52 protein-coding genes (2 of these 52 only partly in view) are annotated in these 55,964 nt (G+C 73.7%); 24 read left to right on the plus strand and 28 right to left on the minus strand.

The genetic code is table 11. The features are described from left to right. Positions 1–196: the 5' end (the start) of an SMP-30/gluconolactonase/LRE family protein gene (locus AB0C87_RS21025; protein WP_353831405.1), read on the minus strand. The gene continues 647 nt to the left of window position 1, outside the view; 196 of the gene's 843 nt are visible here — the first part of the coding sequence; its start codon is at positions 194–196; the stop codon falls past the left edge of the window. 163 nt (positions 197–359) lie between these two features. On the opposite strand from AB0C87_RS21025, the gene AB0C87_RS21030 reads away from it, so the two are divergent. Both AB0C87_RS21030 and AB0C87_RS21035 read left to right on the plus strand, forming a co-directional pair. Continuing rightward, the gene (locus AB0C87_RS21030) at positions 360–599 is read left to right on the plus strand and encodes a hypothetical protein (RefSeq protein WP_149263024.1); all 240 of its coding nucleotides are present in this window, start codon (positions 360–362) and stop codon (positions 597–599) included. After that, entirely contained in the window at positions 596–985 is a 390-nt protein-coding gene (locus AB0C87_RS21035) for a hypothetical protein (protein ID WP_185031584.1), read from the plus strand. Before AB0C87_RS21030 ends, AB0C87_RS21035 begins: the two co-directional genes overlap by 4 nt. A gap of 10 nt (positions 986–995) precedes the next feature. On the opposite strand, the gene AB0C87_RS21040 is transcribed toward AB0C87_RS21035, so the two are convergent. Next, positions 996–3,308: an MMPL family transporter gene (locus AB0C87_RS21040; protein ID WP_360579072.1), complete on the minus strand. Its 2,313-nt coding sequence runs from the start codon at positions 3,306–3,308 to the stop codon at positions 996–998. A gap of 72 nt (positions 3,309–3,380) precedes the next feature. Here AB0C87_RS21040 and AB0C87_RS21045 point away from each other — a divergent pair, with 72 nt between their 5' ends. After that, positions 3,381–4,010 carry a TetR family transcriptional regulator gene (locus tag AB0C87_RS21045; RefSeq protein WP_345172931.1) on the plus strand — a complete coding sequence of 210 codons (630 nt, stop codon included), beginning with the start codon at positions 3,381–3,383 and terminating at the stop codon, positions 4,008–4,010. Positions 4,011–4,131: 121 nt separating this feature from the next. Next, entirely contained in the window at positions 4,132–6,138 is a 2,007-nt protein-coding gene (locus AB0C87_RS21050; RefSeq protein WP_360579074.1) for a hypothetical protein, read from the plus strand. 22 nt (positions 6,139–6,160) lie between these two features. Here the strand turns inward: AB0C87_RS21050 and AB0C87_RS21055 are convergent, their stop codons facing one another. The 3 genes from AB0C87_RS21055 to AB0C87_RS21065 all read right to left on the minus strand — a co-directional run bounded on the left by AB0C87_RS21055 (position 6,161) and on the right by AB0C87_RS21065 (position 7,600). Then, the gene (locus AB0C87_RS21055; protein ID WP_221493399.1) at positions 6,161–6,523 is read right to left on the minus strand and encodes a DUF2516 family protein; all 363 of its coding nucleotides are present in this window, start codon (positions 6,521–6,523) and stop codon (positions 6,161–6,163) included. A gap of 172 nt (positions 6,524–6,695) precedes the next feature. After that, positions 6,696–7,151: a hypothetical protein gene (locus tag AB0C87_RS21060; RefSeq protein WP_353831408.1), complete on the minus strand. Its 456-nt coding sequence runs from the start codon at positions 7,149–7,151 to the stop codon at positions 6,696–6,698. Continuing rightward, complete coding sequence (locus AB0C87_RS21065) at positions 7,148–7,600, minus strand: helix-turn-helix transcriptional regulator (protein WP_345172926.1); 453 nt, start codon at positions 7,598–7,600, stop codon at positions 7,148–7,150. The genes AB0C87_RS21060 and AB0C87_RS21065 overlap by 4 nt, the downstream gene beginning before the upstream one ends. 175 nt (positions 7,601–7,775) lie before the next feature. On the opposite strand from AB0C87_RS21065, the gene AB0C87_RS21070 reads away from it, so the two are divergent. Continuing rightward, a complete protein-coding gene (locus tag AB0C87_RS21070; protein WP_360579077.1) occupies positions 7,776–8,159 on the plus strand; it encodes a DoxX family protein in 384 nt (127 codons plus the stop codon). A gap of 48 nt (positions 8,160–8,207) precedes the next feature. On the opposite strand, the gene AB0C87_RS21075 is transcribed toward AB0C87_RS21070, so the two are convergent. Continuing rightward, positions 8,208–9,092, minus strand: coding sequence for a neutral zinc metallopeptidase (locus tag AB0C87_RS21075; RefSeq protein WP_345172922.1), 885 nt, complete (start codon positions 9,090–9,092; stop codon positions 8,208–8,210). Positions 9,093–9,308: 216 nt separating this feature from the next. On the opposite strand from AB0C87_RS21075, the gene AB0C87_RS21080 reads away from it, so the two are divergent. The 6 genes from AB0C87_RS21080 to AB0C87_RS21105 all read left to right on the plus strand — a co-directional run bounded on the left by AB0C87_RS21080 (position 9,309) and on the right by AB0C87_RS21105 (position 17,423). After that, a complete protein-coding gene (locus AB0C87_RS21080) occupies positions 9,309–11,084 on the plus strand; it encodes a DUF2207 domain-containing protein (protein WP_360579079.1) in 1,776 nt (591 codons plus the stop codon). 61 nt (positions 11,085–11,145) lie between these two features. Continuing rightward, positions 11,146–11,553, plus strand: a complete 408-nt coding sequence (locus AB0C87_RS21085; protein WP_345172918.1) for a hypothetical protein — start codon at positions 11,146–11,148, stop codon at positions 11,551–11,553. A 176-nt stretch (positions 11,554–11,729) separates the two neighbouring features. Then, on the plus strand, positions 11,730–12,428 hold the full coding sequence (locus AB0C87_RS21090) for an FCD domain-containing protein (RefSeq protein ID WP_345172916.1): 699 nt from the start codon (positions 11,730–11,732) through the stop codon (positions 12,426–12,428). Further along, on the plus strand, positions 12,425–13,672 hold the full coding sequence (locus AB0C87_RS21095; RefSeq protein ID WP_360579081.1) for an MFS transporter: 1,248 nt from the start codon (positions 12,425–12,427) through the stop codon (positions 13,670–13,672). The genes AB0C87_RS21090 and AB0C87_RS21095 overlap by 4 nt, the downstream gene beginning before the upstream one ends. A 39-nt stretch (positions 13,673–13,711) precedes the next feature. Further along, positions 13,712–14,113: a hypothetical protein gene (locus AB0C87_RS21100; RefSeq protein ID WP_345172912.1), complete on the plus strand. Its 402-nt coding sequence runs from the start codon at positions 13,712–13,714 to the stop codon at positions 14,111–14,113. A 52-nt stretch (positions 14,114–14,165) separates the two neighbouring features. Next, positions 14,166–17,423 carry a DUF4132 domain-containing protein gene (locus tag AB0C87_RS21105; RefSeq protein WP_360579083.1) on the plus strand — a complete coding sequence of 1,086 codons (3,258 nt, stop codon included), beginning with the start codon at positions 14,166–14,168 and terminating at the stop codon, positions 17,421–17,423. Between the two features lie 169 nt (positions 17,424–17,592). Here AB0C87_RS21105 and AB0C87_RS21110 read toward each other — a convergent pair whose 3' ends face one another. Beyond that, positions 17,593–18,570, minus strand: coding sequence for an asparaginase (locus AB0C87_RS21110; RefSeq protein ID WP_345172908.1), 978 nt, complete (start codon positions 18,568–18,570; stop codon positions 17,593–17,595). A gap of 162 nt (positions 18,571–18,732) precedes the next feature. Beyond that, positions 18,733–19,560 carry a 3-keto-5-aminohexanoate cleavage protein gene (locus AB0C87_RS21115; protein WP_345172907.1) on the minus strand — a complete coding sequence of 276 codons (828 nt, stop codon included), beginning with the start codon at positions 19,558–19,560 and terminating at the stop codon, positions 18,733–18,735. A 19-nt stretch (positions 19,561–19,579) separates the two neighbouring features. Between AB0C87_RS21115 and dtd the strand changes: the two genes are divergently transcribed. Next, positions 19,580–20,005, plus strand: coding sequence for a D-aminoacyl-tRNA deacylase (gene dtd / locus AB0C87_RS21120; protein ID WP_353831414.1), 426 nt, complete (start codon positions 19,580–19,582; stop codon positions 20,003–20,005). Positions 20,006–20,030: 25 nt separating this feature from the next. On the opposite strand, the gene AB0C87_RS21125 is transcribed toward dtd, so the two are convergent. The 4 genes from AB0C87_RS21125 to AB0C87_RS21140 all read right to left on the minus strand — a co-directional run bounded on the left by AB0C87_RS21125 (position 20,031) and on the right by AB0C87_RS21140 (position 23,011). Continuing rightward, entirely contained in the window at positions 20,031–20,522 is a 492-nt protein-coding gene (locus AB0C87_RS21125; RefSeq protein WP_360579085.1) for a hypothetical protein, read from the minus strand. 79 nt (positions 20,523–20,601) lie between these two features. Next, on the minus strand, positions 20,602–21,588 hold the full coding sequence (locus AB0C87_RS21130; RefSeq protein ID WP_360579087.1) for a folate-binding protein: 987 nt from the start codon (positions 21,586–21,588) through the stop codon (positions 20,602–20,604). 58 nt (positions 21,589–21,646) lie between these two features. Beyond that, the gene (locus tag AB0C87_RS21135) at positions 21,647–22,063 is read right to left on the minus strand and encodes a transcriptional repressor (protein WP_345172900.1); all 417 of its coding nucleotides are present in this window, start codon (positions 22,061–22,063) and stop codon (positions 21,647–21,649) included. Positions 22,064–22,525: 462 nt separating this feature from the next. Beyond that, a complete protein-coding gene (locus AB0C87_RS21140; protein WP_345172898.1) occupies positions 22,526–23,011 on the minus strand; it encodes an FABP family protein in 486 nt (161 codons plus the stop codon). A 121-nt stretch (positions 23,012–23,132) separates the two neighbouring features. On the opposite strand from AB0C87_RS21140, the gene AB0C87_RS21145 reads away from it, so the two are divergent. From AB0C87_RS21145 to AB0C87_RS21155, 3 genes are all read left to right on the plus strand, one after another. Then, the gene (locus AB0C87_RS21145; protein ID WP_360579089.1) at positions 23,133–23,795 is read left to right on the plus strand and encodes a GIDE domain-containing protein; all 663 of its coding nucleotides are present in this window, start codon (positions 23,133–23,135) and stop codon (positions 23,793–23,795) included. Between the two features lie 151 nt (positions 23,796–23,946). Continuing rightward, positions 23,947–24,309 (plus strand): DsrE family protein, encoded by a 363-nt coding sequence (locus AB0C87_RS21150; RefSeq protein ID WP_345172894.1) that lies wholly within the window; start codon positions 23,947–23,949, stop codon positions 24,307–24,309. Positions 24,310–25,127: 818 nt separating this feature from the next. Beyond that, positions 25,128–26,147 (plus strand): TerC family protein, encoded by a 1,020-nt coding sequence (locus AB0C87_RS21155; protein WP_360579090.1) that lies wholly within the window; start codon positions 25,128–25,130, stop codon positions 26,145–26,147. Positions 26,148–26,153: 6 nt separating this feature from the next. On the opposite strand, the gene AB0C87_RS21160 is transcribed toward AB0C87_RS21155, so the two are convergent. Together AB0C87_RS21160 and AB0C87_RS21165 are read right to left on the minus strand one after the other, a co-directional pair. Further along, the gene (locus tag AB0C87_RS21160; RefSeq protein ID WP_360579092.1) at positions 26,154–26,684 is read right to left on the minus strand and encodes a DinB family protein; all 531 of its coding nucleotides are present in this window, start codon (positions 26,682–26,684) and stop codon (positions 26,154–26,156) included. A gap of 105 nt (positions 26,685–26,789) precedes the next feature. Then, entirely contained in the window at positions 26,790–29,468 is a 2,679-nt protein-coding gene (locus AB0C87_RS21165) for a LuxR C-terminal-related transcriptional regulator (protein WP_360579094.1), read from the minus strand. A 107-nt stretch (positions 29,469–29,575) separates the two neighbouring features. On the opposite strand from AB0C87_RS21165, the gene AB0C87_RS21170 reads away from it, so the two are divergent. After that, positions 29,576–30,139 carry a cysteine dioxygenase family protein gene (locus tag AB0C87_RS21170; RefSeq protein ID WP_353835395.1) on the plus strand — a complete coding sequence of 188 codons (564 nt, stop codon included), beginning with the start codon at positions 29,576–29,578 and terminating at the stop codon, positions 30,137–30,139. Positions 30,140–30,162: 23 nt separating this feature from the next. Here the strand turns inward: AB0C87_RS21170 and AB0C87_RS21175 are convergent, their stop codons facing one another. Next, a complete protein-coding gene (locus AB0C87_RS21175) occupies positions 30,163–30,816 on the minus strand; it encodes a maleylpyruvate isomerase N-terminal domain-containing protein (RefSeq protein ID WP_345172884.1) in 654 nt (217 codons plus the stop codon). A gap of 53 nt (positions 30,817–30,869) precedes the next feature. Further along, positions 30,870–31,766, minus strand: a complete 897-nt coding sequence (locus AB0C87_RS21180) for an NAD(P)-dependent oxidoreductase (RefSeq protein WP_345172882.1) — start codon at positions 31,764–31,766, stop codon at positions 30,870–30,872. A gap of 93 nt (positions 31,767–31,859) precedes the next feature. On the opposite strand from AB0C87_RS21180, the gene AB0C87_RS21185 reads away from it, so the two are divergent. Then, positions 31,860–32,459, plus strand: coding sequence for a TetR family transcriptional regulator (locus AB0C87_RS21185; protein WP_353835397.1), 600 nt, complete (start codon positions 31,860–31,862; stop codon positions 32,457–32,459). An 11-nt stretch (positions 32,460–32,470) separates the two neighbouring features. On the opposite strand, the gene AB0C87_RS21190 is transcribed toward AB0C87_RS21185, so the two are convergent. The 3 genes from AB0C87_RS21190 to AB0C87_RS21200 are packed head-to-tail and all read right to left on the minus strand — an operon-like array spanning position 32,471 to position 35,314. Next, complete coding sequence (locus AB0C87_RS21190; protein ID WP_353835398.1) at positions 32,471–32,965, minus strand: pyridoxamine 5'-phosphate oxidase; 495 nt, start codon at positions 32,963–32,965, stop codon at positions 32,471–32,473. Positions 32,966–33,016: 51 nt separating this feature from the next. Beyond that, complete coding sequence (locus tag AB0C87_RS21195) at positions 33,017–34,105, minus strand: alkene reductase (protein WP_360579097.1); 1,089 nt, start codon at positions 34,103–34,105, stop codon at positions 33,017–33,019. A gap of 12 nt (positions 34,106–34,117) precedes the next feature. Further along, positions 34,118–35,314, minus strand: coding sequence for an MFS transporter (locus AB0C87_RS21200; RefSeq protein WP_360579098.1), 1,197 nt, complete (start codon positions 35,312–35,314; stop codon positions 34,118–34,120). An 82-nt stretch (positions 35,315–35,396) separates the two neighbouring features. On the opposite strand from AB0C87_RS21200, the gene AB0C87_RS21205 reads away from it, so the two are divergent. After that, positions 35,397–38,501 carry a BTAD domain-containing putative transcriptional regulator gene (locus AB0C87_RS21205; RefSeq protein ID WP_360579100.1) on the plus strand — a complete coding sequence of 1,035 codons (3,105 nt, stop codon included), beginning with the start codon at positions 35,397–35,399 and terminating at the stop codon, positions 38,499–38,501. Here AB0C87_RS21205 and AB0C87_RS21210 read toward each other — a convergent pair. From AB0C87_RS21210 to AB0C87_RS21220, 3 genes are all read right to left on the minus strand, one after another. After that, positions 38,494–39,930, minus strand: a complete 1,437-nt coding sequence (locus tag AB0C87_RS21210; RefSeq protein WP_360579102.1) for a metallophosphoesterase family protein — start codon at positions 39,928–39,930, stop codon at positions 38,494–38,496. The two genes, AB0C87_RS21205 and AB0C87_RS21210, sit on opposite strands and share 8 nt — an antisense overlap. Positions 39,931–40,145: 215 nt before the next feature. Further along, positions 40,146–40,862 (minus strand): glutamine amidotransferase, encoded by a 717-nt coding sequence (locus AB0C87_RS21215; protein WP_345172866.1) that lies wholly within the window; start codon positions 40,860–40,862, stop codon positions 40,146–40,148. Continuing rightward, positions 40,852–42,102 (minus strand): MurT ligase domain-containing protein, encoded by a 1,251-nt coding sequence (locus AB0C87_RS21220; RefSeq protein WP_360579104.1) that lies wholly within the window; start codon positions 42,100–42,102, stop codon positions 40,852–40,854. The genes AB0C87_RS21215 and AB0C87_RS21220 overlap by 11 nt, the downstream gene beginning before the upstream one ends. A 356-nt stretch (positions 42,103–42,458) precedes the next feature. Here AB0C87_RS21220 and AB0C87_RS21225 point away from each other — a divergent pair, with 356 nt between their 5' ends. Beyond that, positions 42,459–44,069, plus strand: coding sequence for a hypothetical protein (locus tag AB0C87_RS21225; protein ID WP_360579106.1), 1,611 nt, complete (start codon positions 42,459–42,461; stop codon positions 44,067–44,069). A 55-nt stretch (positions 44,070–44,124) separates the two neighbouring features. Then, entirely contained in the window at positions 44,125–45,327 is a 1,203-nt protein-coding gene (locus tag AB0C87_RS21230; protein ID WP_360579108.1) for a hypothetical protein, read from the plus strand. Position 45,328: 1 nt separating this feature from the next. On the opposite strand, the gene AB0C87_RS21235 is transcribed toward AB0C87_RS21230, so the two are convergent. Both AB0C87_RS21235 and AB0C87_RS21240 read right to left on the minus strand, forming a co-directional pair. Then, on the minus strand, positions 45,329–48,235 hold the full coding sequence (locus AB0C87_RS21235) for an ATP-binding protein (RefSeq protein WP_360579110.1): 2,907 nt from the start codon (positions 48,233–48,235) through the stop codon (positions 45,329–45,331). 173 nt (positions 48,236–48,408) lie between these two features. Then, the gene (locus AB0C87_RS21240; RefSeq protein WP_360579112.1) at positions 48,409–49,101 is read right to left on the minus strand and encodes a phosphotransferase; all 693 of its coding nucleotides are present in this window, start codon (positions 49,099–49,101) and stop codon (positions 48,409–48,411) included. A 188-nt stretch (positions 49,102–49,289) separates the two neighbouring features. Here AB0C87_RS21240 and AB0C87_RS21245 point away from each other — a divergent pair, with 188 nt between their 5' ends. Together AB0C87_RS21245 and AB0C87_RS21250 are read left to right on the plus strand one after the other, a co-directional pair. Next, the gene (locus AB0C87_RS21245; RefSeq protein ID WP_360579113.1) at positions 49,290–50,216 is read left to right on the plus strand and encodes a LysR family transcriptional regulator; all 927 of its coding nucleotides are present in this window, start codon (positions 49,290–49,292) and stop codon (positions 50,214–50,216) included. 129 nt (positions 50,217–50,345) lie between these two features. After that, positions 50,346–50,771: a DUF6069 family protein gene (locus AB0C87_RS21250; protein WP_360579115.1), complete on the plus strand. Its 426-nt coding sequence runs from the start codon at positions 50,346–50,348 to the stop codon at positions 50,769–50,771. Positions 50,772–50,799: 28 nt separating this feature from the next. Here AB0C87_RS21250 and AB0C87_RS21255 read toward each other — a convergent pair whose 3' ends face one another. After that, positions 50,800–51,198: an ATP-binding protein gene (locus AB0C87_RS21255; protein ID WP_353831795.1), complete on the minus strand. Its 399-nt coding sequence runs from the start codon at positions 51,196–51,198 to the stop codon at positions 50,800–50,802. A gap of 59 nt (positions 51,199–51,257) precedes the next feature. Here AB0C87_RS21255 and AB0C87_RS21260 point away from each other — a divergent pair, with 59 nt between their 5' ends. Then, the gene (locus AB0C87_RS21260) at positions 51,258–52,151 is read left to right on the plus strand and encodes a helix-turn-helix transcriptional regulator (protein ID WP_360579117.1); all 894 of its coding nucleotides are present in this window, start codon (positions 51,258–51,260) and stop codon (positions 52,149–52,151) included. Beyond that, positions 52,142–52,330: a DUF397 domain-containing protein gene (locus AB0C87_RS21265; protein ID WP_360579119.1), complete on the plus strand. Its 189-nt coding sequence runs from the start codon at positions 52,142–52,144 to the stop codon at positions 52,328–52,330. Before AB0C87_RS21260 ends, AB0C87_RS21265 begins: the two co-directional genes overlap by 10 nt. 18 nt (positions 52,331–52,348) lie before the next feature. Here AB0C87_RS21265 and AB0C87_RS21270 read toward each other — a convergent pair whose 3' ends face one another. From AB0C87_RS21270 to AB0C87_RS21280, 3 genes are all read right to left on the minus strand, one after another. Then, entirely contained in the window at positions 52,349–54,385 is a 2,037-nt protein-coding gene (locus AB0C87_RS21270) for a hypothetical protein (RefSeq protein WP_360579121.1), read from the minus strand. A 244-nt stretch (positions 54,386–54,629) separates the two neighbouring features. Continuing rightward, positions 54,630–55,520, minus strand: coding sequence for a class I SAM-dependent methyltransferase (locus AB0C87_RS21275; RefSeq protein ID WP_360579123.1), 891 nt, complete (start codon positions 55,518–55,520; stop codon positions 54,630–54,632). Positions 55,521–55,640: 120 nt separating this feature from the next. Next, positions 55,641–55,964, minus strand: partial view of a class I SAM-dependent methyltransferase gene (locus tag AB0C87_RS21280; protein ID WP_360579125.1) — the 3' end only. 765 nt of this gene lie beyond the right edge of the window; 324 of the gene's 1,089 nt are visible here — the last part of the coding sequence; its start codon lies off the right edge, out of view — the gene reads right to left on this strand; its stop codon occupies positions 55,641–55,643.

The raw sequence follows: 55,964 nt of genomic DNA on the forward strand, positions 1-55,964 counted from the left end.
TCACCATGCGCCCGTCCGGCAGCCACGCGGTGCACAGCGGGAGCGAGGCGACCCGCGCCACCACCTCGTGCGCGCCGTCCAGCCCCACCGCGACGACCTCGCCCGCCGTCCAGTCGGAGAAGTACAACCTGTCGCCGTGCCAGCGCGGCGACTCGACCAGTCCGCGGCCGTCGAGAAGCGTCCGCACTTCGTCCATCGTCCTCACCGTCCTCCTCGGATACCGATGTTCCGCCTTCTACACGAACGGCATCCGGCCGGATCGACACCGGGCCACCGCCCACTCCGCGGTCCGCGTTCCGCTGGAGCCGGGACGACCCGAATACACACTGGAAGGCCTCCGAGTGTGTATCGTGTGCCCCATGGCGAGACTCAACATCACGCTGCCCGACGAGCTTGCCGCCACGCTCCAGGGGCTCGCCGAGGACAAGAAGATCGCCTCGGTGTCGGGGTTCCTGGCGGACGGCGCGCGGCTGAAGCTGGCCTACCTCCGGGACGCCTCCACGATCGACGACCTGTTCGGGCCGCCGAGCCCCGACGAGCAGGCCATGGTCGACCGGCTGGTCGAGGGCGGCCCCTCGTCCCGCCGGGACGTCGCGTGATCACCGGTCACGTCTTCGACGCGACAGCACTCCTGGACCTCGCCACCGGCAAGACCGTCTACGTCCGCGCCCGGCTCCGGGCGTCCATCGCCCAGCACGCCACCATCGTCATCCCCGCGACGTCGCTCGCCCGCGCCTGGCAGCTCGTCCCCGACCACGGCCGCGCCGTGCTGGAGCGCCTCCCCGGCATGCAGGTCGTGCACGTCGACGACCTCGACGACGTGATCGCCCAGCAGACCGGCCTGCTCGTCACCACGATCCCGAACCTCGGCATGGACGCCGCCCAGGCCGCCTGGTCCGCCCGGTGGCGGCGCTGGCCCCTGATCACCGCCGAGCCCGGCCTCTACGCGTCCGTCCCGGGCGTCCGCGTGGAGCAGATCCCCTAGCGGGCCGCGGTCAGGTCGTGAGCTCCAGTTCCAGCTGCTCGTGGACGGGCCGCGGGGGCGGCGGAGCGACCGGCCGGGAGCGGCCCGGCCACCACCAGTTGGCATGGCCGAGCAGGCTCATCAGCGCCGGGACGAGCATGAGGCGCACGATCGTGGCGTCCATGGCGACGGCGACCGCCAGCCCCAGGGCCATCATCTTCACCATCGGGTCCGGCTGCGGGACGAAGCTGGCGAACACGAAGATCATGATGAGCGCGGCGGAGGTGATGAGGCGGGCGGTGGCCCCGATGCCGGTCACGACGGACTCGTGCGGATCGCCCGTCCGGTCGTACTCCTCCTTGATCCGCGACAGCAGGAAGACCTCGTAGTCCATGGACAGCCCGAAGATCAGGGCGAACATGAACAGCGGGATGAACGACATGATGGGGATCGCCTGGTCGACGCCGAACAGCTCGACGCCCCAGCCCCACTGGAAGACGGCCGTGACGACGCCGAACGACGCGCCGATCGACAGCAGGTTCATCAGCGCGGCCTTCACCGGGACGATCACCGACCGGAACGCGACGACCAGCAGCAGGAGCGCGACGCCCACCACCGCGACCACGACGGTCGGCATGCGGTCCCCGACCGTGGCGGCGATGTCGATGATCGCCGGGTTCTCCCCGCCGAGGTAGATCCGGGCGCCCGGATGCGCGTCCCGCACCTCCCTGATCTCCACGTTCCGCAGGCGGTGGACGAGGTCGGTGGTCGAGGCGGCGTGCGGCGCGTCCCGGGGGACAACCTGCACGATCGCCGTCGTGCCGGTCACGACGGGCTCCCCGGCGAACACCACGCCGGGCACCTCGGAGAGCTTCTGCCGCAGTTCCTGCCCGAGCAGGACCGCGCGCTTGTCGGGCTTCTTGGTGGTGTCCGGCGCCCCCTTGGGAAGGGCCGGCTCCGGGGAGGGGCTCGGCGCGGCCGCCGGCGCCGGACCCGTCAGGCCGGACAGCCCCTCGCGCCCCTTCACGGTCGGGACCACGCGCTTCGGCTTGGCGCGCCTCTCCTCGCCCGGCACCTTCGCGACCACGACGAACGGGCTGTAGTGGCCCGCGCCGAACTCCTCGGCGACGATGTCGTAGGCCTGCCGCGCCTCCATCTTCGGGGACGACATGCTGTCGGCCATCACCCCGAACCGCAGGCTGAGCGTCGGCACGGACAGCGTCAGCAGGACGAGCGTCGCGACGATCGCGTACGGCCAGGCGTGGCGGTCGACGTGGCGTCCCCAGGCCGTCCAGCGGGCGGAGCCGCGGTCCGGACGCACCCGTGGCAGGCGGTACCGGTCGATGCGCGGCCCCAGGGCGCCCAGGATCGCCGGGAGCAGGGTCAGCGCCGCGGCGACCATGATGGCGACGGCCAGCGCGGCGGCGATCCCGATGCGCCCGATGAAGGCGATCCCGGACAGGAACAGCCCGCAGATCGCGAAGACGACGGTGCCGCCGGCGAACACGACCGCGTGGCCCGAGTGCGCCATGGCGCGCCCGACCGCGGTCTCGGCGTCGTCGCCCTCGGCGAGCTGCTGCCGGTAGCGCGTCACGATGAACAGGGCGTAGTCGATCCCGGCGCCGATGCCGAGCATGGCGGCGACCATCGGCGCGGTCGGCGCGATCTGGAACATCGACGCCAGGAAGTGGATCAGCGAGTACGCCACCGCCATCCCGCACAGCGACACCACGATCGGGATTCCCGCGGCGAGGAACGAGCCGAACGCCAGCAGCAGCACCAGCATCGCCAGCAGGATCCCGACGCCCTCCTGCGGCCCGCCCTTCGGCTGGTTGAGGATCATCGCGACGATCCCGCCGAACTTCACCTCCAGCCCGGCCATCCGCGCGGGCTCCACCGCCCGGTTCAGCGCGTCGAGGTCGGCGTGGCCGACGTCGCTCATCGTGCCGGTGAAGTTGAGCCGGACGACGACGGCGGCGTCGTCCTTCAACCCGCCCATCCCCTGCGCGTAGGGGTTCTCGACGAACGCGACCCGGTCGAGCTCGGAGATGTTCTCGATCGACTGCCCGACGGTGAGCGCGACCCTCCAGTCGGCGGGACTGGCCTGGCGGGTCTCGTGGAACACCACGGTCGCGGTCGGCCCGGTCATCGCGGGGAAGTCCTGCCCGAGCGTGTCGAGGGCGCGCTGGGTCTCGGTGCCCGGCAAGGTGCTCTGCTGGACGAACATCCCCCCGTGAGTCAGGCCGAGGACGCCCGCGCCGAGCATCACGGCGACCCAGAGCTCGAACACCGCGCGGCGCCGTCGCACGCAGAGCCGTCCGAGGGTCTCCAGGAAACGCGCCATGCCCGCAGAAAACACCCAATGCATGCAGTTTTGCAATAGATGCAACTTTGCAGCCATGGTAACGTGCGTCACATGGTGGAGGACGACGGCCGGCCGGGGCTGCGGGAGCGCAAGAAGATGCGCACGCGGCAGGCCATCGCGACGGCCGCGCTGCGCCTGTTCGCCGAGCGCGGCTACGAGGAGACGACGATCGCCGACATCGCGGCCGCCGCCGACGTCTCGCCCCGCACGTTCTTCAGCTACTTCCCCTCCAAGGAAGACGTGATCTTCGCCGAGATCGACGACCGGCTCGCCGAGGTCGCCGAGCGGCTGCGCCGCACCCCCGGCGAGTCCCCCATGGAGACCATCCGGCGCAGCATCGTGGACGTCCTCGAAGCGATCGTGGCCGAGCACCGCGACTACGGCCCGGTCCAGGTCGCCCTCATCCTGGAGCGCCCCGCCCTGCGCGCCCGGGCGCTCCAGCGCATGACCGACGCCCAGGACGCGATCGAGGCGCTGCTGCGCGAGCTGTGCCCCGGCATCTCCGAGATCGACGCGGTGGCCGCGGCGGGCATCGCGGTCGGCGGCATGCAGGCGGTCGTGGCGCACTGCCGCCGCGAGGGCTACGACCCGCTGTCCATGCGCACCGCCCTCGACCGCGCCGTGGACATCGTCGAGCACGGCCTCGTCTCGGTGGACGCGCTGTCGCGTCCGTCCCCCTGAGCCGCCGGGCACCGGCCGGCGGAGGCGCCCGCCGGCCGGTGCCCGGCTCAGCGCCCGCCTCCCGCCGATCGGATGGGCGAAAGATCAGCGAATGTCTCCGGCGCGGTGTAGAACTGCGGCCGTGGCAGACGAGACAGGACGGCCGGACGGCCCCGCGCGACTTTCCGAGCATGAACGCGGCACGGAGGCCGCGCTGAGCCAACTCGTGACGAGATCCGGCTTCGGCGGGCCGTCCAGAAGCACGCTCGCCCACATCGACATGGTCGGCCGGTTCCTGGCCGGAGCGGTGGACCCCGCGACGGCCGTGGCCGGGCAGACGTCCGATGTCTGCCCGTGGGGGCCGCTGGCCGGACGGATCGGGGCCGCCGCGCTGCGGGCGGTCTCGCCCGTCACCGCCGATCCCCATCGGGAGACCCTGCTGGCCCTGCTGGAGCTCTGGTCGCGCACGCCCATGGCCGACCCCGCCGTCCGGCTGCGCAGGGGACGCGTGGCCGCAAGCGTCACCGCCGCGCGGGACGAGCACGGGGCGGCCGTGACGATCGGGGGCGCCGACCCGGAATGGGTCGCCCGGAAGAATCCGGAACTGGCCTTCCTCGACCGCGCGTTCGCCGAGGGCGCCCCGCCCGCCCTCGGCGACGTCGTGGAAGTCGCCGACGCGCCCCTGGGATGGGGTACCGCCGATCAGCTCACCCGCCTGGTCGCCCTGGTCCGCGCCAAGGGCCCGGTGCCCTGGGACCGCAAGGCCGTGGACCTGCTGGCCGGGAAGACCGGCTTGTCGCGCACCACCGCGAGCGTGGCGCTGTGCGGGTTCCTCGGCCACCCCAACGCCAAGGCCGGCAAGCTGTCACCCCAGGCGCGCAAGACCCTCAAGGTGACGTTCCGCGACCTCGAAGACGCCTGGTTCCGCGACCTGGAAGGGCACACCGACGAGGACCGGCTCGAACTCCTCGCCGACGTCCTCCCTCAGGACCCGGAAGAGCTGTGGGAGCCCGGTGGCCTCGGCGAGGTCGCGCTGCGCCTCTCCCAGGCGTGGCGGCAGCGGTTCGGCGCGAAGCCGGTCGCACCGCCCGCCACCGTCCAGGCGGCCGAGACGGTGGCCCCGAACGTCACCGGCGCCCAGCTGTGCGAATGGCTGATCGATCCCGGCGCCGTCCCGCTGCTCACCAAGGACCTGGACACCTGGCTGGAGTCCGACGACACCCCCAAGTACAGGCACCAGAAGTGCGTTCCCGCCGCCGAGACGCTCCAACTCCGGAACCTGATCGAAGCCGTCCTGCTCGGGCTGCGCTGGTCCTACGACGAGCTGCCCGCCGGCGACCCGGTCCGGGAGGGCGCTTCCGCGGCCTACGACCTGCTGCTCCAGCGGCTGGCCCACCCCGGCCTGCTGCTGCCGGCCTGCCTCTTCGACACCGGGTCGGAGGGGCTGGACGCGATCACCGGCAGGTTCGGGACCACCCCCTACAGCGGCCCGAGCGAACTCACCGTCGACTACGTCGACGACGGCCTCACGGTCGCCTCACTCATCGAGCACCGGCGGCTCGCGAGCCTGTTCTTCCGCCCCGCCCTCTACGGCGTGGACGACCGGACCGAGCGCCTCGCCGAAGTGGTGGACGCGTCCCGCGACAGCAGGCACGCCTTCGAACGCGTCCGCCTGCTGCGGGGGAAGGGCGCCGAGGCCATGGCGCGCCGCATCCGGTCCGGGGCTCTGCCGGAGGGCGCGTACGAGGCCGATCCGTCGGCGTCGGCGCCGTCCCTGGTGGAGGAGGCGGCCGGGCGCCTGGACGTCCCGCCGGACTCCGCCGCGCTCTACCTCCAGTTGCTCACCCTGACCGCACCGACGGACCGCAACGTGCGGAAGTGGAACAACTGGACCCCAGCCCGCCTCCGCAAGGCCGCCGAGCCCCTGGTGGCCCGCGACCTGGTGGCCCGGCACGAGTACCGGGGCGACGGACGCAAGATCTTCCTCCCGGGTCCCTACACCCAGGGCCCGCCGCCCCAGGAGACGTGGAAGGCCGGCCTGAAGGCCGCGGCGGACGCGGAGGACCCCCGGAACCCCTTCATCTGGCGACCGCTCCCCGACCGCTTCACCTACGCCTGGCACCACGCCCAGAAACACCCGCCCGCGTGACACGCCCAGGTCGTCGATCTTGCTACCAGGGGCCGTAGGGGCCCTGGCGGGAGCCGCCGCGGCCGCCGTTCTTCTTGTACGGGCCGACGGCCGGGCGGACGTCGGCCAGGTAGACGGCGGCGGCGATGAACGCGGCGACCGGGAGGATGCCGAGGAGCAGGGCGATGGGGCTGGCGCCGAGCGCCACCGGCGCGACCGCGTAGGCGGCGCCGACCACCGTCGCGACGATCAGGATGATCATCCACAGCTTCTTGCTCTGCTTGCTCGCCGCGGCGTAGGCGTTCACGGGCACGGTCAGCGAGTCGACCAGCGCCCACGCCTCCATCGCGAACGCGATGATCAGCAGCAGCCAGAAGAAGTAGTCCAGCACGTTGAAGCCCGACATCGGCGATCAGCGCTCCTGCTCGTCTCGGACGGCGACTCCTCGTCGCACGCGGGTCTTCCTTCACCGCAACCCTATGCGCACCGTCCACCAGGGCGGCCTGATGGAACAGGCACCTGTAGGGACGACGGAGCCCGGCCGGGTGTTCCCGGCCGGGCTCCGTCGTTCGGCGCCGTTACTTCTTCGTGGTGGAGCGGGACTGCCCGGTGGCCCGGCTCTGCGCCGTCCGGCGCTGCGCGGTGCGGGCCTTGGACGCCTGCTTCGGCGCGGCCTGGTCGGTCGCGGCGATCTCGGCGACCTCGGAGGCCTCGCGGTGCACGACCTTCTTGCCGCGCTCGGCGAGCTCGTCGATGAACTCGACGGCGCGGGTGCCGAAGTGCGTGGCGTACGCGACGGCGGCGCCCGGCAGGTCCTTGGCGTCCACGCGCTCCTGGTACCGGGAGACCTCGCCGCGGTAGCGGGCGGCGGTCTCGCGGACCTGCACGCGGTAGCGGTCGACGGTCTCGCGGACCTCGCCCTGGTACCTGGTCACCTGCTCGGGGACCTCACGGATCTTCTCCACCGCGAAGTCGCCGGCGCCGGCCACGGCGTACACGGCCTTGTTCTCACGGAGGTTGCTGGCCAGCGTCATCCGACCTCTTCCTTTCCCTGTTGCTGTGGTCCGGCCTGTTCTGGGCCGGTCTCTTCCGGTACGGCGGTCTCGGCGGGCTCGTCGGGCTCGGCGCCGAGGACGCCGCTGGCTTCGTTCTCCTTGAGGAACGACGCGTAGATGTCGAGCAGGACCTGCTTCTGCCGTTCCGTCAGGACGAGGTCGGCCCGCACGGCGGCCTGCACGTCGGTGTCGGCCTCGCGGTCCTCCAGGATTCCGGCCTGCACGTACAGCGCCTCGGCGGAGATCCGCAGCCCCTTGGCGATCTGCTGCAGGATCTCGGCGCTCGGCTTGCGCAGGCCGCGTTCGATCTGGCTCAGGTACGGGTTGGAGATCCCGGACACGTCCGCCAGCTGGCGCAGCGAGATCTTCGCCCGCGTCCGCTGCTCCCGGATGTACTCCCCGATGGAGCCGACCTTCGAACTCGCCATGTCTCCACTCTCCGTCATGGTGCTTGCTATTGCAAGCACCATAGCTAGCACTTTGTGGTGAAACGGCTCACATGCCTGAAATGCCAGGTGGCGCAGGTCACGGCGGGTGGTGTCACGCGGGTCGCGGCGCCGGTGTCTTGGGGACGAACCACTCGTCCCCCCAAGGAGGAAGCTCATGAACACGGCGCTGTGGATCGCGGCGGGGCTGTTGACCGCGGTGGCGCTCACCGGTGGTTTCACCAAGGTCTTCGTCCCCACCGCCAAGCTCGCCGAGGCCCCCGGCGGGCAGTGGACCGGCAGTGCCGGCGACGGCTTCGTGAAGGCTCTCGGCGGTCTGGAACTCCTCGCCGCCGCGGGCCTGGTCCTGCCCGCCGTGGTCGGCGTCGCGCCGGTCATGGTGCCGGTGACGGCCGCCTGCTGGGTGCTGCTGATGGTCGGCGCGATGGTCACGCACGGCAGGCGCGGCGAAGGCGGGTTCGTGGCGTTGAACCTGGTCTACCTCGTGATCGCGCTCTTCATCGCGGTGGGCCGCTTCGGCCCCTGGCCCTTCACCGGCTGACCGTGCGCGGGAACCGTCATGCCCCGCCGTCCCCCACGGACGGCGGGGTCAGCTCACCTTGGACGGGGGCGCGATCCAGGTGTTGCAGACGGTCAGGTCGCGCCCGTTGAAGCCGGCGACCACCCAGCCCGCGTAGTGGCGGCCCGAGCCGTGGTCGCGCTTCTCCGGCGGCTGGCGGTCGTCGCCCCTGGCCAGCACGTCGTTGACCATGGCCGTGTACTGCTCGCGGGTCATCGGGAGGGTGGTGCGCTCGCTGCCGAGGAACGCGCCCGCGAAGCACTGGGCCTGGAGCTCGATGCGGCGGCTCGCCTCCGTGCGGGTGGCGGTGTCGCCGGACTCCATCTGGCCGTCGCCGTAGAGCAGGATCCCGGCCCGGTCCTGGACGTGGTGCCCGTACTCGTGCGCGATCACGCGGGCGTAGACGGCGTAGTGGGACAGCGGCTCGCCGCCGGACGTCTCCACGACGTGCCGGAGCCCCACGTACATCGTGTTGTTGGCCGGGCAGTAGAACGCGGACGCGCCGGGCGCCGGGTAGGAGCCGCACGGGCTGCGCCCCGGCTCGACCCAGAACACCCGGTCGGGCCTGTCGAATGCGATGCCGGCCTTGGTGAACTGCTTGGTCCACGTCGCGTCGAGGCAGTCGCTCAGGGTGTCCATGAACCCGCGCATGGACTCGGCGGACGGCTGGATCTGCGGCAGGCGGCAGCTCACCGGCGTGAGCGGGCCGGTCCTGTAGAGCTTGCTGTTGGTCGCCTTCTCCCGCGGGGTCGAGGGGCCGCCGGCCGTGGTGGTGGGCGTCCCGGTGCCGCCGGCGGCGTCCCGGCCGCCGCCGAACAGCGAGATCCCCAGGATCGCCAGGACCACCAGGGACGTGAGCCCCCCGAAGATGCCCGCGATCGTCCCGCCCGCGCTGCGGCGCGGCGGCGGGCGCATCGGGGCGTACCGGTACTGCGGGGGCCCGTAGGCAGGAGACCCGTAGCCCGGACCGCCATACCCCGGCCCGCCGTACGGCGGACTCCCCTGCGGCGGCCCACCGTACGGCGGGCGGCCGTAGGGCGGTCCGGGAGGCCGCGGCGGAGGGGGCGGCGGGGGGTAGTGACCTGCCATAGCGCAGAATCATCGCACGCATTCCCGATACCATTTGCGGCCATGTCTGCTCTTGCGGCGATGTTCCGGTCGCGTCCGGCGGTCCTGGTGGTCTCGGCGGCCCTGGCCGCCCCCCTGCTGACCTGCACTTCCGCGACGGCGGCCGAGGCCGGCGGGCCGTCCGCGGCCGGTGCGGCGGCGTCCGGTCCCGCGGCCGAGCGGGTGCTCAAGGACGACGTCGTCCTCACCGCGGTCCAGGGCGGCACGGTCAGGGTGAAGGAGACGATCGTCTACCGGTTCGCCGGGCACGACGGCTTCCAGCGGACGTACCCGACCAGGACGCACGAGAGCGTCACCGAGGACCGCGTCCACCGGATCGAGAACCTGCGGGCCGCCAGCCCGGACGGCGGGCCCACGAGGGCCACCGCGTCCGCCTCGGGCCTGAACACGACGGTCAAGGTGGCGGGCGACCGGAAGCTCACCGGCGACCACACGGTCGTCCTGGAGTACGACGTGCGCGGCGCGATCACCCGGATGGGCGCGGCGGAGGAGCTGCGCTGGCCGGTGGTCGGCGGCTGGAAGGTGCCCCTCGACGAGGCCAAGGCGGTCGTCGAGGGCGGCGCGATGATCCGCAACGTCAACTGCTTCACCGGGCCGATCGGCAGCACGATCGGCTGCACGCAGTACTACACGAACCACACGCACACCCAGGGCGTCTTCGCCCAGCAGGGCATGCTGCCCGGCGAGTACCTGACGGTCGTCGCGGGCCTGCCCGCCGGGACGACGGGCGGGCGCGCGATCTACGAGCGCCGCCACACGGTCGCGACCGCGTTCTCCGTCAACGCCGTGACCGGCGCCGCGCTCGCCGGCCTGCTGGTGCTGCTCGTGGGCGGCGTCCTCGCCCTGTACCTGCTGCGCGGCCGGGACGCGCGGACCGTCGGCAAGCGGGCCGCCGAGGGCGACCAGGTGCCGGTGGCCGGGACGGAGTTCGAGCCGCCGAACGGGGTGCGGCCCGGCCAGATCGGCACGCTGATCGACGAGCAGGCCGACGTGATCGACGTGACCGCGACGATCGTCGACCTCGCCGTGCGCGGCTACCTGCTGATCGAGGAGGAGGACCGGGCCGTCACCGGCCGCCTCGACTGGACGCTGCGCCGCCTCGAACGCCCGCAGGCCGACCTGCTCCCCTACGAGCGGATCCTGCTGGACGCGCTGCTGACGGCGCCGGACGGGTCGGCCCGCGACGCCGTCCGGCTGTCGGAGCTCGGCGGGACGTTCGCGACGAAGCTGACGCAGGTCAGGTCCGCGATGTACGACGACGTGGTGAAGCAGGGCTGGTTCGCGCGGCGGCCCGACACCGTCCGGTCCCGGTGGACGGTCGCGGGCATCCTCGTGACGGTGCTCGGCATCGCCGGGACGGTCGCGCTGGCGCTCACCACCGAGTGGGCGCTGGCCGGGCTCGCGCTGATCATCGCGGGCGCGGCGCTGGCCTATGGCGGCCAGTACATGCCGGCGAAGACCTCGCGCGGCGCCACCGTCCTCGCGCACACGATCGGTTTCCGCGCGTTCCTGGAGCGCGGCGCCCTCCCCGACGACGGCTCCATGGCGGCGCGCCAGCGGATCGCGCTGTTCTCCCGGTTCCTGCCCTACGCGGTGGTGTTCGACCTCGTGGCGAAGTGGGCCGAGACGGTGAAGGACGCGGGCGAGCGCGCGGAGGGGGCCGACAACCTCTACTGGTACGAGGGCCCGGCGGAATGGGACCTGTCGAAGTTCGCCGAGTCGATGCGCACGTTCACGCTGGCCACGTCGGGCTCCATCTCCCAGTCGCGCGGGCTGTGACGGCGCCGGGCGGTTAACCGCCGGACGCCGGGTAAAGCCTGGGGCGAGGAGGTGTCGCCCCATGGTCGCCAGCGCCGTGCTCGCCGCCCCCTTGGCCGCCCAGTCCAACCGCCTCGGCGACGCCTACTTCATGGCCGTCGGCCCGGCCGTGATCTTCGTGGCGCTCATCGCCTGGGTGACGGTCGTGCTGACGACGTCACGCAAACGCCACCACTATCCCCCCAGCTCCGCGGACGGCCTGTCCCACCGCGGGCCCGTCATGGGCGGCGTGATCACGGGCAGCCCGTCGCAGCGGACGCGCCGCGACCCGGCCCCGTCGGTGACCCACCGCGAGGTCATGGCCCATGTCGAGCGGGGGCGCGCGGAAGAGGAGGCGGCCCGCGAGCGGGGACGGGCGGAGGCCGAGAGGGTCCGCGCCGAGCCGCCCGCCAGGAGCCGCCGCAGATTCGGCCTTCCCAGGCTCCGCTGACGCGGAGCGGCCGGAACGAAGGACGCGCCGCCCGCCGGATCCGGCGCCCCCGCACCCCGCCCGGCGGGCGCCGTGGACGCCCGCGGTGGCGGCCGCGACCCCTCCCGGCCGCCACCGCGGGTCCGCGCCGGACCCGCCCCTCGTAAGATGTCTGACATCTTACTTTGGAGGCTTTCGTGGCGTTGAGTCCCGTACCGGGCGGGTCGACGGTGGACGCCGTCCTCGACCAGCTCCAGGCGCAGGTCAGCGGGGGCGCCTGGCCGGTCGGCCGGCGGATCCCGGCCGAGCTGGAACTGGCCGCGCAGCTCGGGGTCAGCCGTCCGGCCGTCCGGGAGGCGATCCGGGCGCTGTCGCACGTCGGGGTTCTGGAGGTGCGCCGCGGCGACGGGACGTACGTGCGCAGCACCGCCGACCCGCGCCCGCTGCTGCGGCGGGTGTCCCGCGCGTCCGCCCGGGACGTGTTCGAGGTGCAGCTCGCCTACGACGTCCAGGCGGCCCGGCTGGCGGCGCGCCGCCGCACCGGCGCCGACCTGGCGCGGCTGGAGGAGCTGCTCCGCGCCCGCGACGAGGCCACCGAGCCGGACGCGTTCGGCGCCGCCGACGCGCGCTTCCACCTCGGCGTCGCGGAGGCGTCCCGCAACCCGGTGCTGATCGAGGCGATGCGGTTCTTCATCGACCGGCTGCACGAGTCGATGCGCGCGATCCGGATGGACCGCGAGGTGCCCGAGGCGGGTCCGGCCCGGCACCGCGCCGTGCTGGACGCCATCGCGGCGGGCGACCCGGAGGCGGCCGCGTCCGCCGCCGCCGCCGTCGTGGAACCGACCCTCGCCGTCCTGCAGTCCCTGCTCGGCGACGCGCCCGGGGAGGACGCGTGACCGGGCGGCGCGCCGGGCTGGCCGGCGCCCTGCTGATGATCGTCCTGCTGGCGGTCAACCTGCGTCCGGCGATCGCGGCGGTCGGGCCGCTGCTGACCGAGATCAGCGACGCCTTCCGGCTGTCGGGGACGGCGGCGGGCGCGCTCACCACGCTGCCGCTGGCGTTCTTCGGCTCCTACGGGCTCGTCGCCGCCTTCCTGCGGCGCCCGCCGCGCAGCGAGACGCTGCTGGTGTGCGCGATGGCGCTGCTCGTCGCCGGGCTCCTGCTGCGGCTGCCGGGCGGCGTGGCCGCGCTGTTCGCCGGCTCCCTGGTCGCGGGGATCGCGATCAGCATCGGCAACATCGCGGTGCCGGCCATCATCAAGCGGGACCACCCGTCCCGGATCACCACGGTCACGGCGGTCTACACGGTCGCGGTGACGGCCGGCGCGGCCCTGTCGTCCGGGCTCGCCGTGCCGGTGGAGGACCTGTTCGGCGCGTCGTGGCGGCTGCCGCTCGGCCTGCTCGCGATCCCCGCCGCGCTCGCCGGGCTGCTGTGGCTGCCGAGGGCGCGGCGGGCGGCGCGCGCGGCCCGCTCCGCGCCGCCCGCGGCGCCCCCGGCCGGCGTCGCCGCGCTGGTGTGGCGGTCGGGCCTGGCCTGGCACGTCACGGTGTTCATGGGCCTGCAGTCGCTGCTGGCCTACGTGGTGATCGGCTGGCTGCCGACGCTCTGCCAGGACCGCGGGATGGACGAGACGGCCGCCGGCTCCGTGCTGGCGCTGGTGGCGGCGGTCCAGGCGGTCGGGTCGCTGGCCGTCCCGGTGCTGGCCCGGCGGACCCGCGACCAGCGCCCCCTGGTGATCGCCACGGTCGCGCTGACCGCGCTGGGCTTCTTCGGGGTGACCTGGGCGCCGATCGCCTCGGTGTGGGGCTGGGCGGTGGTCCTCGGCCTCGGCCAGGGCCTCGGTTTCGCGACCGCGCTGTCGTTCATCGGGCTCCGCGCCCACGACGCCCACGTCGCGGTCCAGCTGTCGGGGATGGCGCAGGGCGTCGGCTACGTCATCGCGGCGCTCGGCCCGCTCGCCCTGGGCGCGCTGCACGACGCCACCGGCGGATGGACCGTTCCGATGCTGGGCGTGCTGACCGTCTGCGCCGCCCTGGCCGTCCCGGGCCTGCCCGCCGGGCGGCTCCGCACCGTGGGCGCCCCCGCCTCCCCGGCGCCCGACGTGGTTAACACCGGTTCCAGCGGACACATCCCTAACTGACCTGGCGTGGGCCGATCCGCGCCTCGGGAGGTGGTCGCCTTGCTCACCACGATCGTCGCCGACCCCGTACTGGCGAACACGGCCCCCACGGGAGCCCGCTACTTCGTCTGGATCATTCCGTTCGCGATCGTCGGCGCCCTGCTGACGTGGCTGTACGCGACCCGGGCCGCCTCGTCCAGGAAGCTGCACTGCTCGCGCCGGAACAACCAGCTGAACCAGCGCGGCATGGAGCAGGGCGGCTACTACACCTACGCCCCGGGGATGTTCTCGCACAGCTACCCGCCGGCCAAGGAGGGCCAGCCCGAGGAGTTCCGCAAGGACAACCCCCAGCCCGGACGGGAACCGAAGAAGCCCTGGCCCGAGGGCGTCCTCTACGAGCAGACGATCTTCAAGGAGGAGTTCGAGACCCTCAGGGCGTCCAAGAGCACCGAGAACCGCTAGCGCGTCCGGCAATCCGCCCCCGGGTGTCGGCGGGCCTCACTACGCTCCCGGCATGATCAAGTCGAGCGCCGCGCCTCCGGACGAAGACACCCTCGAAATGCCGAGGTCCTGGATGCGGCATCTGCATCCGCGGCGCGGCGGGCATCCGGGACCGAAACTCGCATCGGCCGACGTCCACGAGGACGAACTGCTCGCACCATACGCGGGCGCCATCGAGAAAGTCCTCGGCCGCACCGGGGCCGACCCGGCGCTGACCGCCGTGGTGCGCGAACACCTGGACGGCAGGGGAAGCGCGCTGGAAGCGGCGGCGATCGTGGCCGTCCACGGCGCCGAGAAAACGTACCTGGACCCGTCGCGGCAGGAGGAAGCGCTCAAACGCCTGCGCGCGTTCATCGCGCAGACCGGCGACGCCGAGTACCGGCGCGTCGTCTCGCTCATCGACGGGCTGCGCACGACGCCCGCACGGCGGATGGTCGCCGCCTACCTCGTCCCGACCGAACTCGACTGGGTGGCCGAATGCTGCGCGGCGCCTGCGCATTCGGTGCCGCGGGAGCTGCTGCTCCGTTCCCTGGGCTCGGCCGAGCATCTCGAAATTCTCGGCGCCGGAGCCCATATCTCCGTCTCCGACTGCTACTACGTCGAGAACCTCATCACTCTGGCGGACGGCGTGGGTCCTGCGATCGCCCCGTTCATGGCCGAGGCCTTCGACCTGTTCCACGACAGCGCGCCGCGCCGCAAGGGCCTGCTGGACGTCCTGAGTCGCCTGCCCGGCGACGAGGCGTTCCGGCAGATGCTGGAGCGCGCGGGCAACCTTCACATGATGGCGGCGCTCCGAGACACCATGCGGCGGTTCCCGGTCCGCGCGATCCGCGTACTGGCGGCCGCCTCGGCGGCGGGGGACGCCACGGCACGCGCCCTGCTGACCGACCACCTGCGGGCCAATGCGGAACTGGCGCGGCAGACCCACGCGGACCTGCCCGCGGGGAGCCGCGCGGTCGTGGAGGAACTGACGGCGGCCGACGACCGGGCTCCGGACGCGGCGGCGGACGAGCTGCCCCGCGCGCTGGCCGCCCCGCGGTGGGAGCGGACGGAGCCGAAGCCCAAGCCGGTCGTCGTCAAAGGCGTGCCCGTCTCGCGGGAGCGGGCGATGGCGTGGGCGCCGGGCGAGCGCGACGCCTGGCTGAACAGCGAGATCGTCACGATCGTCGACGCGAACCACCACTCGTTCGGGCGGGTCCCGGTTCCGGCCGAGCGCACCGAGACCTGGGTCCGGCGGGTCGAGGAGGCCCGGTCCCCCACGACCGATCTGGGCCGGATGCTCTACTGGCAGGGCGCGGTCCTGGCGGCCGGTCCCGAAGACCTCGTCCGCCCCGTCCTGGCCGAGTGGCAGGCCGACTGGCGCCACGAGCGCGGGCTGGGCAGGAAAGGGAACCCCTACGACCCGGACACGTGGCTCCGCGTCATCATCGCGCGGTACGGGCTCGACGCCCTCCCGGTCGCGCTCGGCTACGCGCGGGCCCGGCCCGCGAACGGCGCCGAACTGCTGCTGCCCTTCCTCGACGGCGATGTCGCGAACGCGATGGCCGACTGGCTCCAGCGGAGCACGGCGGCACGCGGGGCCGCGACCGCATGGTTCACCCGGCACGGACGGGCCGCGCTCCCCTACCTCGTGCCGGTCGCGGTCGGCCGCGCCGGCAGGGCGCGCAAGGCCGCCGAGCACGCCCTGCGCCTCGTCGCCGCCCAGGAAGGTCCGGACGCCGTCCTCGACTTCGCGCGCGAGCACGACGAGCGGGCCGTCGAGCCGATCAGGACCGCCCTGGACGCGGAGGCGGACGAGGCGCCGCGTCCCCGCAGGAAGCCGCCCGCCGACCTGGCGGTGAACGCCGAGGTGCTGCCGCAGGTCCTGCTGCGGAACCGGGAGCGCGCGCTGCCCGTGCCCGCCGTCCGGAACCTGCTCACGCTCCTGGCGATGTCCACGCCCGCCGAACCCGATCCCGACCTCGGAAGCGTCCTGGACGCGTGTGACGAGAGTTCGCTGTCCCGCTTCGGCTGGGCGCTGTTCCGGCACTGGCGTGAGAACGGCGCCGAACCCCGGGACGCCTGGCAGTTCGCCGCGCTGGCCTGGCTCGGGGACGACACGACCGTCCGCGAACTCGTCCCGGCGGTCCGGGCGTGGCCGGGCGAGGGCGGCCACCACCACGCGGTGCGCGGGCTCGACGTGCTCGCCGCGATCGGGTCCGACCTCGCACTGCGCGAGATCCACGCCATCTCCCAGAAGGTGAAGTTCAAGGCGCTGAAACTGCGGGCGCAGGAGAAGGTCGGGGAGATCGCCGCCGCGCGCGGCCTCACCACCGAGCAGCTCGGCGACCGCCTCATCCCCGACCTGGGCCTGGACGTCCACGGCACACTCGTCCTCGATTACGGCCCGCGCCGGTTCACCGTCGGATTCGACGAGGCGCTCAGGCCCTACGTCATCGACGAGGCCGGTAAGCACCGGTCGTCCCTGCCCAAACCGGGACAGCGCGATGACGCCGCCCTGGCGCCCGCCGCCTACCGGCGCTTCACCGACCTGAAGAAGGACGTCCGCGCCCTGGCCGGGCTCCAGCTCCAGCGCCTCGAACGGGCGATGACCACGGGGCGCCGGTGGCCGCTGCCGGAGTTCCGCGAGTTCTTCGCCGGACATCCCCTGGTGTGGCACATCGCGCGGCGCCTGGTGTGGATCGCCGAGCACGGCGACACCGTGACGGCGTTCCGGCTCGCGGAAGACCGCACCCTCTCCGACGTCGGCGACGACGCCGTCACGGTGCCCGACGACGCCGTCATCGCCATCGCGCACCCGCTGCACCTCGCGGAGGCGCTGCCGGCCTGGGCCCAGCTGTTCGCCGACTACGAGATCATGCAGCCGTTCCCGCAGCTCGGACGGGAGGTGCACGCGCTCACCGGTGAGGAGAGGGCGGCGGCCCGGCTGGCCCGGTTCGAGGGGGTGACGGTGCCGTTCGGCAACGTGCTCCGGCTGGAGCGGCGCGGCTGGTATCGCGGCCCCGTGGACTCCGACGGCGGGATCTCGTGCCTCGTCCGCCCGGCCGGCGCCGACCGCTACGTCGTCGTCACACTGGCCACGGGACTGTACGCGGGCTCCGTCAGCGCGTCCGGCGATCAGACCCTCGAAGCGGTCTGGGTCGGCGCCGACCCCGCCCCCGATTACTTCTCCCGCGGCGCGTCCGAGGGCGCACCTCACACCTTCGCCGAACTGGACGCGGTGACCGCCTCCGAAGTGCTCGCCGACCTCACCGCCGTCGTCTCCCCCTGAACCGACGCGGGCCGGCATGCCCGGGCGGCTGCTCCTGAACGGCTTCATCGCCCCCGCCATCACCGCGTCCTACGACACCGGCGCCCTGATCGAGACGATGGTGGCCCGGCTGCCGCCGGAGGAGCGCCAGAGCCTGCCTCGAAGGGGGCCGGGACTGGGGAACACCGCGCTAGACCGCCCGGTCGAAGACGCCCGGCGCCGGGCGGATGGCGCCGACGACCCGGTCCCCGCCGCGCACCTCGACGGTCGCCAGCTCGTCCAGGGCGACCCGGTCGGCGCCGTCGTGGACGCCGAGGGCGCGCAGCAGCGCGACGGTCACGGGCGTCCGCGCCCGCATCGCCCCGTCGTCGATCTTGACGACGCCGGCGCGCCCGTCGGCGAACGCGAAGGCGTCCACGCCCTCCGCGCCGCACTTGACGAGCAGCCCGGGGACGGCGTTCATCAGCTGCCGCTCCTCGCGCCGGGTCCCGGACGTCCACTGCGGGTGCGTCCGCATGGCGTCGGCGACGCGCCGCTCGTGCGTGCCCGGCTCGGCGAGGACGAGCGCCCGGAACGCCCGCGCGACGCCCGCGATGGACACGGCGAACAGCGGCGCCCCGCACCCGTCCACGCCGACCGCCGTGGCGGGCTCGCCGGCCAGCTCTTCGACGACCTCCCGGACGGCCTGCTGCAACGGGTGGTCGGGGTCGAGGTAGGAGTCGGCGGGCCAGCCCGTCGTGACGCACGTGGCGAGCATCGCGGCGTGCTTCCCGGAGCAGTTCATGCGCAGCCGGGAGGCGCCCCCGCCCGTCCGGGCGACCTCCTGCTGCGTCGCGGGGTCGAGCGGCCAGCTCTCGGGGCAGCGCAGATCGGCGGCTCCCAGCCCGGCGCCCGCGAGGACCTTCTCCACGCCCTCGACGTGGAAGTCCTCGCCGGAGTGGCTGCCGGCCGCGAGCGCGAGCAGCTCGCCGCCGAGTTCGAGGCCGGCGCGCAGCATCGCGACCGCCTGCATCGGCTTGTTCGCCGACCGGGGGAAGATCGGCGCTCCGGTCTCCCCCGCCCGGAACGCGACGCCCCCGTCGGCGGCCAGCCCGATCGCCGCCCCCCGATGCCGGGACTCCACGAACCCGGAGCGCTCCACCTCGACCAGCACAGGATTGACGTCCACCGCACTCCTCCATCACCACGACACCGGCGCCCGCCTCCGGCGCTCTCCCACCCCGGAACGGTGACCTCGAAGGTCACGTACCCGGCGGACCCCATGAAAGCGGCACCCGGCACCACGAAAACGGCCAGGTTGCCCCATCCCGGCTTGACCCGCCGCCGGGGTTCAGCGGGGCTTGGTGGCGAGGAGCGCGCGGGCTTCGGCGGGCGCCATCGGGGGGCGCTGGGCCAGGCGGGCCGCCTGGGCCGCGCGCTCCACCAGCTCGGCGTTCGCCGTGACCGGGCGGCCCTTGGCGAAGGTGACCGTGTCCTCCATGCCGACCCGCAGGTGGCCGCCCGCCGACAGGGCCGCGAACATGACCGGGAGGGACGTCCGGCCGATGCCGGTGGCCGACCACGTGGCGCCCTCCGGGAGGGCCTCGACGGCGGCCACCAGGGTGCGGGCGTCTCCCGGCATGCCGCCCGGGACGCCCATCACCAGGTCGCAGTGGACGTGCCCGCCGTAAGGGAGCCCGTGCTTGTCCAGGAGGCGATGCAGCGCCGTGATGTGCCCGAGGTCGAACAGCTCGAACTCGGGGACGACCTCCAGACCCTGGGTGCGCTTGTACAGCTCCACCATGAACGACCAGGGGTTCATGAACACGTCGTCGCCGAAGTTGACCGTCCCGCAGGTGAGCGAGCACATGTCGGGTCCGGCGTCGAGGACGCGCAGCCGGTCCTCGTAGGGATCGGTGACCGCGCCGCCCGTGGACAACTGGACGATCAGGCCCGTGCTCTCCCGCAGCGCCGTCACCGTGTCCCGCAGCCGGGACGGGTCGAGCGTGGGCCGCGCGTCGTCGTCGCGGATGTGCACGTGGATCACGGCCGCGCCGGCCGCCTCGCACTCCTTGGCCGTCCGGACCAGTTCATCCAGGGTGACGGGCAGGGCCGGGACATCCGCCTTGGCGGACTCCGCGCCCGTGGGCGCCACCGTGATGAGCGTCGTTGCTCCCATGGCGGCAGAATGCATGGTCATGCGTGCTGTAGTCCAGAGGGTGAGCCAGGCCAGCGTGTCCGTGGACGGGCGCGTCGTCGGCGCGATCGAGGGGCCGGGACTGCTGGTCCTGGTCGGCGTGACGCACGACGACGGCCCGGAAAAGGCCCGCAGACTGGCGTCCAAGCTGTGGGGGCTTCGGATCCTGGAGGGCGAGAAGTCGTGTTCCGACGTGAACGCGCCGCTGCTCGTCGTGAGCCAATTCACTCTCTACGGGGACGCGCGGAAGGGCCGCCGCCCGTCCTGGACGGCCGCCGCGCCCGGCCCCGTCGCCGAGCCCCTGGTGGACGCGGTGGTCCGGGAGCTGCGCGAGCTGGGCGCGAAGGTCGAGACCGGGGAGTTCGGCGCGGACATGAAGGTCGCGCTCGTCAACGACGGGCCGATCACGCTGATCCTGGACGTCTGACCGCGCCGCCGGCCGGGCGCGCGGGTCAGCGGAACCCGTAGACCATGCCGACGAGCGCCGCGACGGTCCCGCCTGCGGCGAGGAGGATGAGGGCGCGGTCCTGCGGGACGAGGCGGCCGCGCACGTCCGAGGACACCACCACGGTCCCGGTGTCGCTCTCGTCCCCGACGGGGCCGTGCTCGAACGGGTTGCGGAGCCCGGCGAGCCGCCACAGCGCGTCGTTGCGGAGCCGCTGGTGGGCCGGGCCGCAGGCGAAGAGCCGCCCCCGGGTGCGCTCGGTGCAGGCCGCGCCCTTCGGCGTCAGGACCCGGCACAGGGTGGGGACGAGGACGAACTCGTACAGGCACCAGGCCAGCAGGCCGAGCAGCGCGAGGCGCCAGGACCGCTGCCACCACGCGATCCCGGCGATCGCCGCGAACAGGGTCCACCACGTCAGAGCGGACTCCCGGCGCGGGCGGCGCCGGGTCCCTCCCCTCCGCGCCGCGGGCGGCTCCCTTTTCCCCAGGTTCGGGACCATCGGTAGGAATCCACCTTCCCCGGGCGCCGAGCGGTCAGAAATCGTCTTATCAGACGATATTCGCCCCGGCGGCGGGCTGCTACCCGTGTTTCGCGGGCCGGCGGCGCAGAGCGATCTGCGCGTTCGCGCCCGTCTCCGGCGACACGACGACCTCCTGCGCCGCCGCGACGCCGCCCGCGAGCAGCTCGGCGTCCACCGGGACGTTCCGCTTGACCAGCGCCAGCGCGACCGGACCCAGCTCGTGGTGCCGGGCCGCCGACCCGACGAACCCGACCGTCCGGCCCCCGGGGACCTCCACCGGGTCGCCGTGCGCGGGCAACCGGTCGACGCTGCCGTCCAGGTGCAGGAACACCAGGCGGCGCGGAGGGCGCCCGAGGTTGTGGACGCGCGCGACGGTCTCCTGCCCCCGGTAGCAGCCCTTGTTCAGGTGGACGGCCGTCTCCACGTACCCGGCCTCGTGCGGGATCGTCCGGTGGTCGGTGTCGAGGCCGAACCGGGGCCGGTGCTCGGCGATGCGCAGCGCCTCGTACGCCCACATCCCCGCCGGCCTGAGGCCGGCCGGGAACTCGCCCCGCGGGACGATCCGCGTCGTCGTCCCCGCGACGTCCGGCCAGGCGGGACGGCCGTCGCCGGGGCCGCCCGGCCCCGTGACCACCATGAACTCGTCCGACACGTCCGCGACCTCGACGCGCAGCATGAACCGCATCCGGTCGAGGAACTCCACCAGCGCCGGGGCCGTCCCCGGCTCGACGTGGGCCCACACGGCCTCGCCGTCGTCGACGAGGAACAGGTGGTGCTCGATGTGCCCGTTCGGGCTGAGCAGCAGCGCCTCGGACGGCTCGGACGGCTTCAGCCCGTCCAGGTGCTGGCTCAGCAGGCTGTGCAGCCAGCTCAGCCGGTCCGGCCCCGAGACGCGGACGACGCCCCGGTTGCTCCGGTCGACGAACGCCGTCCCCTCCTCCAGGGCGCGTTGCTCGCGCGCGGGGTCCCCGTAGTGCGCGGCGACCTCCTGGTCGGGCGCGTCGGCGGCGACGGCTCCGGGCGACTGCAGCAGAGGGCTCTCCATGCCGTCCAGACTATGCCGCGGACCGGCGGATCATGCCGCCCCGGCCGCCCCGCCTCGGCTAGCCCTCGCGGCAGTCCTTGCAGCGCCCGTACACGGTCAGGTGGTGGACGTCGGTCTCGAAGCCGAAGTCGCGCGCCAGGACCTCGGCCAGGCCGGCCGCCGCGCGCGGGTCGACGTCCTCCACGGTGTGGCAGCCCCGGCAGACGAGGTGGATGTGCTCGGCCTCGGCGGCGAGGTGGTAGTTCGGCGGGCCGTGCCCGAGATGGGCGTGCTTGACGAGCCCGAGCTCCTCCAGGAGTTCGAGCGTCCGGTACACGGTGGAGATGTTCACACCGCGCGCGGTGCGCTGCACCTCGGTGCAGATCTCCTCGGGGGTCGCGTGCTCCAGGTCGGTGACCGCTTCGAGCACCAGCTGCCGCTGCGGGGTCACCCGGTACCCCTTCGCCCGCAGCTCCTCCTGCCACGACTCGACCATGCACCGAGTCTAGGCTGTGCTTTCGAAGTCCCGGCCCACTTCGCTCGCCTTGCGGCTCGCCACGTGACCGGGCCTGGGCGAACGCGGCATCGCTTCGCGATCTGCCCGGCTCCGGTCCGGACGTCCTGTTTCAGCCCTCGGAAAACCCGCTTGCCTCTCCACGGGGGCGTCGCATACGTTCGGGATACGCGCGAAAGGAGGTGGTCCTAACCAATGGTTGCTTGTAGGACTCGCGAGGTGGCTGTCCGCTAGTCGCCGTTCCGCCTCGGATCCTCCGCCCATGGGCAGAGGTAGTCGGTCGCGACGGTGACCGGCGAATACCAGGCAGTTACCCGGTCCCCGGACCGATGGACCCGTCCTGTCCATCGCCCGCCACCCGGCGGGAAGGTCCGGGGATCGTTCATTTCCGGGGGCCGGCCGCCTCCCGGGGCGCTCACCCCCGGAGCCCGCCCCCTCCGGCGCTCAGGAGACCTTCTTCAGCTGGGCCGACAGGTGCGACTGGAGCTGGTGGCCCATCGCCGCCATGTCGTACGCCCAGCCGAGGTCCTCGCCGATCAGCCCGTAGAGGCGGTGGCCACCGGTGACCTCCTTGGCCGACTCCGTCCGCGCGACGACGTCCGTGTGCAGCTCCACCCGGTTGAACGCCACGTTTCCCACGTAGATCTCGACGATGCCCGTCGGGTGGGCCAGCGTCACCTCGACCTGGTGGTCGGGGCGCGGGCGCCAGTACCCGGTCTCCATGCCCAGCGGACGCCCGAGCGCGCCGTCCTCCTCGATCTTCCAGGTCCGGCTCGCGTAGATCAGGAAGGGCTTCCCGACGTGCGTGAACGAGATCTCCTGGCCGAAGTTGAACGACTCGATCGTGGGATAGCCGCCCACGCCGGCGCCTTCCCAGGTGCCGAGGAGGAACTTCAGCGGCTCAAGGTCCGGGTGCAGCTCAACGTCCATGGGCACCGAGCGTAGCGGCGTCCGCGGCCCGCCGCGGCCGTCCGCGTCCCCGCGCTCCGTCCCCTCCGGCCCGGGACCGGCGTCCCTGTCCTAAGCCGGGCGGCGCCCCGATCATGGGAGCGTGTCGCTCCTCACCGCGAGCATGCTGGTTCCGCTGGTCATCGCCGCTGGCCTGCTGGCCGCGGGCTGGGTCTGGCGGCTCCGGCTCGGCAACCTGCACCGCGCCGTCCAGACGGACTGCGCCGGCGTCGCCGCGCTCCACGACGGCGTCCCGTGCCAGGTCAGCGGGACGGCCCTCGCCGTCCAGCCCGCCCCGTTCTCCGGCCGTCCCTGCGCCTGGTACAGGACGAAGGCGACGGCCCACGCGAAGACGGGCAAGCGGGTCTTCATCGACGAGAAGTCGAAGACGCCCTTCCCCCTGCGGGACGGGTCGGGGCACGTTCTCATCGATCCCGCCACCGCGGCCGTCGACGGCGCCGTCCAGACGATGGACGAGCGCCGCCCCGCCAGCGGGGAGCTCCCCGGCGTGGACGGGGAGGTCGCGGAGTACCGGTACCAGGAGTGGATCCTGCCGGCCGACCAGCCGCTCTACGTCCTCGGCACCGCGACCGGCGGCTCCGTGGGCAAGGACCGGGAGACCGGCCAGTACGCCATCAGCACGCGGACGCGCCGCGAGTACCGGCGCCGCGCCGTGATGTTCACGGGCATCGGGTACGGCGGAGGCGCGGCCCTCTTCCTCGCCTGCGCCGCCGTGGTCGCCGTCGACCACCTCTTCTCCGGCTGACGCGCCCGGGCTACCTGAGCCGGCCCAGCTTGATCACGAGGAGGACGGCGGCGACCGCCATCAGCCCCAGCACGACGACGAGGATCCCCGCGTTCACCAACCCGGCCACAACGCAGGATGCTACGCGGAACACCGGGCTAGAGTGCCCCCCATGGCAAGACCACTGGTCATCAAGGTGACGGCTGGCGCGGACGCCCCCGAGCGCTGCAACCAGGCGTTCACGGTCGCGGCGGCCGCCGCGGCGAGCGGGGTCCCGGTCTCCCTGTGGCTGACCGGGGAGTCGGCGTGGTTCGCGCTGCCGGGGCGGGCCGCCGAGTTCTCACTGCCCCACGCCACTTCCCTGGACGACCTTCTCGGCGTCGTCCTCGCCGCGGGCCGCGTCACGCTCTGCACCCAGTGCGCCGCCCGCCGCGGCATCGGCCCGGACGACGTCCTGCCCGGCGTCCGCATCGCCGGCGCCCCGACCTTCGTCGAGGAGATCACCCTTCCCGACGTCCAGGCCCTCGTGTACTGACACGAGGCGGACGTCCGCCGGCACGGGACGGGCGCCGGGGCTCGCGCTCTCCGGGCCGGCCGCCCGGAGGCGAGGCCGCCGTGCGCTCCGCAGGGCGAGCGCGAGGCCGGCGGCGGTGGAGCCGGCGAGGCCGAGCATGAGGTCGCCGATGGTGTCGCGGTAGATCGTGACGGTCTCGGGGGTGTCGAGGATGAAGACGCCGTACTCGAAGAACTCCCACAGGATGGCCGCGACGGCGCCCAGGCCGGTGCACGTCAGGGCCAGCGTCCAGGCGTCGAGGCGCGCCCAGCGGCGCAGCGCGACACCGGCGGCGGCGCTCAGCAGGGCCCAGTTCCCGAAGTGGCAGGCGTCGTCGAACCAGCCGACCGTGTCGTAGAGGTCGGCGGCGTTCCCGGCGACGTCCACCACGAACGGTGCGGTGACGAGGAGGTCGACGTCCCAGGGGAAGGGCCGCCCCCGCCCGCGCAGCGCCCAGACCAGGGTGACGATCATGACGGCGGCGGGGTAGGCGGCCACCCGCACGCCCATCGCCTTGTCCGCGAACCGGTCCCACTCGGGGAAGGCGACGGCGAGCGCCAGCAGCGCGGCCAGGGCGGCCTTGGCCGCGAGAGCGGGCGGGCGCCAGCGAGAGGAGTCCATGACCGGAGCATCGCCCCCCGGCCGCTCCGGCGGCATCGGCGCGGATACTCAGACCCGCCTGAGTGCTTTCGCCCCGCGCCGGAGCCGGATCTCACGGCCGGGGCGTGAGGCCGCGACGGTAGAACGGCCCGATAACGGATATAGGACTGCCGACCCGCCCTCGAAACTGGAGCCGCCGGATGGCCGACATCCCCGCCTGGGCCTGGGGCGCGACGATCGCACTGATCATCGCGCTCTTCGTGTTCGACCTGCTCGTCGCCGTCCGGCGGCCGCACGTGGTGCACATCCGGGAGGCGACGTTCTGGTCGGTCTTCTACATCGCCGTCGCGGTCCTGTTCGGCGGCGCGGTGTGGGCGCTCGCCGGGTCGGCGGCGGGCACCGAGTACTTCTCCGGCTGGGTCGTGGAGAAGAGCCTGTCGGTCGACAACCTCTTCGTCTTCGTGATCATCATGGCCAAGTTCTCGGTGCCCGCCGAGTACCAGCAGAAGACGCTGCTGTTCGGCATCGCCGCGGCGCTGGTCCTGCGGGCGATCCTGATCGCGGTCGGCGCCGCCGCGATCAACCTGTTCTCCTTCACGTTCCTGATCTTCGGGCTGGTCCTGATCTGGACGGCGGTCCAGCTCATCCGGCACCGCGACGAGGAACCCGACGTGGAGGACACCTTCCTCGTCCGCCGCGCGCGCAGGATCCTGCCGGTGAGCCAGGACTTCCACGGCGGGCGGATGCTCGCCCACGAGGACGGGCAGCGCGTGATGACGCCGCTGCTGCTCGTCTTCGTCGCCATCGGGAGCACGGACCTGCTGTTCGCCCTGGACTCCATCCCGGCCGTGTTCGGCGTCACCGACGACCCGTTCATCGTCTTCACCGCCAACGCGTTCGCCCTGCTCGGGCTGCGCGCCCTCTACTTCCTGATCGAGGGCCTGCTCGAACGCCTCGTCTACCTGTCGATCGGCCTGTCGGTGATCCTCGCGTTCATCGGCTGCAAGCTGATCCTGGAGTTCCTGCACCAGGACGTCTCCACGTCCGTCCCCGAGATCCCGACGACGCTCTCCCTCGGCGTGATCCTGGTGATCCTGCTGTTCACCACCGGCGCCAGCCTGGTCCGCGTCCACCACCACCCGGAGGAGCGGGCCAAGGCCGGCTCCCTGCGCGGGCGCCGTGAGAAGAAGCCGCGCGAAGAGGAGCCGGCCGCCCGCTGACCGGGCTCAGCCCATGCTCTTGGCGCCGTCCAGCGACTCCCGGATGATGTCGGCGTGGCCCGCGTGCTGGGCCGTCTCGTTCGTGATGTGCAGGAGCACCCGGCGGACCGACCAGTGCGTCTCGGTGTTCCACGGAGCCTTGGGCAGTTCCCGCTGGAGGTCCAGGTCGGGAAGGGTGGGGATCAGCTCGTCGGTCCGGCGGGCCACCTCCTCGTAGGCGGCCAGCACGCCGGCCAGCGTCTCGCCGGGGAGCATCCTGAACTCGTCGGCGCGGCGCTTCCAGTCCTCCTCGGTCATCTGGGTGAAGTCGCCCATCGCGGCGGCGCCTTCCAGGATGAAGTCCACCCAGCCCCGCTCGCACGACGTGACGTGCTTGACGAGGCCGCCGAGGCACAGCTCGCTCGCCGTGGACCGCTGCCCGGCCTGCTCGTCCGTGAGGTCCCGCGTGGTGAACCGCAGGAAGTGCCGGGCCTTGGCGAGCGCCGCCAGCAGGTCCGCGCGCTCCCCGGTGACGGCGCGCGTGTTGTCAACGTTCATGGTTCCCGCCTTCGGTCGTGTCTCTTGGGCTGCGAGACCACGGTAGGAACCAAGGCGGTCAGATCCTGGCCTCGATCGCCGGGCCGGGGAGCTTCCTTGGCCGCGTCATGGCCGCGCCAGGAGCTCTCGCGTGCAGTCCCGTTCCGCTTCGGCGCCGAGGGCGCCCCAGCTTTCGGCCGCCCGGGCGAGGCCGCCGGCGTCGCCCGCCAGACGGCCGCGGGCGCGGGCCAGGCACGCCGCCGCCCACCTGTTCTCCTCGGCGAGCGGATCGGCCTCGGCCAGCAGTTCCGCCGCGTCCGGCAGACCGGCGGCCACGGCCAGTTCCGCGCCCGCCGCCCGCGCGTACGCCAGGTACGGGTCCAGCGGCGCCCCGGCGGCGAACGCCTCGTGGACCAGCGGCTCGGCGTCGTCGAAGGAACCGTCGTGCAGGGCGAGACGGGCGTCCACGAACGCCACCGCCGCCGCCGGGCCGTCGGCCGCACGGGCGACGCGGGCCCGCCACAGCGCCGCCCGTTCGCGGTCCCCGGACATCCCGCACGCCAGGGCGGTCGCGCACACCGACGCCAGCATCCAGCGCGGCGCCGGCCTCCCGGCCCGCTCCCACCGGTCCCACATCCGCTCGCCGTGCCCGATCGCGTCGCGGAAGCGGCCGGTCAGCGCGAGCGGCTGGACCAGGCGGCCCGCGGTGATGTGCGTGTCGCGCAGGAGGTCGTCCTCCATGCCGGCCCGCGCCGCGGCCATCCCGCCGCGCAGGTCCCCGGCCATGATCGCGTAGATGCAGGCGCGTCCGTAGGTGTTGCAGACCTCCGGCGCGCAGTACGGGTCGTCGCGGTCCATGGACGCCAGCAGGCGCAGCCGCTCCCGGGTGATCCGGTTCGCCTCCCGCAACCGCCCGGCGCGCAGCGCGGCGGTGCCCGCCGCGCACAGCGCGGAGCTGGTCAGCACCGGGTCCCCGGCCGCCCGCGCGGCGGCGACGGCGGCCGTCGCGAGCCCGGCGTCCGGGACGCCCTCGCCCGGCCCGGCGAGCCACGCCCGCGCCACGGCCATGCGCGCGGCGACCTCCGGGTCGCCGTCCCGCCCGGCCGCGGACGCCTCGGCGAGCAGGCCGCGCAGCCGCTCGCGCGGCACGCGGGCCTCGAACGCCTCCGGGAACCGGCACGCCGTCTCCACCGCCCGCGCCAGGTCGATCGCCCGGCCGCGGTCGTCCCCGGCGCCGCGCGCCCGCTCGGCCGCCTCCAGCAGCAGGTCGAACACGTGCTGGTTGGACGTGGTGCTGACGTGCGCGCATCCGGCCCCCGCCCGCAGCTCCCGCGCGGCCGAGCCGGGGTCCGGCGCGAGGGCGGCGGCGGTCCGGTGGTGCGCGAAGGACTCCAGCAGGTTCCGGCGGGCGAACGTCAGGTGCGCCAGCGCGCTCGCCAGCCGGTACGTCGCCTCGTCCGGGCGGGGGCACGACGCCAGCGCGGCCCGCAGGTCCGCGGCCATGGCGTCGAAGTCGTCCCGCCACCCCGGGTCGCCGAGGCGGCCCTCGGCGGCGGACGCCGCTGCCGCCGCCCACCGCAGGTGGCGGGCCCGCGTCCCGTCCTCCTCCCCGGCGTCGGCCAGCCGGGCGAGCGCGAACGCCCGGACCGTCTCCAGCAGCCGCCACCGGCCGGTCCGGCCGCGCACGTGGACCACGAGGCTCTTGTCCACGAGCCGGCCGAGCAGGTCCGCGACGCCCGCGCGGTCCGCGCCCCCGCCGTTCCCGCCGTCCCCGCCGTTCCCGCCCACGGCCGCGGCCGCGTCGATGTCGAAGGCCCCGGCGAAGACCCCGAGCCGCCGGAACAGCGCACGCTCCTCGTCCGCGAGCAGGTCGTGGCTCCAGGACAGCACCGCGCCGAGGGACCGGTGCCGCTCCTGCCCGCCCCGGCCGCCGGAGAGCAGCCGCAGCGCGTCCTCCAGCGCGGCGAGCAGCCCGGTCGCGCCGAGCGACGCCGCCCGGGCCGCGGCCAGCTCGATCGTCAGCGGCATGCCGTCCAGCCGGGCGCACAGCTCCGCGACCACCTCGGGCTCGGCCGCGAACCCCGGATCGGCGGCGAGCGCGCGGTCCCGGAACAGCCTCTCGGCGTCGGAGCCCAGGGACAGCGGCGCCACGGGCACGCAGCGCTCCCCCGGGACGCCGAGCCGCTCGCGACTCGTCACGAGCACGCGGGTGCCCGGGCACGCGGCGAGGACGCGCCCGGCGAGCGCGGCGGCCTCGTCGGCCAGGTGCTCGCAGTTGTCCAGGACGAGCAGCGACCGCCCGGTTCCGAGGCGCGCGGCGACCGCCTCCTCCAGCGGCTGGTGGGAGCCCTCCGTCACCCCGAGCGCGGTCGCGACGGCCCTGGCCGCGAACCCGGCGCGCACCGGGACGAGGTCCACGAACGCGCCGCCCGACGGGAACAGCGCGGCGGCGTCGCCGGCGACCACCGCCGCCAGCCGGGTCTTGCCCACGCCGCCCGGCCCGAGCAGAGTCACCAGCCGGGCCTCCTCCAGCGCGGCCAGCAGGGCGGCGCGCTCGGCGTCCCGTCCCACGAACGTCGTGCCGGAGACCGGGAGGCCCGCGACGCGCCCGGGGTCGCTGGCCCCGGAGCCGGCCAGCTCCGCCAGCGCCCACCGGTCCGGGACGCCGTACTTGCGCAGCAGCGACGACACGTGGCTCTCGACGGTCCGCACCGAGATGTGCAGGCGGCGGGCGATCTGCGCGTTGGACATCCGCGCGCCCAGGGCGGCGAGGACCTCGGCCTCCCGCTCGGACACGTGCTCCACCGCGACCCCTTTCCGTGGCGTCGTCCGTGGTGCTCTGCGGGCGCCACGGATGACGGCGGACCTCCCCGGCGCCGAGGCTGGAGGCGACCCGGTACGAGGAGGACGGCATGACCACCCTATGGTCCGAGCTGCTGCAAACCGCGCGAACCGCCACCGACCTGGACGTCCTGACCGCCGCCGTGCGCGCGGCGATCGCCCGCGGCGCCGACTGGCAGGACACCGCCGAACGCGTCGCCGGCGCGCTGCGCGAGCAGCTTCCGTCGCCCGGTGAGCTGCTCCGTCCCGACCAGCTCGCCGGGGAGCCCGGCACCTCCAGCGGCCACCGGCTGCACGTGGAGCCGGACGGCTCGTTCTCCATGACGGCCATCGTGTGGCAGCCCGGCGCGGTGACCCGCGTCCACGACCACGTCGCCTGGTGCGTGTTCGGCGTCCTGGCCGGCGCCGAGCACGAGGACCTCTACACCCTCTCCGACGACGGCGCCGCCCTGATCGGGGCGGGCGCGAACCCGAACCCGGCGGGCGAGGTCAGCGGCTTCGCGCCGCCCGGCGACATCCACCGCGTCCGCAACCTCGGCGACACCACCGCCGTCTCCCTGCACATCTACGGGACGGACCTCGACCGCGTCGGCTCCAGCGTCCGCCGCTTCTACGACCTGCCGGTCCGGGACTGAGCCGGGCCCGGCCGGGGCCGCGCTCAGCCGAGGACGAAGGGGACCCGCGCGGCGAGATCGCCCAGCTCGGCCTTCTCCGCGGCGGTCGGCGCCCGGCGTCCGGTGCCGACCAGCAGCGCGTCCCGGTCGGAGAACGCGGCCGGGAAGGGGGCTCCGGCGATCCGCTCCAGCAGCGCGCGGGCCGCCGCGAGGGTCTCGGCGGGCGGCTCGGGGCCCTCCGGCAGGTGCGCGATCAGGTCGAGGTGGTGCAGCGTCCACTCCATCACGTACGCGGACAGGTAGTCGCCGACGGTCAGGACCTCGTCCTGCGTGCCGACGCGGGCGGCGGGATCGGCGAGCCCCGCCGCGCGACCCGCGGCCGAGCCGACGTCGTCGAGGTGGAACCTGAGCAGCCGGGGCTCCCCGTAGGCGGCGGCCAGCCGAGGGATGAGCGCGTCGAGCGGGTCGTCGCCCGTCGGGGGCTCGACGAGCTTCCAGTAGGTGGCGGCGTCCACGGTCGGTTCGGCGCCGGCGGGGGTGACCAGAGTGATCAGGACGTCCTGGGCGTCGATGACCAGGTGGCACACGAGGTCCCGCACGAGCCAGCCGGCGCAGCCGGACGGGCGCGCGAAGTCCTCGTCCGGGAGGCCGGCGACCGCCGCGAGCAGTGCCGTCCACGAGCGCGAGAAGTGGTCCACCTCCGGCACGGTAATGCCGCGCCGCGACGGCGGACAAGCGGGTTCGGACCGTCCTAGACGGCGGTCGCCGGTGCGGCCGTCCGGGCCTCCAGAGCGCGCACGACCGCGGCCATGTCGGCCTCGCCGTGCCCCAGCGCGGCGGTCTCGCCGTAGAGGGCGTGGCACGCGTCCAGCAGGGGCGAGGCGAGCCGCGCGGCGCGGGCGGCCTCCGCGATGAGGCGGTTGTTGTCCAGGACGTTCGCGATGGACGCCTGGACGGAGAAGTCGCGGTCGAGCAGCTTGCGGGCCTTGGCGCGCGACACGGTGCTGGCCATCGGGCCGGCGTCGAGCACCTCCAGCAGCCGCCGCCCGTCCAGGCCGTGCCGCTCGGCGAAGTGGAACGCCTCCGCCAGCCCGGTGACCATGGTGATCAGGTACAGGTTGACGGCGAGCTTCATCTGGAGGGCCTGCGGGACCGGCCCGCAGACGAACACCTCGCCGCACATGGGGCCGACCAGGGGACGGACGGTCTCGACGGCGGACGGCTCGCCGGCGAGCATCGCGATGAGCTCGCCCGCCTCGGCCGGGCCCCGCGAACCGGACACGGGCGCCTCGACGTACCGTCCGCCGGCGGCCCGGACGTCGGCTTCGAGGCCGCGCGAGTAGCCCGGCGACGTCGTCCCCATGTGGACGACGACCCGTCCCCGCACGTTCGCGGCGAAGCCGGGGGCGCCGCGTCCCAGCGCGGAGTCGATGGCGGGGCCGTCGGCGAGCATGAGGAACACCACGCGGGTGCGGCGGAGGACGTCGGCGGGGCTTCCGGCGACCGACGCGCCCGCCGCGCGCAGCGGCTCGCTCTTGGCGGCGGTCCGGTTCCAGACGACGAGGCCGGTGCCCGCCCGGACGAGGTTGAGCGCCATGGGCCGCCCCATGACGCCGAGGCCGAGGAAACCGACGTCGCTGTCCACCATCGCCTCCAGAGCTTGCGACTTATGACAGTGGTCATGATAATGGCGCAGGTAAATAGGGCAATAGCCTGCGACATTTTCACGGAGGAGGCGATCGTGGCGACCGGCGAGCGGGGCCCGCGGGAGCGGATGGTCTTCAGCGCGGCGCAGCTCATCCGCCGCGACGGCGTCACCGCGACCGGCCTGCGCGAGGTCGCCGAGCACGCCGGGGCGCCGCGCGGCTCGCTCCAGCACTACTTCCCCGGCGGCAAGGAGCAGCTGGTCAACGAGGCGGTCGAGTGGGCCGGACGCTATGCGAGCGACCGGATCGCCCGTTTCATGGCCGCCATGGCGCGTCCCACGCCGGGCCGGCTCTTCGCCGCGATGGTCCGCCAGTGGACCGACGAGTTCGAGGCGGCGGGCTTCGACCGCGGCTGCCCCGTCGCCGCCGCCACGGTCGACTGCGCGGACTCCGCGGCGTCCACCCGGACCGCCGCGGCCGCCGCGTTCGCCGCCTGGCGGCGGCCGATCGCCCGCGAGCTGACCGCCATGGGCGTTCCGCCCCGAAGGGCGACCGCGCTGGCGACCCTGATGGTCAGCTCCCTGGAAGGCGCCATCCTCCTGGCCAGGGCCGAGCAGAGCGTCCGACCCCTGCGCGCCGTCGCCAGGGAACTGGCCCCCTTCCTCGACTCCTGCGCCGCCGAGGACCCCGCCTGACCTCCCGCGCCTCAGCCCGTCATGACGCCGGGGCGGCGGGTCCGGAAGTCGATGACGCCGACCCAGGCGGGGCGCAGGGCGATGCGGGCCATGCGGGTCTCGGGGTGGTCGGCGCCGGCGACGTAGCCCGCGCCGCCCTCCTCGCCCAGGAACCGGCGGGCCGCCTGCGCCTGCTCGGGCACCATGCCGTCCACCTCGGTGACCGAGACGCGGCCGCGCAGCAGGAGGACCTCCGGGGGCTGCGTGTCGGTGTCGATGCTCACGGCGACGTCGGGACGCTCGCGGAGCGCGCGGATGCGGGCTGCCGGGCGCAGGATGCCCATCGGCGGGCAGTGGACGTAGGTCGCCATCACCAGCTCCTCGCCGGTCCAGGTGAACCAGGACGACATGATGCGGGGCGTCCCGTCCACGGCCGTGAAGGCGAGGCGGGCCGGGATCGTGGAGTGGAGCAGGCGCTGCGCGACGTCGGTTTCGAGCAGGCGCACGTCGCCCTGGGGAAGGTCCATGGTCATCTCCTTGTAGCGGTCGGAGGAGATGACCGCGGACGGCGGGGAAACTCATCGCCGTACGGCGAGATCCATCGTCGGGTAGTCGGTGTAGCCGGTCGCGGCGCCCGTGTACATGAGGTGCCGGTCCTGGACGGGGTTCAGCGGCGCGCCGAGGCGGAGGCGCTCGACGAGGTCGGGGTTCGCCAGGAAGGGGCGGCCGAGCGCGACGAGGTCGGCGCCCGCGGCGACGAGGCGGGCGGACTCCCGCGCGACGTGCTCGGTGGTGACGTCGGGCAGCTTCGGGTTGGCGATCAGCGTTCCCGGCCACATGCGGCGGATCGTGTGGAGGAGGGCGCTGTCCGGGTCGGCGTGGACGACGTGCAGGTAGGCCGGGGAGATCTCCGCCAGGGCCCGGACGAGGGCCGGGTAGACGTCGTCCTGGTCGTCCTCGTGCATGGCGTTGGCGGTGACTCCGGGCGAGATCCGCACGCCGACGCGGTCCGGGCCGATGGCGCCGGCGACGGCGCGGGTCACCTCGGCCGTCAAGCGGATGCGCGCCTCGGCCGGGCCGCCGTAGGCGTCGGTGCGGCGGTTGGTGGCGCGGGACAGGAACTGGTGCAGCAGGTAGCCGTTGGCGGAGTGCACCTCCACCCCGGCGAAGCCCGCCTCGACGGCGTTGCGGGCGGCGGCCGCGAAGTCGTCGACGGTGGAGCGGATGTCGGCGGCGGTCATCTCCCGGGGGACGACGGCGGCCCGCGGCCCGGACGGGGTGTGGATCGTGTCCGGGAGCGGGACGGGCGACGGCGCCACCGGGCGCAGGCCGCTGTTGTCGGGGTGCCCGACCCGTCCGCCGTGCTGGAGCTGGAGGAACATCCGTCCGCCCGCGTCGTGGACGGCGCCGGTGACGCGCCGCCACCCGGCCACGTGGGCGGGGGCGTGGATCCCGGGGATGTTCGGGTACGTCTGGCCGACGGCGTTCGGGGTGGCGGCCTCGGCGATGATCAGTCCGGCGGTGGCGCGCTGCGCGTAGTAGGTCGCCATGAGGTCGGTCGGGACGCCGGCGGCGTCCGCGCGGTTGCGGGTCATCGGGGCCATCACCAGGCGGTTCGGGAGGACGAGTCCGCCCAGGCGGGCCGGTTCGGTGAGCGCGGTCTCCATTGCCTTGTCCTTTCAGCGGTGTGCGGGGAAGCCGTGGGTCCGGGCGGCGAGGACGACCGCGAGGACGGGCGCGAGGAGCGCGAGGGTGCTCCAGGCGAGCGAGGTCGAGCCGGCCAGGTGCAGCAGGACGCCTCCGGCGATCCCGCCGCCGGCCATGGCGACGTTCCAGAGGGTGACGAGCATGGCCTGCGCCGCGTCGGCGGCGTCTCCGCCCGCGTCTCCCGCGGCGGTCTGGAGCAGGGTGGGCGCGCCGCCCCATCCGAGGCCCCAGAGCACCACGGCGGCGTAGACGAGGGCGGGGGCGTCCGCCCACAGCGCGAGGACGGCGGCGGCAGCGGCGACCAGCAGCGTCCCGGCGACCATGAGGGCGCGCAGGCGGCGGTGGATGTGCGCGCCGACCACCCAGATGCCGGCCAGGGACGCCGCCCCGAAGGCCAGCAGGACGAGGTCGGTGGACGAGCCCATGCCGAGCCCGTCGAGGATCGCGGCGATGTAGGTGTAGAGGATCGTGTGGGCGAGGACGAACACGAGCGTCACGAACAGCACGGCCGCGACCCCCGGGACGCGCAGGACGCTCCCGCCGCCCGTCCGCTCCCCCGCGCGGCGGCCGGGGAAGTCCGGGACGGACACGGTGATCCAGCCGAGCAGGACGACGGTCAGCCCGGTCATGGTCAGGAACGCCGCCTGCCAGCCCAGCGCCGCGCCGAGGAACGTCCCGGCGGGGACGCCGAGGGAGAGCGCGACCGGAATTCCGGCCATCGCGACGGCGATCGCGCGCCCCTCCAGGTGGGCGGGCACCAGGCGGCGGGCGTATCCGGCCAGCAGCGCCCAGGCGAGACCGGCCGCGACCCCGGCCGCGAACCGGGCCGCCATGGTCACCGCGTAGTGGGTCGACAGCGCCGTGACGGTGTTGGCGACGGCGAACCCGGCGACGGTCGTCAGCAGGAGCCGGCGGCGGCGCCATCCGGCGGTGGCCGCGGTCAGCGGGACGGCGGTCAGCGCCGTCCCGATCGCATAGATCGTCACGGTCTGCCCGGTGGCGGACTCGCTCGCGTGCAGGCTCGCGCTCATCGCGGGCAGGAGCCCGGCGGGCAGCGTCTCGGTCAGGCTCGTGATGAAGACCGCCGTCGCCAGCGCCAGCAGCGCCGGCAGGGGCAGGCCCCCGTCGGACGTTTCGTCCGGAGCGGTCGCACTCTCCGCGGTTCGCATGCCGCGACTGTGCCGGGCGGCGCTTCGGATGCGCTGACGGTCCGCTGACGGCCGGCGGACCGCCGCCGAGTAGCGTGCTGGCATGCGGTTTGGCGTGCTCGGTCCGCTCATGGTGCGGGACGGCGACGGGGCGTCCGTCCGGATTCCGGAGGCGAAGGTCCGGGCACTGCTCGCCTGCCTGCTGGTCCACGAGGGGCGGCCCGTCTCCGCCGACCGCCTCGTCCACGACCTGTGGGGCGACGACCTGCCCGGCAACCCGGCGAACGCGCTCCAGGCCAAGGTCTCCCAGCTGCGGCGCGTCCTCGGCCGCGACCGCGTGGTCCGCGAGGCGCACGGGTACCGGCTCCGCCTTGACGGGCCCGACGACGAGATCGACGCCGACCGGTTCCGCGCGCTGGCGGCGCGGGCCCGCACGCTGGACGCTCCGGCGGAGCGCGCCGCCCTGCTGACCGAGGCGCTGGGCCTGTGGCGCGGCGCCGCGTTCGCCGACTTCGCGGACGAGGAGTTCGCGCGCGCGGCGGCGGACCGCCTGGCCGACCAGCGCCTGGCCGTCCTGGAGGAGCAGGCCGAGGCGCGACTCGACGCGGGAGAGCACCTCCTGCTCGCCGGGGAGCTCGCCGGCCTGGTGGACCGCCACCCGCTGCGGGAGCGGTTGCGGGCCGTGCAGATGCGCGCGCTGTACCGCGCGGGACGGCAGGGCGAGGCGCTCGCCGCCTACGCCGGGTTGCGCAAGGTGCTGGCGGACGAGCTCGGCCTCGACCCGAGCCCCGAACTGGCCGCGCTGCACGAGGCGATCCTGCGGCAGGACGCGTCGCTCGCCCCGCCGGAACCGGAGGCGCGGTCGAACCTGCCCGTCCCCCTCACCGGACTGGTCGGCCGGGACCGCTGCCTGGACGACGTCGCGCGGCTCCTCGGCACGGCGCGCCTGGTGACGCTGACCGGCCCCGGCGGCGTCGGCAAGACGCGGCTCGCGCTCGAAGCCGCCGCGCGCCTCGCCGGGGACGCCTTCCCGGACGGCGTCTGGCTCGTCGAGCTCGCCGCCCAGCGTGGGGACGCCGCCGGGCTGGCGCAGGAGATCTCGGCCGTGCTCGGGCTCCGCGACGACATGCCGCCCGGCGTCCCGGCGGCCGGAACGTCCGGGAGCGGCGGCGGAAGCGTGGAACGGCTGGCGGCGGCGCTGCGCGGCCGGCGGCTGCTGCTCGTCCTCGACAACTGCGAGCGGGTGGTCGACCCGGCCGCCGAACTGGCGGAGCTGCTGCTGCGCGGTGCGGCGGGCCTGCGGATCCTCGCCACCGGCCGCGAGCCCCTCGGCCTGACGGGCGAGACGGTGTACCTGGTCGAGCCGCTCCGGGAGGACGACGCCGTGCGGCTGTTCGCCGACCGCGCCGCGGCGTCCGCTCCCGGCTTCTCCCTGGACGCCGACCGGGCGGCGGTCGCGGAGATCTGCCGCCGCCTCGACGGCGTCCCCCTCGCGCTGGAACTGGCGGCGACCCGCGTCCGCGCCCTCGGCGTGCGGGAGCTGGCGCGACGCCTCACCGACCGGTTCGGCGTCCTCACCACCGGGCCTCGCGGCGCGCCGGCCCGGCAGCGGACGCTGCGGGGGATGATCGACTGGAGCTGGGAGCCGCTCGGCCCGTCCGAGCGCGCCGTGCTGCGCCGGCTCGCCGTGCACGTGGACGGCTGCGGCCTGGAGGCGGCGGAGGCCGTCTGCGCGGGCGGCGGCGTCCGCCGCGGGGACGTCCTCGACCTGCTCACCCGGCTGGTCGACCGTTCCCTGGTCGTGGTGGTGGAGGGGCCGCGCGGTCCCCGCTACCGCCTCCTGGAGTCCGTGGCCGCGTACGCGATGGAGCGGCTGCGCGAGGCGGGCGATCTCGACGGCGCCCGCGACCGGCATCTGAGCCACTACCTCGGCCTCGCCGAACGCGCCGAACCGCACCTGCGCGGGCCGGACCAGCGCGCCTGGCTCGACCGTCTCGACGCCGACTCGGCGAACCTGCGCGCCGCCCTGGAGGAGGCGCTGCGGCGTCCGGGCGCGGCGGAGGCGGTGCGTCTCGGCACGGCGCTGTGCTGGTGGTGGCTGCTGCGCGGCCGCCTGCACGAGGCCCACCGCACGCTGTCGGCGGTACTGGACGCGGCACCGGAGGCCGCCGGGTTGCGCCTGTTGCGGGCCGCGTTCGCCCTGCTGACCGGGGACCTGACGGCCCACGGCGTCCAGGGCGAGGACGGCGTCCCGGACCCGGTGCGCCGCGGCCGCGCCCTCTGGCTCTACGCGCACGGGCTCTACCACGCCGGTCTCCCGGACGCGAGCGAGCGCGCCAACGAGCACGCCCTGCGCCTGTTCCAGGAGGCCGGCGACCGGTGGGGCGCCGCCGCCGCGCTCGGCCTGCGCGCGACGCTCGCGCTCGTCCGGGGCCGCCTCGACGTGATCGCGGACGCGGGCGGGCGCTCCGCCGCCCTGTTCGCCGAGCTGGGCGACCGCTGGGGGCGGCTGCAGCCCGTGTCGCCGCTCGCGATGCTCGCCGAGATCAACGGCGACTACGCGGAGGCGGAGCGGCTCCAGCGCGAGGGCCTGCGGATCGCCGAGGAGCTCGGCCTGCGCGCGGAGGTCTCCGCGCGGCTGTCGGGCCTCGGCCGCCTGGCGCTGCTCGCGCGCGACTGGGACCGGGCCCGCGACCTGCACGAGCGGGCGCGGGCGACGGCCGTCGACCAGGGCCACCGCTTCAGCGAGACGCACGCGCTGATGGGCCTCGCCCTCGGGGCGCGCCGCTCGGGCGACCTCGGCGCGGCGCGGGAGATCCTGCACCGCATCCGGGACGAGTACGACTCGTCCGAGATCGGGGAGCATCTGCTGCACGCGGAACTCGGCTTCACCGCCGAGCTGAGCGGGGACGCCGCGGGGGCGCTCGCGCACCACACCCGGGGCATGGAGATCGCGCGGTCGATCGGCGAGCCGCGCGCGCTCGCCCTGTCGCTGGAGGGGCTGGCGGGCGCGGCGGCGCTCGCCGGGGACGCCGTGCGCGCCGCCGGACTCCTCGGCGCGGCCGACGCGGCCCGCCGGAGCGTGGGCGCCCCGCTGCCGCCCGCCGAACGCGGCGACGTCGACCGCATCACGTCCGCCGCCACCGCCGTCCTGGGCGAGCGGGCCTTCGCCGAGGCGTTCCGCCGGGGCGCCCCGGCGGTCAGCTGAGCCCGGAGAGGTCGCGGTCCACGACCGTGTTGCGGTCGGTGGGGCGGTTCCCGAGGGAGAGCTGAGGCCACTGCCCGGAGAGTTCCTGGCGGCTGCGCTCGCTCCAGGCGCGGGCCTCGTCCCCGCGGGTCTTGTAGAAGTTGAGCGCGTACCCGCCGGTGTGGACGCGCAGGAGAGTGAACCCGCCCGGGTACTCCTTGACCGCCCCGACCTCCTGCTGGACGACCCGGGGCGCGAGCGGGAAGACGGAACGCTGGTTGCGGTGCGTGTGCCCCGCGTGGTGGAGGAAGACGCCGGGCGCCCGGTTGTAGGCCGTGAGGATCCGCAGGGACTGGCCCGCGTCGAGGGAATGGGCCCCGGTGACGGCGAGCGGGTCGTTCTCGGTGAAGAGCGGGTGGTGGCCGAAGACGAGAGTGGGGCGCTCCGGGTCCTTCTTCAACTCCGCCTCGAACCAGGAATGCTGCTCCGCCGAGAGGCCGCCGGAGTCGCCGCCGTCGCCGGGCTTGTCGTAGGTGTCGAGCCCGATGACGCGCAGGCCCCGCAGGTCGTGGGAGAAGTACGTCCGGTCGGACGCCGAGAACGCGTCCTTGAAACAGTCGTTCCCTTGGTGCTCGCCCGGGCCGCACCCTCCGTAGGGCGCCCCGCTGTGCGCCCGGTCGTGGTTGCCGCGGGCCACCAGGTAGGCGTCGCCGAGGGTCCCGAAGGTGTCGAGGATGCTCTTGGCGCTCGCGAGATCGGCGGGGGCGGCCTCGCTCGACACGTCCCCGGCGGCGAGGAGGAAGTGCGCACCCCTGGCCCGCGCGTCGGCGATGAGGGCGTGCGCCATCACCTCGGGATAGGGCGGGTGGCCGGGCACCTGCTCGATGCCTTTGATCCAGGGGAGCTGGCCGACCAGCCCGGCCACGGTCTCGCCCAGGTGCAGGTCGTTGCAGAGGGCGACCGAGAAGAGGTGGCGGCCCGGAGGCGGTTGCGGGGTCGTGAAAGCGAAGACCTCCCCGTGGGGAGTGCCCGCCGCTTGGCCCGCGGCCAGCCAGGTGGGAGCGGCGTCCCGTCCTCTGGAGCGGGCCCTGTAGTAGTAGGTGCGCCCGGGCTCCAGGCCGGTCAGCTCCACGTAGTGGTACGGGGTGCCGGCGGGGCCGTACGCGACGCCGGTGAGGCGGGACGGGTGCGTCCCGTAGAGGACCTCGGCGTCGGACGGCGCGGGTCGCATCCGCCCCAGGCCGTCGTCCGTCCCGGGGACGCCCGTGTACCAGGTGAGGACGGCCGTCGTCTCCGTGACGGTGACCAGTTCGAGGTTCACCGGCCGGACGTCGTCCGAGGCCCGCGCGGACGCCGCCTCGACGGCGGGCAGGAGCGAGGCGCCCGCGACGACGGCGCTCCAGCGCAGGAGCGCCCGGCGGGAGGGCCGGCAGCAGATCACGACCGTCACGGTCGCAGCACGAGGCCCCCCGCGCCAGACCCAAAGTCACCACGAACGACAGACCCGGCCGCCGACCGGCGAACCACCGAAAGCGCCCCGGCCCGTCAGCTTCCGAAGGACGCCGACAGTCCGCGCAGGCCAACCACCCGCGCAGGCCCACCCGCCGCGTGAGCCGACCCACCCACAGGGGTCAGCTCACCACGGGGGTCAGGGCATCACCGGAGTTACGGCATGACGGCCTGGAGGCGCTCCTCGCGGAGGCGCCCGGCCCACGAGTCGTCCAGCGGGGGGAGGTCCCTCCCGACGGCCCAGCGGAGCAGCAGGTCGGCCAGGCCGGGGTTGCGGACGAGCGCCGGGCCGTGCATGTAGGTGCCGAGGACGCGGCCGCTGTAGGCGCCCTCGAAGCCGTTCCCGTCGCCGTTGCCGACGCCGTGCAGCACCTTCGCGAAGGGGCGCGCGTTCGGGCCGATGTGCGTGACGCCCTGGTGGTTCTCGAAGCCGGTGATGCGCGGGACGTTCAGCTCGCCCGCGACGTCCCCGACGATCTCGCCGACGGCGCGCTGCTCGCCGCGCCCGGAGCGGATGTCGAGCAGGCCGAGGCCCGGCACGGGCTGGCCCTCCTCGCCGCCGAACTCGTGGCCGAGCAGCTGGTAGCCCGCGCAGACCGCGAACACGACCGCGCCGGACTGCACGGCCCGCGCGAGGCCGCCGTCGCCCCGCAGCCGCTGCGCCGCGAGGATCTGCGGCCGGTCCTCGCCGCCGCCGAGCAGGTAGATGTCGCCGTCGGCGGGCACGGGCTCGTCGGACCGGAGGCTGACGGTCTCGGTGGGGATGCCGCGCAGCGCCGCGCGCCGCTCCAGGACGATCGTGTTGCCCTGGTCGCCGTAGGTGCTGAGCAGGTCCGGGTAGATCCAGACGATTTTGATGCGGTCAGACGACACGGCCGTACCTCGTTCGGATGGTCTGGAAGGCGGTGTAGTTGGCGATCACGTCCAGATGCCCGGGCGGGACGGCCATGACCGCCTGGTCGATGTCGTCCACCACCGTGAAGGACACCTCGGCGGCCTCCAGCCGGGCGGCGAGGTCGATGCGGCGCTCGCCGGTCACCCACACGGGGCGGCCCTGCAGGATGCGGTAGTCGACGTCCCACAGCCAGGACGTGTCGCGGCCGTCGGGGCCCTGCGCGTTGATCGACAGCGCGACGGGGCCGGGCGCGGGCTGCAGGACGTCGAACGCCTCCAGCCATCCGGCGGGGTTCTTCGACAGCAGCAGCCGGATCGAGCGGCCCTGGTGCTCGACCGTCGTGTACCGGCCGGCGACGGAGGTGACCTGCGACAGCAGCGGGAGGGCCTGCTCGGGCGGCACCCCGAACTGCGCGACGACCGCGAGGGCGATCAGGGCGTTCGAGCGGTTCGCGCGGCCGGGCAGGGACAGGCCCGTGAGGGAGTACGCCCGGCCGTCGGGCGCGGTGATCGTGTCGCCGCGCAGCGCCCAGTCGGGGCGGGGGCGGGCGAAGTGGCACTGCCGGCAGCGCCAGTCGCTGTCCTCGTCGGTGTCCTGACGGTCGAGGGGGCCGCCGCACTCGGGGCAGCACCAGGAGTCCTCGCGCCAGTGCTGGCCCGCGGCGACCCAGGTGACGCTCTTGGCCGTGGACGCGCCCCAGGTGACCAGCGGGTCGTCGCAGTTGGCGATGACGTGGCTGGTCGGGGACGCCTCCAGCGCGCGCCGCCACTTGCCGGCCAGCAGCCAGATCTCGGCGGCGCGGTCCATCTGGTCGCGGCTGAGGTTCATCAGGGCGACGATGTTCGCCCCGGTCTCCCTCAGGACCATCGGGACGTACTTCTCGTCGCACTCCAGCACGCCGTAGCGCGCGGACGGGGCGGACGCCAGCGCGGACACGTGCCCGGTCGGCATGTTCGCGCCGAACGCGTTGGTGGCGACCTCGCCGAGCGGCGTCATGGCCGAGGTGATCAGCCGGGTCGTCGTCGTCTTGCCGTTGGTGGCGCTGACGAGGACGAGCTTGCGGTCCTTGGCGAGCCTGGTCAGCAGCTCGGGGTCGAGTCGGAGGCCGACCCGGCCGCCGATCACCGAGCCGTCCCCGCGGCCCGCGATTCGGGACATCTTGGCGGCCGTACGACCGAGCGCGACGGCCAGCTGCGAACGCAGCGGAAGATCGCTCATGGACTCCGTCTTCTCTGGATGCGCCGGGAAACCGCTCCGAGCCTAGCCGCTGAGTGCGACGCGCGCGGCGCGCCCGGCGGTTCGAGGGACGTCCGTCACACCATTGGTGCACAATGTGAGCAGCATCACAACGATCCCGGTAAACCACTGGCAGCAATCTTGACCAGTACCAACATGTCGTGATTGCGTGCGACCTCCGACTGCGGTGCGCCGGATTACCAACCACGCGTCCAAGAACGGCGTCACCCACTACTTTTGTCGGGAGCCCCGCTGATGATCGCGGGGAGCGGTGCCCGCCCGGGCGGCGGGCCTGGATCGCAAGCGTGGACAAGCGGCTAAAAGGCGAGGTCTGAGCGATGCAGTGTCCGACGTGCGGGAATGACACGCCTGGGACGCTCGGCAAGTGTTCGCACTGCGAGGCGCCGATCGACGTGTACTCGGTCGGTCCCTCCGTCCCGCTGGCGTCGCCGGTCGCGGAGGCCGCCCCGGCGGGCGTCCCGGCCGGCGCCGACACGTTCGGCGACCGGACGATGACGGCCCCGCCGTCCTGGGCCTCCGGCCCGCAGGGCGCGCCCGAGCCTCCGGCGCAGCCGCCGATCCGGCTGTCGGCCGAGCCGCCGATCCGGCTGTCCGTGGAGCCGCCCGCGACCGCCTCGGCGCCGACGCCCGCCGTCGCGTCCCCGCTGCCGTCCCCCGACCCCGACGACACCGCGGCCTGGACGTTCGACCCCGACGCCGACGACGACTCCGGCGCCTTCGCCGCCCCGCCCTCGCAGCCCTCGTGGGCCGGCGGGCAGCAGGCGCCGCCCGCCGCGGAGCTCCCCGCCCCGGCCTCGGCGTCGAACCCGTTCGGTCTCCAGGACCAGGCCCCCCGCGCGGAGTCGATCGTCCCGGACTCGTGGTTCGCCCAGCCGCGCAAGCCCGAGGCGCCGGACGCCGACGCCACGCAGGCGTGGGGCCAGCAGCCCCCCGGCGGCCCGCAGTTCCCCGCCCTTCCCGACGCCGACGCGACGCAGATCGCCCCCGCCGGAGCGCCGGGCCCGGCCATGCCCGGCGCCCAGGGCTTCGGCGACGACCTCGACCGGACGCGGATGGACCCCGGCTCCCCCATGGGCGCCCCCGCCCCTATGGGCGGCATGGGGAACATTGGCCAGCCCCCGATGCAGACGATGCAGATGCAGAACGGGCCCATGCAGCACGGCCCGATGCAGAACGGCCCCATGCACCAGGGCCCGATGGGCCCCGGGATGCAGCCCATGGGCGCGATGGGGCCGGGCGACCCCGCGTACGGCGGCTACCCGCCCGGCCAGTTCCCGCCCGGCGGACCGGGCGCGCCGGGCCAGGGCAAGAACGGGACGAGCAAGCCGCTGGTCGCCGCCGTGGCCGCGCTGGTCACGGTCGCGGTCGGCGCCGTCGCGTTCGTCGCCTGGCCGTCCGGGGACGACACGCCGGGGGGCGGCGACCCGTCTCCGGCGGCGTCCCAGAAGCAGGTCGCGCAGAAGAACGCGATCCCGCCCGAGATGAAGCAGCAGGCCGCCGTCCTCAACGGGATCCTCAACGACAGCGTCGACACCCGCCGCATCCTCGCCGGGGCGCTCGGCCGCGCCGGCAAGTGCAAGACGCTGCCGCAGGCCATCCAGGGATTCCAGACGGTCGCGCAGCGCCGCACGAACCAGATGCGCCGCACGCAGGGCCTCAAGGTCGACAAGCTGGCGAACGGCGAGCGGCTGCGCGGCTCGCTGCACCAGGCGCTGGGGGCCTCGCTCCAGGTCGACCAGGTGCTGCTGAAGTGGGCGCAGGCGAACCAGCGCAAGTGCAAGGGCAAACCGCGCCCGAGCGCCGCGCAGGTTCCCGGACGCGCCGACGCCGAACGGCGCGCGACGGCCTCGAAGAAGCAGTTCGTCGTCCTGTGGAACCCGGTCGCGCAGAAGACCGGTCAGCCGCAGCGGAGCTGGAAACGGGTGTAACGGTCGGTCACGCAGTATTCTCTGACCGTTCGAACTCACCGGGCAGGGGGCCGTCATGCGGTGTCCGAACTGCGGAACCGACTCCGCTTCTGGGTCGCCCAGGTGCGCGCGATGCGACGCGCCCCTCGTCACGCCTGGCACGGGCGACGCGGCGGCCTGGACCAACGCGGCCGGGGCAGGCGACGCGACGGTCCAGGACGAGACCGTCCGCGACCCGTTCACCGCGCCACCGGGCGGAGGGGCGCCAGACGCGGACGACGCCACCGTCCAAGACGACCCGTACCGCTCCCTCTACGGCGGCACCCCGTACGGAGCTCCGTCGGGCAGTGCCCCGCAGACCGGAAGCCCGCCCGACGCTGACGACCCGACCATCCAGAACGACCCGTACCGCGCCCCGTACAGCGGCACCCCGATGGGCAGCCCCCCGCCGAACGCGGACGACGCCACCGTCCAAGGCGCCCAGTACGGCGGCGGGGCGCCGGGTGAGAGCGCCCCAGGCGGGGTGCCGGTGCCGTGGGAACCGGCGCCGCCGCCGTGGGCCGACCAGAGCCCCGTCCAGTGGGAGGCGCGGCCCGACCACACGCTGCACATGCCGCCCGCCGAGGAACGGACGACGCATCTCTCCCCCGAGCCGTGGGCCGAACCGTGGTCCGAACCCGCGATCTGGCAGCCGCCCGCGCCGCCGAAGCGCAGCACGATGCCCTACTTCCTGGGCGCGGCGGGCGTCGTCCTCCTGATAGGGGTCGCGCTGGGCATCGTGTTCTGGCCGAGCGGATCGAACTCGTCGCCCCCCGCGGCCTCCGGCCCGTCCACGGGCCAGAGCCAGGGCGTCGCGTCCGCGTCCGACAGCCCGACGAGCGAGGGCGACCTCGACGCGCAGGCCCGCGCCGTCAACGACCTGCTGGAGGAGATGGGCGGGACCCGCTCCGAACTCGGCACCGTCGTCACCCAGGGCTGCCCGGTCAGCGGCGTGCGGCGCGTCCTCGACGCGCGCCGCGGCGAGCTGGAGAAGGCGCGGGCCCTGGAGGTGAGCGCGCTCCTCGACGGCGAGGAGATGAAGGCCGCGCTCGTCCGCGCCCTTGAGGCGTCGACGGAGTCGAACCAGCGCTACCTCGCGGGCGCCCCCGGCTGCCCGTCCGAGAGCGAGGTGGCCGACGTCAACCAGCGCGCCAGCTCCGCCAAGAACGAGTTCATCGGCTACTGGAACGTGGTCGCGGAGAAGGCGGGCCTCCCCACCCGCACCGAGAGCGACATCTGAGTCATTCGGCCTGGGGGCTGAGGAACGCGAGCCCCTTGGACGGATCCTCGAACGGTGTGACGAAGCGGTCGTACCAGCTCAGGACGGGCTCCAGCCATCCGGTGACGCGCATCGTCCCGGCGACGTGGTCGATCTGCTCGTCCTCGTCGAACCCGATCGCGACGACGGCCAGGTCCTTGAAGAAGCCCGACTGGTCGTCGTCGCCGTAGAGGGCGGTCGCGGCGATCGGACGGTTGCGTTCCAGCTCCATCGACAGCGGGTGGCGGCGCAGGGCGCGGAGCCGGTGGCCGAGCTTGGCGTGCGGCGGCTGCTTGAGGCCGGGGAGCTGGTAGTCCAGGGGCGGCGCGAGGGCGTGCTTGTCGGGCGCGCCGCCGCCGTAGGGAAAGAGCCTGTCGAGCTCGTGCAGCCACCTGACCTGCGGAACCACCCACTGCGGGCCGGGGGAGGCGCCCGGCGCGCCGCCGCCGAGCAGCCGCTGCGCGACCTCGGCGACGGCGGCGGTGAGGTCGGCCGGCGGGTAGGCGGTGCGCAGCCCCCGCGACCGCCGCGACACCGCCCGTTCGAGGACGGTCGCCAGCGCGCACTCGCGGAGCCGGGGCGTGAGCCGCGACCAGGCGCGCCCCAGTTCGGGCGGGACCGACGGGATCGGGCGGTTCGCCACATGCGCCAGGACGAGCGTGTCGGCCCACAGGCGCAGCCACGCCCAGTCGGCATGGCCCGCGATCAGGTCGGCCTCGCGCAGCTCGTACAGGGTGCAGGCGCGCCCCGAACGGCACTCGCAGCCGCACGCCGCCGACCGCCTGCCGTCCACGGGCGGGGGCGGGCCGGGCAGCTCCGCCTCGCGGCCCTCGCCGAGCGGCACCCGCACGCGCAGCGGACGGTCCATGCCGTCCGCGAACACGGCGGCGACGCCCGGACGCAGCGACACCACCTCGCGGGACTGGTCGCCGTCCAGGTTCATCGCCGCGCCGACCTGGTGCCGGTCGTCGAACGCGGGCAGCCGGTGCACCACTTTGAGCGCCGTGTTCTTGATGACGTCCGGGACGAGCTTCGTCGGGATCTGCTCGGCGACGATGATGCCCTCGCCGTACGCGCGGATCTCGGCGAGCATCCCGGCGAACAGCTCGACGGCGTGGGAGCTGCCGCGCTCGGGCCCCCGGTTGCGCAGCAGCCGGTGCGCCTCCTCGATCACGATGACGTGCCGCAGCGCCGACCCCGTGGCGCGGTCGCGCCTGCGCTCCCGCATCCGCAGGTGCTCGACGATGCGGATGATGAGCGTCCCCATGAGGAACGCCTTGTCCTCGTCGTTCGCGACGTCCTCGATGGCGAGCACGATGTTGTCGCGGAGCATCCCGCCGATGTCGGCCGGGTGGCCGCCCTCGAAGAACCGTCCGGCCGAGCCGATGCGCAGGGACCGCAGCCGCACGTCCACGAACCCCTGCACGTCGGCCATCAGCTCGCGGCCGTAGCCCACGTCCTGGATGACCTGGAGCGCCGCGTTCTGCAGCTGCTCCAGCGTCGGCACGGCGGGCTCGATGAGCGACCCGGGCACGCCCCCGCCCGTCACCACGTCCCACCCGTTGTTCTCGTAGACGCGCTGCAGCGCCTGCGCCATGATCTGCGGGAACGGCTCCTCGGCGTCGAACGCGGCCTGGAACAGCGCCCGCACCATGTCGATGTGCGCCTGGACGGGGTAGCCCGGCTCCGGCGCGAGCGGGTTCACCGACAGCGGCACCGAGTCCGGGTCCGAGGGGTTGACGACCGTGACGGGCCCGCCGAGGTCCTGGATGCGGCCCGCCATCGCCGCGTACTCCGACTTCGCGGGCTCGATCGCCAGCCACGGCACGCCCGCCCGGGTGAGCTGCTCCAGCAGGTGCCGGACCGTCTGCGACTTGCCCGCGCCGGTCGCGCCCGTGACGAACACGTGCCGGTTGATGGTCGAGCGGGGCACGGCGAACCGCCCGACCTCGCGGTCCTGGCCGTCCAGGATGGCGCCCAGCTCGATCTGCGCCTCCCCGCTCGCCGGGGCCGTCTCGGACGTCACGTCGAAGTACCCGGCGTCCAGCACCCGCAGCCCCGGCACCTCCCGCCGCGGCAGCCCGGCCAGCGCCGCCAGCGCCCCGGCCGTCGCGACGAACGGGAACCGCTGCTCCGCCTCGCTCATCGGCCGCACCTGAGCGGGCGCCGTCCCCGGGCCCAGCATCTCGGCGAACGACCCGCTCCCCTGCCCCGACCTCAGCCGGTACGGATGGTGCCCCAGCTCCATGGACCCGACCAGCACGGGCGCGATCTGCCCCAGCTCCGCCTGCGACGCGGCCCCGGCCACCACCCGGACCTGCCAGAGCCCGGCCTCGCGGAACGCGTCCAGCTCGGCGAGCCTCCGGTCGGCCCGCGCCACCGCGAGCCGCGCATGCTCGTCCTCACCCCGCCGCAACATCCGCAACTCGTGGTGCAGCTCGCGCATCTCGGCGTCGACCAGCCGCTCGTCGCACGGATCGGCGACCACGAACCACCCGAACGGCCGCTCCATCAGCGTGACGAGCGTCGACTCGAACAGCCCCGGCCCGGCCCCGGACCCCTGCGGCGCGAGCCGTCCCGGACACCGCGTCCACTCCATCCGCTCGGCCTGCCGCAGCCACCCGTCCCCGATCGGCACGCCCCGCGCCCCGCTGGGGAACAGCAGCCCGTGCGTCTCCGCCCCGGCCTCGGGCGTCCCGATCGGCCCCGCGTTGGTGATCAGCTCCAGCGGCGCCCCGCCGCCCGCCGACAGCCACCCGACGACGAACGGCCTCCCCGACCGCGCCGCCGACAGCGCCGCGGGCAGCACGCTCACGAAGTCCCACTCCGCGGACGCCTCCCGCTGCGGCACCGGAATCGCCTGGATCCGGTACCAGGGCCCCGGCAACACGAACGGCGCCCCCTGCACAGCGACCGGCGGCCCGCCCTGCGCCACCCCACCACCCCACCCGGAAGGCGGCCGGCCAGCACGAGACGAACCAGGGGGCATAGTCACCCCAGCATCCAACCCCGCCCCCACCCCCAACGCCAATGCCCGTCAAGGAAGAACCCGCCCCCCGCACGTCAGGGCGCGTCCCGCAGACCGCGGTCGATGTCGTCGGCGTGCTTTCCCAACCACACGATCTCCTGATGCAGCCAGGTGCCGGGGGTAGTGATCCGTCCGGCGCGCCGGTGCATGGCGAGCTCGTCCTCGACCCGGGCGACGATGAGCGCGCCGAACCCTCGCCGGCCCTCCTCTCCGAGCCCGTACACGTCGAGGAAGGTCCGCAGCAGAAACGTCTGCCGATCGAGAGGGCGGGCGACATCGGCGCCGAACAGCCACAACCAGGCGGCGTAGGCGAGATCGCGCGTACGCGGGCCGGGAGCCGCCTGGTCGAAGTCGAAGGCGGCCACGGGCAGGCCGTCGACGAAAGTGACGTTCAGCGGGGAGAAGTCGTTGTGGCACACGGTCTCCTGACCGCCCGCGATGGCCGCGCCCGCACTGGCGTCGTGCAGCCGGCGCAGCAACCGCGCCACCGCGGCGATCTGGGCGGACGTCCATTCCCGGGACCGGAACTCGGTCCGCGTCTCACCGCGCTGGAAGCTGAGGACCTCGCGCCCCTTGCCGTCGATCCCGAGCAGCCGGGGCGCCGCGTCGCAGCCCACCGCCTCGAAATGCCGGAGCAGTCGATGCACGAACGCCGAATGCGCCCCCATCGGCCGCCGCACCGTGTCACCGACCCGCACGACCCCCTCGGTGATGCGGCCTCCGCTCAACGGAATCTCCCGCTCCCCGGCGGACCTCCCGAGGGGGTCAAGGCGCGGAAACGGACGCGGTTCGCTCGACGGTGCCACCTAAGCTCCTCCTAGTCGTCGGACTGCCGACCGGATTGGCAATCAGAGCCGAACCCGCCCGGCGGCGTCCAACAACCGACACGCCGGCGCAGAACAACCAGGAGTTGTCGTTGGAGCTAGATCTCGGTGCCGTCCGAGCGTTCCTCGCCGTCGTCGACGACGGGCGATTCACCGAAGCCGCGGACCGCCTGGACATGACCCAGCAGGCGGTCTCCAAGCGGATCGCCAAGCTCGAAGCGGCCCTCGGCGTCCCCCTCCTGCACCGCTCCCGCACCGGCGCCGAGCCGACCGAGGACGGTGCGGCCTTCCTCCCCCAGGCCCGAGCACTGATCGGCCTCGCCGACCAGGCCACCGCGATGCTGCGCGCCCGCCACCGCGCCCTGCGCATCGACGTGCTCGGCCACAACGCGGCCCCGATCGAGATCGTCCGTTCCTTCTACGAGACCGGCGACGCCGAAGTCGACATCGTCGTCTCCCGCGGCGCCGGCTCACGCTGGACGGCCCTCACCGACGGCTCGATCGACGCCGCCTTCGGCCGCGTCACCGCACCCCTCCCACCTGGGATCAGGCGCGTCCCGGCCGCCCTGGAGCCCATCCCCATCCTGGTCGGCCACCGGCACCGCCTCGCCGAGCACCGCCAGGTGCCGATGAGAGAACTCTCAGGCTCGACGGCATGGATGCCCGGCAACACCCCCGAAAGCGAGTGGGCGGACTACTACCGCCACCTCAGCGCAGAGTTCGGCGTCCACATCGACACATCAGGCCCGGTCTTCGGCCACGACCACATGATGGAGAGGATCGGCGCCTCCCCCGACCTCATCACCTTCGGAAACAAGACCCAGTTCCCCGGCCACCCGGACGTCGTCCAGATCGCCATAACCGACCCCACCCCGGCCTACCCCTGGTCCCTGATGTGGCACGAGGCCAACCGCCACCCGTCCCTCCCCAGCTTCATCACCCACGCACAACACCACTACCGCCCTCAAACGGAATGGCTCCCAACTCCCGACCGCCCCCACTTCCCAACGCCACAATGACGGCGCCGTCGCGGCGGGCGGCGGGCGCGGACCCCCTTCCAAAGTCGGTGGTCGGCTTCTCTTTCGAGCGGCTCGGTCTGGTCTGCGGTGTGATGTGCCGTTCCCGCCCCTGCCGCGATGCTCATCGGCATGAGCAACGACACGCAGCAGACCGCGAAGACCTGCACCACCGCTCGGCGCAGGGGCCGCGCGATCAACGTCGCCGCCGCAGCGGCCGGCGCTCTGCTCCTCTGGGCCGTCAATGATCCCTGGGCCGGCAGCGCCCTCACCGTCCACCAGGGCGACTCCACCCAGCACATCGGCCCGGCTGCCGTCGTCGGCGCCGCGCTGGCCGCCGGACTGGCCGCCTGGGGGTTGCTCGCCCTCCTGGAGCGCACCGTCCGCCACCCCACCCGGGTCTTCCGGATCATCACGCTGATCACACTGGCCCTCTCGCTGGTGGGACCGCTGGGCAGCGGCGCCGACACCAGCAGCCGGCTCGTGCTGCTCGGCATGCACCTGACCGTCGGGGCCGCGCTGATCATCGGACTGCCCTACCGACGGAACCGCTGCTGATCAGCCGCCGGGCGTGCCCCCTCCGCCGTCATGAGGGGTCGACGACTGCGAAGACGACCTTGCCCGCGTTGCCGGCCAGGGGACGGACGCCCCAGCAGCGCGCGAACTGGTTCACGATGAACATTCCCCGGCCCGTCTCGCTGATGGTGTCCGCGCGCTGGACGCGGGGCAGATCGTAGGTCTCGTCCTGCACCTCCATCCACAACGCGCCGTCGTCCGTGCGCCCGACCCGGAACGTCACGTCACCGTCGGGCGCGGACGCGTACCGGAGGGCGTTGGTCACCAGTTCGCTCGCCACCAGGCAGGGGACGAAGTCGTCCATCTCCCACTGACCGGCGACCAGCCGAACGAACCGCCGCACCTCGGCGACGACCGCAAGATCGTTCTTCACCACGATCTCGTTCCCGTGACATGCCGACTCGCCCATGATCGATCTCCTCACTCTCTGTGGCGAACTCCACACGATTAGCAAGGTTTCTCAGTAGGATGTTGTTGCCAATTCGTCTTGGTGACGACTGGAAACTGGAAGGCCGCCGTGGTGAGGTGCCAAGGAGAGGAAACTTCGCGCTCATGCCTGCACGACGCCAACGCCCCAAAGAGTCCCCCGCGTTGATCGCCTTCGGTGGCCAGTTACGCCGCATGCGTGAGGCGAGGGAGATCACGCAACAGTCCATTGCCGATCACACAAACATCAGCAAGGCGCAGGTAAGCCGCATCGAGAACGGCACCAGGCGCGCCACTCGGGACTTCGTTGACGCGGTTGATCGTCTCCTTAAGGCTGACGGCGCCCTGATCAAACTCTGGCTGGACCTGAACAGGAACGGCCACCCTGTGCCGATCTGGTTCGACTGGCCCGAAGTCGAGTCTGAGGCGGCCATGCTCGTGTGCTGGGAACACTCCTTGATCCCTGGCTTGGCACAGACCCAGACTTACGCGTTGGCGATCCTGCACAACAACAAGGACGCCGCCGACACCCGCATCAGCCGCCAGGCGATCATCACCAGAGAAGGAGACAATCCCGCCCCCACCCTCGTGCTTCTCATCGATGAACAGGCCCTCTATCGGCCGGTCGGCACGGCCGAGACGATGCGAGAGCAACTGGAGCATTTGGTAGAGATCAGCATGTTGCCCAACGTCACGGTTCAAGTAGTGTTGACAAGCGGCGAGCATGACGGGAACACCGGCGCATTCGTGGTCGCGACGATGGACGATCGAAGCGAGGTCGCATATGTCGAGACGGCCATCCGCGCCATCACTACCGACGACCCCACAGACCTGTCCGCACTAGCACGAACCCTGGTCGCGCTTCGCTCGCGCACCCTTACAGAAGACATGTCCCGCGAGCTAATCAGGAAGGTTGCTCAGGAAAAATGGACCTGACGGACACCAAGTGGCGTAAGAGCAGCTACAGCGCTTCTAACGGAGGGAACTGCATCGAGCTTGCGGGCGCGGGGGACGCCGTGGCGGTGCGGGACAGCAAGGATCCGGACGGGCCCGTCCTCCTGCTCACCCGTGTGGCCCTGCGCCGCGCCGTGGACTCCGCCCTCGCGACTCGCTGAACCGGCCGCGACCGCCGGTCAGGGGGTGGACGGGGGGTCGGCTTTGTGGCGGCCGTTGGGCTTCAGGGGTGGGACCTTGCGGGGCTGGCGGGGGGCCGTGCCTCTGGGGAGGGCGTGGCGGGCTTTCTGGAGGCGCTGCGGAGCCGGCGCTTCGGGGGGCTTCGAGGGCTCGGGCGGGTCCGGTTCGGCGGGTTGCTCCGGGGTCTGCTGCTGTTCCCGGAGGTACTCCTCGAACTCCATCGAGTGGGCGGTCGGCAGCGTGATGATGCCCGGGTTCGCGTCCACCAGGAGGGTGCGGCGGCCTGTCGCGCCCGAGTGGGTGAAGACCATGGCCGTGGGCGGGAGCTCCTGGAGTTGCAGGGGTTCGATGAGGAGTTCACGGAAGCGCTGCTTGTCGGGACGGGGCCGGGCGACCGTGCGGCCCCAGGCGGTCGCGGAGCTGATGCCCTCCACCAGGACGGAGTCGTCGGCGGCGGGGGCGGGCAGCGGCGTCCAGACGGGGTCGGTGAGGCCGTCGCCGCGGGGGCGCGCGTAGGCGACCGTGCTGGCGTAGGACTCGCCCGCCACGTCGAACAGCGTCTCGGCGGCCGAGTCGGTGATCTCGGCGACGAGGAGCGGCTGCCCGGCGCCGATGTGCTCGGCGGCGACGCGGGCGTCCTCGGGGTTGCCGAGGCGCATGAACCCGACGGCGGCGTGGCCGCGGCGGCCGAGGCGCTCGCGGACGTGGCCGGGGATCGACCGGTACATCAGGACGAGCCCGGTGCCGGTGGCCTCGCAGGCGTCGATGAGGCGGTCCAGGACGTCCCCGCGCAGCTTCTCGGCCCCGCAGAGGAAGAGCGTGTGGTCCCAGCGGCCGCCGGGCGGGGCCTCGCGGATCCGGTGCGTGAGGGCGGTCGTCACGTAGGTGCCGAGGATGCGGTTGGTGAGGACGCCGGCGCGCCGGTCCATCGACACCACGTGCAGGCGCGAGGGCGGCAGGCGGACGGGCTCGGTGGCGAGCTTCTCCAGCTTGCGGAGCTGCGCCTCCAGCGCCCACGCGCGGCGGACGACGATGCGGTCGGTCGCGTCGCGGCCGAACAGGGTCGCGATCCGCTCGTGCTGCTCGTCGGTGAGCAGGCCCTTGCGCAGGTCGTCGCGGGGGTCGCCGACCTGGGCGAGGACGCGCAGGGCGGCGGTGATCTTGGGGATGGTGGTGTCCGGGCCGAGGACCTCGATGAGGCGTTCCAGGATCGAGTTGTCGAACGACAGGTCGCGGGTGCCGCCCTCTTCCTCGCCCGCGCTGACGACCAGGGACAGCACGTCGGCGAGCGCCTCGGGGTTGAGGCCGCGGGTGGCGTCGAGGCGCGGGAGGTCGGCGGGCAGGACCCAGACGAGCGGGTCGTCGCCGCGGTCGGCCGCGAGCCGGAGGAGGTCGTGCGCGACCGCCCCCTCGGACAGGTCGATCACGGTCAGCCGCGCGCCCACGGCGAGCCTGGCAGCGCCCATCGTCGTGACGGCCGCCGACCATCCGGCGAGGGTGCCGCCCACGACGTCCACCCGGTCGACCCCGGGCGGGACGGCCACCGGGTACCACTCGCGCTGGCTCTCGTACGCCGACTGGCGGCGCTCCCACTCGGCCCGCTCCTTGGAGTAGGCCTCGTCGGCCTTCCTGCGGGCCCGCTCGCGTGCGGCCCGGTCGCGTGCCTCCACGTCCCGCTCGTGGGCGATCCGTTCGCGGACGCCGCGTTCGTCCCGCCACAGCGCACCGCCGGTGATGGCGAGGACGACGCCGCACGCCAGCAGCGCCACGATGGCGAACGCCCACGGGATCACCCCGGCGGCGCCGCACAGGAGGAACAGGCCGACGAACACCAGCGTGCCGGCGAACGCGATGCGCAGCGGACGCCCGGCCATGTCCTCGCCGGGCCGCCGCGCGGGAGGCGGCAGCGGCGCCCGCGGCGGCGCCTCAGGCCGGTCGGGAGGCGGCCCCGGGTCGGGGTGCACCTGCGCGTAGCGCCAGCCCACGTAGACGCGGTCGGCCTGTGTGAGCCGCGCCATCGCGGACCCGCTCGCCATGTCCGTCACGTCGAGAGACCCCTGGGAGTCGCGGGAATGTATGGAACGCCTGGGGGTGGCCGGTTCGGTTGCTTACGGTCGGTTTCCTACACAGCACAGGGTAAAGAGCTTCCCGCGTTCCCGCGCCACGTTCAATGGAACAGCCCCGCGGACGACCCGTCTCGCTCGTCAAATCGGTCACCAGGTCAGCCCGCGGGAAAGATCGGGCACACTCCCGCTCGGGGTTGGCCGGATCCGGCCACCGTCAGCCCGCGGGGGACGCTTTCACCGGCAGGAACGCCTCCAGCTCCATGGCGGGATACGGGTACTTCCACTCCACCCCGTCGAACGGGACGTACATCCCCTCCGGCTGTCCGGCGAGGAAATAGTTCCCGTTCCATCGGTTCGGAACGGTCACCGGCGCCTCAGGCGGAAAGTTCGCGCCGAGCGCCTCGTACTTGACCCCCGCGCCGAACATCGCGTGGACGGCGGCGTCGACGAAGTTGAGGTACTGGATGTCGCCGCGCAGGTGGGTGGCATGGATCGCCAGCCCGTGGACGCGGTCGCGGACGAAGAACAGCGAGCTCAGGTCCCGGACGACCTGGTCGAAACCGTGCGCACCGTCGTGGTGCACCAGGGCGCGCGTCTGCGGCTCGGCCTCCAGCACGTTGGCGACATAGGTCGGCAGGTCACCGTGGAACATGCGGACGCGCGTCATGGCGCGCGGGAAGATGCGGCGCAGCCGCTCGTAGGTGAACTGCAGGTAGGCGGCGTTGACGTCGACGAGGTCGAGTTCGAGGCCCATCGGCTCGACGCAGCCGGCGAGGACGGCCGCGGAGCCCCCCATGAAGACCCCCAGGTCGACCAGCCTGGTCAGCTCCCCGTGGCAGCGCTCGACGCAGCAGAACAGGTCGTAGTAGTGGTAGGCGCTGCACTGGTCCTCGTAGAGCAGTCCCGCCTCCCCGATCCTGGCGGCCGCGCGGTCGAAGACGGCGTTCCTGCCGGCGAACTTTCCCAGCTCGGCGCGATGGCCTCCCCGAATCGGGATGTGCAAGGCCTCGTGCAGGTTCTCGACGTCGACGAGGTTCGGGTCAGGTTCGAGGAAGGTTCCCCAGGTGGCCCGGTGCATCGCCACGGTCGAGACGTAGTCCGTCATTGCCTGCTCCCTCTCCTGGAGTTGGGGCGTCCACGGCCACGGGATCCGGGCCGGTGGCGGTGGCCGCGGCGGGCCAGGTCACGGCGCCCGGCGACGGCGTCCAGCCGCCGGACAGCGGGTTCACGGCCGGGGTCCCGGCGACTTGCGGATGCGGGCGGAGAGCGCCCGGCCGAGGTTGGACACGGCCGCCCCGAGCTCTTGCTCCGGAACCGGCGACGGAGCGGGCGGCGTGTCGCGCAGCCGCTGAAGCTCCTGGCTCCTGGACGCGTTCTCCGTGGCGGCGCGGTCGAGTTCGTCCTTCAGGCGGGCGATCTCCCGCTGCTGGGCGTTGATGGTCTCGGTCAGCCGGGTGGCCTCCCTGGTGCGGGCCGCCGCCTCGTACTGGAGCTGCAGGACGCGGGTGTAGAGGGCGATGCGGTTGTTCTCCATCGCGGCGAGCAGGCG

The sequence above is a fragment of the Actinomadura sp. NPDC048021 genome, from assembly GCF_040653135.1.
GTDB classification, from domain to species: domain Bacteria; phylum Actinomycetota; class Actinomycetes; order Streptosporangiales; family Streptosporangiaceae; genus Spirillospora; species Spirillospora verrucosospora.

Bases quoted from the DNA above. Each gene is read 5' to 3' on its own strand.
- AB0C87_RS21030 (WP_149263024.1), top strand. From the start codon at position 360: ATGGCGAGACTCAACATCACGCTGCCCGACGAGCTTGCCGCCACGCTC.
- AB0C87_RS21040 (WP_360579072.1), bottom strand. From the start codon at position 3,308: ATGGCGCGTTTCCTGGAGACCCTCGGACGGCTCTGCGTGCGACGGCGC.
- AB0C87_RS21045 (WP_345172931.1), top strand. From the start codon at position 3,381: ATGGTGGAGGACGACGGCCGGCCGGGGCTGCGGGAGCGCAAGAAGATG.
- AB0C87_RS21055 (WP_221493399.1), bottom strand. From the start codon at position 6,523: ATGTCGGGCTTCAACGTGCTGGACTACTTCTTCTGGCTGCTGCTGATC.
- AB0C87_RS21060 (WP_353831408.1), bottom strand. From the start codon at position 7,151: ATGACGCTGGCCAGCAACCTCCGTGAGAACAAGGCCGTGTACGCCGTG.
- AB0C87_RS21065 (WP_345172926.1), bottom strand. From the start codon at position 7,600: ATGGCGAGTTCGAAGGTCGGCTCCATCGGGGAGTACATCCGGGAGCAG.
- AB0C87_RS21070 (WP_360579077.1), top strand. From the start codon at position 7,776: ATGAACACGGCGCTGTGGATCGCGGCGGGGCTGTTGACCGCGGTGGCG.
- AB0C87_RS21075 (WP_345172922.1), bottom strand. From the start codon at position 9,092: ATGCGCCCGCCGCCGCGCCGCAGCGCGGGCGGGACGATCGCGGGCATC.
- AB0C87_RS21080 (WP_360579079.1), top strand. From the start codon at position 9,309: ATGTCTGCTCTTGCGGCGATGTTCCGGTCGCGTCCGGCGGTCCTGGTG.
- AB0C87_RS21085 (WP_345172918.1), top strand. From the start codon at position 11,146: ATGGTCGCCAGCGCCGTGCTCGCCGCCCCCTTGGCCGCCCAGTCCAAC.
- AB0C87_RS21105 (WP_360579083.1), top strand. From the start codon at position 14,166: ATGATCAAGTCGAGCGCCGCGCCTCCGGACGAAGACACCCTCGAAATG.
- AB0C87_RS21115 (WP_345172907.1), bottom strand. From the start codon at position 19,560: ATGGGAGCAACGACGCTCATCACGGTGGCGCCCACGGGCGCGGAGTCC.
- dtd (WP_353831414.1), top strand. From the start codon at position 19,580: ATGCGTGCTGTAGTCCAGAGGGTGAGCCAGGCCAGCGTGTCCGTGGAC.
- AB0C87_RS21125 (WP_360579085.1), bottom strand. From the start codon at position 20,522: ATGGTCCCGAACCTGGGGAAAAGGGAGCCGCCCGCGGCGCGGAGGGGA.
- AB0C87_RS21130 (WP_360579087.1), bottom strand. From the start codon at position 21,588: ATGGAGAGCCCTCTGCTGCAGTCGCCCGGAGCCGTCGCCGCCGACGCG.
- AB0C87_RS21135 (WP_345172900.1), bottom strand. From the start codon at position 22,063: ATGGTCGAGTCGTGGCAGGAGGAGCTGCGGGCGAAGGGGTACCGGGTG.
- AB0C87_RS21140 (WP_345172898.1), bottom strand. From the start codon at position 23,011: ATGGACGTTGAGCTGCACCCGGACCTTGAGCCGCTGAAGTTCCTCCTC.
- AB0C87_RS21150 (WP_345172894.1), top strand. From the start codon at position 23,947: ATGGCAAGACCACTGGTCATCAAGGTGACGGCTGGCGCGGACGCCCCC.
- AB0C87_RS21155 (WP_360579090.1), top strand. From the start codon at position 25,128: ATGGCCGACATCCCCGCCTGGGCCTGGGGCGCGACGATCGCACTGATC.
- AB0C87_RS21160 (WP_360579092.1), bottom strand. From the start codon at position 26,684: ATGAACGTTGACAACACGCGCGCCGTCACCGGGGAGCGCGCGGACCTG.
- AB0C87_RS21170 (WP_353835395.1), top strand. From the start codon at position 29,576: ATGACCACCCTATGGTCCGAGCTGCTGCAAACCGCGCGAACCGCCACC.
- AB0C87_RS21180 (WP_345172882.1), bottom strand. From the start codon at position 31,766: ATGGTGGACAGCGACGTCGGTTTCCTCGGCCTCGGCGTCATGGGGCGG.
- AB0C87_RS21190 (WP_353835398.1), bottom strand. From the start codon at position 32,965: ATGGACCTTCCCCAGGGCGACGTGCGCCTGCTCGAAACCGACGTCGCG.
- AB0C87_RS21195 (WP_360579097.1), bottom strand. From the start codon at position 34,105: ATGGAGACCGCGCTCACCGAACCGGCCCGCCTGGGCGGACTCGTCCTC.
- AB0C87_RS21200 (WP_360579098.1), bottom strand. From the start codon at position 35,314: ATGCGAACCGCGGAGAGTGCGACCGCTCCGGACGAAACGTCCGACGGG.
- AB0C87_RS21205 (WP_360579100.1), top strand. From the start codon at position 35,397: ATGCGGTTTGGCGTGCTCGGTCCGCTCATGGTGCGGGACGGCGACGGG.
- AB0C87_RS21220 (WP_360579104.1), bottom strand. From the start codon at position 42,102: ATGAGCGATCTTCCGCTGCGTTCGCAGCTGGCCGTCGCGCTCGGTCGT.
- AB0C87_RS21225 (WP_360579106.1), top strand. From the start codon at position 42,459: ATGCAGTGTCCGACGTGCGGGAATGACACGCCTGGGACGCTCGGCAAG.
- AB0C87_RS21230 (WP_360579108.1), top strand. From the start codon at position 44,125: ATGCGGTGTCCGAACTGCGGAACCGACTCCGCTTCTGGGTCGCCCAGG.
- AB0C87_RS21250 (WP_360579115.1), top strand. From the start codon at position 50,346: ATGAGCAACGACACGCAGCAGACCGCGAAGACCTGCACCACCGCTCGG.
- AB0C87_RS21255 (WP_353831795.1), bottom strand. From the start codon at position 51,198: ATGGGCGAGTCGGCATGTCACGGGAACGAGATCGTGGTGAAGAACGAT.
- AB0C87_RS21260 (WP_360579117.1), top strand. From the start codon at position 51,258: ATGTTGTTGCCAATTCGTCTTGGTGACGACTGGAAACTGGAAGGCCGC.
- AB0C87_RS21265 (WP_360579119.1), top strand. From the start codon at position 52,142: ATGGACCTGACGGACACCAAGTGGCGTAAGAGCAGCTACAGCGCTTCT.
- AB0C87_RS21270 (WP_360579121.1), bottom strand. From the start codon at position 54,385: ATGGCGAGCGGGTCCGCGATGGCGCGGCTCACACAGGCCGACCGCGTC.
- AB0C87_RS21275 (WP_360579123.1), bottom strand. From the start codon at position 55,520: ATGACGGACTACGTCTCGACCGTGGCGATGCACCGGGCCACCTGGGGA.